At 36.8% G+C, this 57,671-nt stretch carries 44 protein-coding genes (2 of these 44 only partly in view); 29 read left to right on the forward strand and 15 right to left on the reverse strand.

Going from position 1 to position 57,671, the window contains the following annotated elements:
- The 3 genes from ACSG5Z_RS21665 to cydA form a co-directional block, all read right to left on the reverse strand.
- Positions 1–979, reverse strand: the 5' portion of a protein-coding gene (locus tag ACSG5Z_RS21665; protein WP_088064818.1) for an arsenic transporter. It extends 380 nt beyond the left edge of the window; 979 of the gene's 1,359 nt are visible here — the first part of the coding sequence; it begins with the start codon at positions 977–979; its stop codon lies beyond the left edge, outside the window.
- Between the two features lie 372 nt (positions 980–1,351).
- Positions 1,352–2,377 carry a cytochrome d ubiquinol oxidase subunit II gene (locus tag ACSG5Z_RS21670; protein WP_000544164.1) on the reverse strand — a complete coding sequence of 342 codons (1,026 nt, stop codon included), beginning with the start codon at positions 2,375–2,377 and terminating at the stop codon, positions 1,352–1,354.
- Positions 2,370–3,725 (reverse strand): cytochrome ubiquinol oxidase subunit I, encoded by a 1,356-nt coding sequence (gene cydA / locus ACSG5Z_RS21675; RefSeq protein WP_000381970.1) that lies wholly within the window; start codon positions 3,723–3,725, stop codon positions 2,370–2,372. Before cydA ends, ACSG5Z_RS21670 begins: the two co-directional genes overlap by 8 nt.
- A 254-nt stretch (positions 3,726–3,979) precedes the next feature.
- Between cydA and ACSG5Z_RS21680 the strand changes: the two genes are divergently transcribed.
- Positions 3,980–4,129: a hypothetical protein gene (locus ACSG5Z_RS21680; protein WP_000283173.1), complete on the forward strand. Its 150-nt coding sequence runs from the start codon at positions 3,980–3,982 to the stop codon at positions 4,127–4,129.
- Positions 4,130–4,220: 91 nt separating this feature from the next.
- Positions 4,221–5,306: a transcriptional regulator gene (locus tag ACSG5Z_RS21685; protein WP_137013114.1), complete on the forward strand. Its 1,086-nt coding sequence runs from the start codon at positions 4,221–4,223 to the stop codon at positions 5,304–5,306.
- A gap of 55 nt (positions 5,307–5,361) precedes the next feature.
- Here the strand turns inward: ACSG5Z_RS21685 and ACSG5Z_RS21690 are convergent, their stop codons facing one another.
- A complete protein-coding gene (locus ACSG5Z_RS21690; protein WP_435712078.1) occupies positions 5,362–6,246 on the reverse strand; it encodes a LysR family transcriptional regulator in 885 nt (294 codons plus the stop codon).
- A 135-nt stretch (positions 6,247–6,381) separates the two neighbouring features.
- Between ACSG5Z_RS21690 and ACSG5Z_RS21695 the strand changes: the two genes are divergently transcribed.
- Positions 6,382–8,382, forward strand: a complete 2,001-nt coding sequence (locus ACSG5Z_RS21695) for a YhgE/Pip family protein (protein WP_435712079.1) — start codon at positions 6,382–6,384, stop codon at positions 8,380–8,382.
- Positions 8,383–8,421: 39 nt separating this feature from the next.
- Here the strand turns inward: ACSG5Z_RS21695 and ACSG5Z_RS21700 are convergent, their stop codons facing one another.
- The 3 genes from ACSG5Z_RS21700 to ACSG5Z_RS21710 form a co-directional block, all read right to left on the reverse strand.
- A complete protein-coding gene (locus tag ACSG5Z_RS21700) occupies positions 8,422–8,802 on the reverse strand; it encodes a VOC family protein (protein ID WP_088608291.1) in 381 nt (126 codons plus the stop codon).
- A gap of 42 nt (positions 8,803–8,844) precedes the next feature.
- Positions 8,845–10,002, reverse strand: a complete 1,158-nt coding sequence (locus tag ACSG5Z_RS21705) for an acyltransferase (protein WP_087983964.1) — start codon at positions 10,000–10,002, stop codon at positions 8,845–8,847.
- A 163-nt stretch (positions 10,003–10,165) separates the two neighbouring features.
- On the reverse strand, positions 10,166–11,383 hold the full coding sequence (locus tag ACSG5Z_RS21710) for a dicarboxylate/amino acid:cation symporter (RefSeq protein WP_098146343.1): 1,218 nt from the start codon (positions 11,381–11,383) through the stop codon (positions 10,166–10,168).
- A gap of 224 nt (positions 11,384–11,607) precedes the next feature.
- Between ACSG5Z_RS21710 and ACSG5Z_RS21715 the strand changes: the two genes are divergently transcribed.
- From ACSG5Z_RS21715 to ACSG5Z_RS21725, 3 genes are read left to right on the forward strand one after another with little or no spacing between them, the layout of a single operon-like run.
- Positions 11,608–11,910: a PTS sugar transporter subunit IIB gene (locus ACSG5Z_RS21715; RefSeq protein WP_001023540.1), complete on the forward strand. Its 303-nt coding sequence runs from the start codon at positions 11,608–11,610 to the stop codon at positions 11,908–11,910.
- A 14-nt stretch (positions 11,911–11,924) separates the two neighbouring features.
- Positions 11,925–13,226 carry a PTS cellobiose transporter subunit IIC gene (celB, locus tag ACSG5Z_RS21720; RefSeq protein WP_000617771.1) on the forward strand — a complete coding sequence of 434 codons (1,302 nt, stop codon included), beginning with the start codon at positions 11,925–11,927 and terminating at the stop codon, positions 13,224–13,226.
- A 9-nt stretch (positions 13,227–13,235) separates the two neighbouring features.
- A complete protein-coding gene (locus tag ACSG5Z_RS21725; RefSeq protein WP_048542550.1) occupies positions 13,236–13,553 on the forward strand; it encodes a PTS lactose/cellobiose transporter subunit IIA in 318 nt (105 codons plus the stop codon).
- Between the two features lie 110 nt (positions 13,554–13,663).
- Here ACSG5Z_RS21725 and speD read toward each other — a convergent pair whose 3' ends face one another.
- A complete protein-coding gene (speD, locus tag ACSG5Z_RS21730) occupies positions 13,664–14,035 on the reverse strand; it encodes an adenosylmethionine decarboxylase (protein ID WP_098146340.1) in 372 nt (123 codons plus the stop codon).
- A 27-nt stretch (positions 14,036–14,062) separates the two neighbouring features.
- Positions 14,063–15,172 (reverse strand): polyamine aminopropyltransferase, encoded by a 1,110-nt coding sequence (locus ACSG5Z_RS21735; RefSeq protein WP_435712080.1) that lies wholly within the window; start codon positions 15,170–15,172, stop codon positions 14,063–14,065.
- Positions 15,173–15,572: 400 nt separating this feature from the next.
- Between ACSG5Z_RS21735 and ACSG5Z_RS21740 the strand changes: the two genes are divergently transcribed.
- The 5 genes from ACSG5Z_RS21740 to chbG all read left to right on the forward strand — a co-directional run bounded on the left by ACSG5Z_RS21740 (position 15,573) and on the right by chbG (position 19,788).
- Positions 15,573–15,875 carry a PTS sugar transporter subunit IIB gene (locus tag ACSG5Z_RS21740; RefSeq protein ID WP_001023569.1) on the forward strand — a complete coding sequence of 101 codons (303 nt, stop codon included), beginning with the start codon at positions 15,573–15,575 and terminating at the stop codon, positions 15,873–15,875.
- A gap of 16 nt (positions 15,876–15,891) precedes the next feature.
- Entirely contained in the window at positions 15,892–17,199 is a 1,308-nt protein-coding gene (gene celB, locus ACSG5Z_RS21745) for a PTS cellobiose transporter subunit IIC (RefSeq protein ID WP_048542544.1), read from the forward strand.
- 183 nt (positions 17,200–17,382) lie between these two features.
- Positions 17,383–17,706, forward strand: coding sequence for a PTS lactose/cellobiose transporter subunit IIA (locus ACSG5Z_RS21750; protein ID WP_000989050.1), 324 nt, complete (start codon positions 17,383–17,385; stop codon positions 17,704–17,706).
- Positions 17,707–17,709: 3 nt separating this feature from the next.
- Positions 17,710–19,035, forward strand: a complete 1,326-nt coding sequence (gene celF / locus ACSG5Z_RS21755; RefSeq protein WP_000145757.1) for a 6-phospho-beta-glucosidase — start codon at positions 17,710–17,712, stop codon at positions 19,033–19,035.
- A 48-nt stretch (positions 19,036–19,083) separates the two neighbouring features.
- Positions 19,084–19,788 carry a chitin disaccharide deacetylase gene (chbG, locus tag ACSG5Z_RS21760; RefSeq protein WP_087983957.1) on the forward strand — a complete coding sequence of 235 codons (705 nt, stop codon included), beginning with the start codon at positions 19,084–19,086 and terminating at the stop codon, positions 19,786–19,788.
- 39 nt (positions 19,789–19,827) lie between these two features.
- On the opposite strand, the gene ACSG5Z_RS21765 is transcribed toward chbG, so the two are convergent.
- Entirely contained in the window at positions 19,828–21,009 is a 1,182-nt protein-coding gene (locus ACSG5Z_RS21765) for a chromate transporter (protein WP_435712085.1), read from the reverse strand.
- A 189-nt stretch (positions 21,010–21,198) separates the two neighbouring features.
- On the opposite strand from ACSG5Z_RS21765, the gene exsM reads away from it, so the two are divergent.
- The gene (gene exsM / locus ACSG5Z_RS21770; protein ID WP_048542536.1) at positions 21,199–21,612 is read left to right on the forward strand and encodes an exosporium regulatory protein ExsM; all 414 of its coding nucleotides are present in this window, start codon (positions 21,199–21,201) and stop codon (positions 21,610–21,612) included.
- A 100-nt stretch (positions 21,613–21,712) separates the two neighbouring features.
- Here exsM and ACSG5Z_RS21775 read toward each other — a convergent pair whose 3' ends face one another.
- The 3 genes from ACSG5Z_RS21775 to tagO all read right to left on the reverse strand — a co-directional run bounded on the left by ACSG5Z_RS21775 (position 21,713) and on the right by tagO (position 26,504).
- Positions 21,713–24,388: a sigma-54-dependent transcriptional regulator gene (locus tag ACSG5Z_RS21775; protein ID WP_435712087.1), complete on the reverse strand. Its 2,676-nt coding sequence runs from the start codon at positions 24,386–24,388 to the stop codon at positions 21,713–21,715.
- Positions 24,389–24,492: 104 nt separating this feature from the next.
- Complete coding sequence (locus tag ACSG5Z_RS21780) at positions 24,493–25,230, reverse strand: polysaccharide deacetylase family protein (RefSeq protein WP_087983955.1); 738 nt, start codon at positions 25,228–25,230, stop codon at positions 24,493–24,495.
- 200 nt (positions 25,231–25,430) lie between these two features.
- On the reverse strand, positions 25,431–26,504 hold the full coding sequence (gene tagO / locus ACSG5Z_RS21785) for a UDP-N-acetylglucosamine--undecaprenyl-phosphate N-acetylglucosaminephosphotransferase TagO (protein WP_000378314.1): 1,074 nt from the start codon (positions 26,502–26,504) through the stop codon (positions 25,431–25,433).
- Between the two features lie 586 nt (positions 26,505–27,090).
- Here tagO and ACSG5Z_RS21790 point away from each other — a divergent pair.
- On the forward strand, positions 27,091–28,461 hold the full coding sequence (locus ACSG5Z_RS21790) for a UDP-glucose dehydrogenase family protein (RefSeq protein ID WP_098649117.1): 1,371 nt from the start codon (positions 27,091–27,093) through the stop codon (positions 28,459–28,461).
- A 74-nt stretch (positions 28,462–28,535) separates the two neighbouring features.
- Complete coding sequence (gene wecB / locus ACSG5Z_RS21795) at positions 28,536–29,651, forward strand: non-hydrolyzing UDP-N-acetylglucosamine 2-epimerase (RefSeq protein WP_000140139.1); 1,116 nt, start codon at positions 28,536–28,538, stop codon at positions 29,649–29,651.
- A gap of 40 nt (positions 29,652–29,691) precedes the next feature.
- Here the strand turns inward: wecB and ACSG5Z_RS21800 are convergent, their stop codons facing one another.
- Together ACSG5Z_RS21800 and ACSG5Z_RS21805 are read right to left on the reverse strand one after the other, a co-directional pair.
- Positions 29,692–30,825, reverse strand: coding sequence for an LCP family protein (locus ACSG5Z_RS21800; protein ID WP_087983954.1), 1,134 nt, complete (start codon positions 30,823–30,825; stop codon positions 29,692–29,694).
- A 74-nt stretch (positions 30,826–30,899) separates the two neighbouring features.
- On the reverse strand, positions 30,900–31,535 hold the full coding sequence (locus tag ACSG5Z_RS21805) for a YigZ family protein (protein ID WP_087983953.1): 636 nt from the start codon (positions 31,533–31,535) through the stop codon (positions 30,900–30,902).
- Positions 31,536–31,774: 239 nt separating this feature from the next.
- Here ACSG5Z_RS21805 and ACSG5Z_RS21810 point away from each other — a divergent pair, with 239 nt between their 5' ends.
- The 15 genes from ACSG5Z_RS21810 to ACSG5Z_RS21880 form a co-directional block, all read left to right on the forward strand.
- The gene (locus tag ACSG5Z_RS21810) at positions 31,775–32,617 is read left to right on the forward strand and encodes a DegV family protein (RefSeq protein WP_000844775.1); all 843 of its coding nucleotides are present in this window, start codon (positions 31,775–31,777) and stop codon (positions 32,615–32,617) included.
- A gap of 172 nt (positions 32,618–32,789) precedes the next feature.
- Positions 32,790–33,104 (forward strand): winged helix-turn-helix transcriptional regulator, encoded by a 315-nt coding sequence (locus tag ACSG5Z_RS21815; protein WP_000400858.1) that lies wholly within the window; start codon positions 32,790–32,792, stop codon positions 33,102–33,104.
- Positions 33,105–33,356: 252 nt separating this feature from the next.
- Positions 33,357–34,685 carry a C40 family peptidase gene (locus tag ACSG5Z_RS21820; RefSeq protein WP_087983952.1) on the forward strand — a complete coding sequence of 443 codons (1,329 nt, stop codon included), beginning with the start codon at positions 33,357–33,359 and terminating at the stop codon, positions 34,683–34,685.
- Between the two features lie 127 nt (positions 34,686–34,812).
- Positions 34,813–36,162 (forward strand): ATP-dependent helicase ComFA, encoded by a 1,350-nt coding sequence (comFA, locus tag ACSG5Z_RS21825; RefSeq protein WP_087983951.1) that lies wholly within the window; start codon positions 34,813–34,815, stop codon positions 36,160–36,162.
- Positions 36,162–36,866 carry a ComFC family protein gene (locus tag ACSG5Z_RS21830; RefSeq protein WP_081260120.1) on the forward strand — a complete coding sequence of 235 codons (705 nt, stop codon included), beginning with the start codon at positions 36,162–36,164 and terminating at the stop codon, positions 36,864–36,866. Before comFA ends, ACSG5Z_RS21830 begins: the two co-directional genes overlap by 1 nt.
- A gap of 126 nt (positions 36,867–36,992) precedes the next feature.
- Positions 36,993–37,190 carry a cold shock protein CspC gene (cspC, locus tag ACSG5Z_RS21835; protein ID WP_001990088.1) on the forward strand — a complete coding sequence of 66 codons (198 nt, stop codon included), beginning with the start codon at positions 36,993–36,995 and terminating at the stop codon, positions 37,188–37,190.
- A 321-nt stretch (positions 37,191–37,511) separates the two neighbouring features.
- Positions 37,512–38,054, forward strand: a complete 543-nt coding sequence (gene hpf / locus ACSG5Z_RS21840) for a ribosome hibernation-promoting factor, HPF/YfiA family (protein ID WP_000671189.1) — start codon at positions 37,512–37,514, stop codon at positions 38,052–38,054.
- Positions 38,055–38,328: 274 nt separating this feature from the next.
- Positions 38,329–40,836 (forward strand): preprotein translocase subunit SecA, encoded by a 2,508-nt coding sequence (gene secA, locus ACSG5Z_RS21845; RefSeq protein WP_048542521.1) that lies wholly within the window; start codon positions 38,329–38,331, stop codon positions 40,834–40,836.
- Between the two features lie 144 nt (positions 40,837–40,980).
- A protein-coding gene (prfB, locus tag ACSG5Z_RS21850; RefSeq protein WP_096001656.1) for a peptide chain release factor 2 occupies positions 40,981–42,079 on the forward strand; the annotation gives its coding sequence in 2 pieces (ribosomal slippage) (positions 40,981–41,052 and positions 41,054–42,079; 1,098 coding nt in all).
- Positions 42,080–42,517: 438 nt separating this feature from the next.
- Positions 42,518–42,841, forward strand: coding sequence for a cytochrome c551 (cccB, locus tag ACSG5Z_RS21855; protein ID WP_000727965.1), 324 nt, complete (start codon positions 42,518–42,520; stop codon positions 42,839–42,841).
- Positions 42,842–43,164: 323 nt separating this feature from the next.
- Positions 43,165–43,851: a cell division ATP-binding protein FtsE gene (gene ftsE / locus ACSG5Z_RS21860; protein ID WP_000594325.1), complete on the forward strand. Its 687-nt coding sequence runs from the start codon at positions 43,165–43,167 to the stop codon at positions 43,849–43,851.
- A complete protein-coding gene (ftsX, locus tag ACSG5Z_RS21865) occupies positions 43,841–44,734 on the forward strand; it encodes a permease-like cell division protein FtsX (RefSeq protein ID WP_087983949.1) in 894 nt (297 codons plus the stop codon). Before ftsE ends, ftsX begins: the two co-directional genes overlap by 11 nt.
- A gap of 118 nt (positions 44,735–44,852) precedes the next feature.
- Positions 44,853–46,289: a S41 family peptidase gene (locus tag ACSG5Z_RS21870; RefSeq protein WP_000830301.1), complete on the forward strand. Its 1,437-nt coding sequence runs from the start codon at positions 44,853–44,855 to the stop codon at positions 46,287–46,289.
- A 242-nt stretch (positions 46,290–46,531) separates the two neighbouring features.
- Positions 46,532–47,734 carry a PDZ domain-containing protein gene (locus ACSG5Z_RS21875; RefSeq protein ID WP_435712096.1) on the forward strand — a complete coding sequence of 401 codons (1,203 nt, stop codon included), beginning with the start codon at positions 46,532–46,534 and terminating at the stop codon, positions 47,732–47,734.
- Positions 47,735–48,189: 455 nt separating this feature from the next.
- On the forward strand, positions 48,190–57,671 hold the 5' portion of the coding sequence (locus ACSG5Z_RS21880) for a non-ribosomal peptide synthetase (protein ID WP_435712097.1). It continues 7,618 nt past the right edge of the window; only the first 9,482 of its 17,100 coding nucleotides appear in the window; the start codon lies at positions 48,190–48,192; the stop codon falls past the right edge of the window.

The raw sequence follows: 57,671 nt of genomic DNA on the forward strand, positions 1-57,671 counted from the left end.
CAAGCGCCGTTGTTAATCCTGCGTTGTGAAGCCCGTAAATAATTACATACATAGAGAAAGCGAAAATTAAAATGTGCCACGGTGTCTTTTTCAAAATATCGACTGGGTTTGTTCGTAAGTAGTACCATCTCCAGATGAGAAGAACGAGTGAACCGAGTACAGCAACAATTTCGATTGGAATCGATAAGAAGGATGCAACGAATAGAAGACAGCGCATAAGAAAGACGAAACCTAATACTTTTAACATAAATTTTGTACGTTTTTGTTTCGTATTAACAGATTTTGTTCCTTTAAGTGGATGGAAGTTTTTTGTGAAGAAAATCTCTTCAATGTCATAAGAAGAAACAGGTAATTTTTTAGGAAGCTTTTTCTTTAACACTGTATACATGAGCCATGACATAAATAATAAACCTAGTGTTGCAGGTACAAACATCATAGCAGTATGCATGTAAAGAGTCATATTAACGATATTTAATGCGATTAAGTTTACGATATTACTTACACCAATTGGTGCACTAGATGCAGTAGCGATTAAAGCACCACTTAATAAATAAGGAATTTGTTGATGTGGTTTTAATTGAAGGTTTTTTAGAAGAAGAATTAAAATTGGAGTTGTAATTAAAATACTACCGTCGTTATTAAATAAAAGAGTCATAAGAAAACATAATAATTGAATATACCAGTATAGACGGCGACCAGATCCTTTTGCTAAATTTGCAAGTTTCGCTGCGGACCAGTGGAAGAAGCCGAAGCTTTCTAATATAACCGCCATAACGATGGTCGCTAATATTGTTATAGAGGCACCGCCAATTTTACTAATAATATCTATGACGTCTGGTCTTGATACAAGTCCAGTAATCAAGATAATGCCAGCGCCAATTGCTGCCGGCCAAGCCTCATTTAAGCCACGGGGTCGCCAAAAGATAACAATCATCGTTAAGAAGAATACAATAATAGTAATCCATATTTCAATGCTCATATTTTACCTACCTTTCTACTTTTCCTTAAACCAATGTAGCTTGTCTCAAGGTTTGTATTAGTAGTATATTCAGCGAAAAATAGGAAGAACTAGACATATAATGGAATAAAGTGAATATGTGTTTTTCAAGCGAAAGGACAAGTGTCACGAATAGTGAAATAACTATTGTGAGAGGAGTCTATAAATTAGGGGGGCAGTAAGATAGTAAATGAAATTTATATGGGCGATTATGGAGATATATTGGCGCAACTTAAAATATATCAGCGATTATTGAAATATATCAGCGATTTTTAAAATATATCGACTTATCGACAAAACATGACAAAAGGAGCCCATCCAAAATGCCTTTTGGAACAGACTCCCCCGAATATATTATTTTTCCTTCAAAAAAGTTCGATCCTTCAAGAATAAATTCCAGAAGAAAATAAATCCTGGTAGTAAAATTGCGATTCCAATTGCGTATAGGATAAGCAATGCATAGAATGTTTCTGTCGTTGTAAAACTTGTAAATACAGTTACATCAGGATAAATAATATAAGGTAAATGTGCGACACCGTAAGCGTAACTTGCAAATGCATATTGAGCGACGACCGCTAAAACGGCGATGCGAGGGTATCCTAGTGTGCCGTACTTCTTGTTTGTCCACCAAAGAGAAGAGTATCCGATAACGAATAAAACGATAGAAACTGTAAACCATGGGAATTGCTTTATTAGTCCTTGCATAAGCCAGTGTGTTTCCGGATCCATTACAACGAGGGCGATAATCGCCGTAACGAGTGTTGCAGGACCAAGGATGATGGCATTTCTTCTATAAATTCTATACGAATCTTCTGAACCTTGCTCTCTCGCAAAATCAGCAAGAAAGAGAGAGGAGAGAAATAGTTCCGAAGTTAGCCCAAAGAGCATATAGCAGTAGATAACCGGGCTAGAAAGAAGTTTTCCATACAGGAGTACTTCTTTTCCTTCAGAGATTGTAATATAAGCCCCCTCTGTAACGGGTAAAACAGTAATTAATAAGGCTGGAATTAAGAGCCCAGTAATACCTGAAATCACCCGAAGGAGGAATTGATACTTTGGCAGAGAGTAAGCAAATACCATGAATGTACTGCGAATTGCAATGAGTATTAAAATTAACATAACTGGCACGAACATCACTGTCGCAAGGGTGAAAGCAGCTTTCGGAAAGAAACCGAGAAAAGCGACAACGACAAAAACGAGAAATGTATTTGTTACTTCCCAAGTTGGTGATAAGTATCGATTGGCAAGTTTGGCAGCGAGCGTTGGATGTTTTGCGTATACCATGCCCCAAAAACCTGCTCCAAAATCGATGGACCCTAATATACTGTATACGAAAATAAGAGCCCATAAGATGATGATTGCAATACTTTCCTCATGCACGAGAATCGCCTCCTTCGTGATGTAAATCATTTGTAAGCGGATGTTTCTTAAAGAATGTCCGTAGTACAAAAACTGTTAAAATGCCGAGTCCAATATATAAAATGATGAATAGAATAAATAAAGGACCGACAAAATCAGCGCGTGTAGAAGCGTCGACTGTCCGTTGCATACCATAAATGGTCCATGGTTGACGACCACTACAGCTGAAAATCCACCCGAATTCAATACCGAGCATCATAATTGGTCCACATGCTGCAGCTCCCCAAAGAAGCCACTTCGGTAATTCTGCACCTTTTTTTCGGTAAACAAAGTACCAATATAAGAGGGCGATTGCTGCAACTGCAAAAGTAAAGGCAGCGGTGCCGACCATTAAGTTGAATAGTGTATGTGTGTAAAATGGTGGCCATGTTTCTTGTGGGAATTCCTTTAGTCCTTTTACGACGGTGCTAGGGTCGAGTCCCACTAGTAGGCTAAGCATGTTCGGAATTTCTAGTGCATAGTTTAGTTCAAGTGTGTTAGGGTCTACAACTCCGCCAATTGATAATGGTGCATGTGATGTCGTTTCAAATAAAGCTTCAGCAGATGCAAGTTTTTCAGGAGAATGCTTATGTAAGGCAATCGCCGATTCGTGTCCCGAAAGCCACATCGTAGCACCTGTAATAAATGTCACGACGAGTCCTAACAGTAGTCCCTTTTTATGATAAGCAATTTCACGTTTACTTAAGTTCTTCTTTAATAATTTAAATCCAGCGATAGAGGCAATGACGGCAGCTCCAGTTGTATAGGCTGTAATCACAACGTGGAATGCGCTTGTACCAAAACTCGGATTAAAGAAAGCTTTCCATGGATCAACGTTAAAAACTGATCCATCTGGTCCCATTGAAAAGCCTGCGGGTGTATTCATCCATGTATTTGCTGATGTAATAAGCACGGCAGATGCCGTGGCACCAATCATGACGAAGAATAGCGAGATTAATCTCATGAATGGAGGTAGTTTGTCAGCTGCATATACATAAATAGACATGAACAACGCCTCTAAAAAGAAGGCGAAAATCTCAATTTGAAAGGGAACAGAAATAACCTGCCCAACAATTTTGGCAAAACCAGGCCAAAGAAGTGAGATTTGCACACCAACAATTGTTCCAGTTGGAATTGCTACACCGAGAAGGATGGCAAAAGCCTTCGTCCATCTTTTCGCCATAATGGCGTAATCGGAATCTTTCTTCCAGTGATAGAGTATTTCACTTATAAAAATCATTAATGAAAGTCCGACACCAAGTGTTGCAAAGATAATGTGGAATGCTAATGAAGAACCAAAAAATGCTCTTGCTAATGTTACCGTATCCATATGTAAACTCCTCTTCTTTTTGCCATTATTTTCTGATTGAATTGGAAGATTTATTCAGAAAAACTACCAAAAATATATATGTATTTAAAAAGTGGATATGGTAATATAATGTTTGAATATTCTAAAAAGAAAGAAGTTAATGTTTAATAATATTTTGTTTGTTTTTTAGTAAGGAATATTTTATAATCTTTTATGCGAACATAAGTTCTGTTTTTCGAGATGAAGAAGTTTATGTGAAATGGAGAGGATGTTTTATGTATCCTGAAGTCATTAAAAAGATGGCATTTTCAAAAGAGCATAGAGATTTATTATTGAAGCTGTATAATAAAGAGATTACGCGTCGTGAATATGATCGACTTGTGGCATCGCTATATAGACCTTCTAAAGAGGCTTGTGAGGGATAGAGGCAAGGGAGACAATCTAATAGATTGTCTTTTTTAATTTTACGTATGTTCTGGTAAAATTAAGGCTAGCCTTATTAGGGAGGTGAAAAGATTGCGGAAACGTTTATATATAGGGATTGGAGTTATTCTCTTAATCGCTTTAGGTGGCATTGTATTTTGGTCAGCTATACAAGGAAACCGTACAGAACATTTTATTTTAAGACATATGGTGAATGAAAATGGGACGCTTGCCACATATCGTTTAGCGGATACAAAGGCAGGTACGGGTGAAGCGAAAGGCCGTGAAGCTTTATCGGAATCAGCAGGACTATGGCTACAATATACATTGGATAAAAACGATCAAGCGTTATTCGATGAACAAGTTAAGGTTATTCAAAATAGCTTTGTACATAAGGATCATATTGTTATATGGAAAATCTCTGAAAAGGGAGAAATGCAGTCAGCTACAAATGCACTTATAGATGATCTTCGTATTATAGAACAGTTATATCGTGCTTATGAAATGTACAAGGAAGAGCGTTATAAAAACTTGGCAGATCAATTGAGTGACGCTGTAATTCGTTATAATAAGAAAGATAATTATTACGTTGATTATTATGATGCAGATGCAGGGAAACAAAATAATTTTGCAACGACATCATACTTAAATCCACACGCATTCTCGTATATGAAAAAGTACGGCAAAGTTTCTGCACAGCAATATCAGGAAGTCGTTCAATTTTTAGCGGATTATCCAAGGCATGGTTGGGCATTCCCAAAAGAGTATAAAGAAGATGGTACATTTACGTACGATAAAGAAGTAAATCTTATTGACCAATCATATGTTGCATATCATCGAAGTTTAGGTGGCCTTTCATCAGCTGCTTATTTGGAATTTATCAAGAAGAAGTTCCAGGAGGATGGAAAGCTATACGGTCGTTACAATTTAGAAACGGGAAAACAAACTGTGAATTATGAATCACCAGCCGCATACGGACTAACGATCTTGTACGTACTACAAACAGGTGATACAAAGTTTGCAAAGGAATTATATGATCATATGGCCACATTCCGAAATGACAATATATTTAGTAGATATTACGGTGGATACGTAACAGGTGAAAATAATAATACGCATATTTTTGATAACGTATTGCCGCTTTTAGCGGAAATGGAATTGGAGAAGAGTAAGAAATAGAAGGTGCTATCCTCTGAAGGTGGCACCTTTTATTTTTTACTAAGTCGATATAATTTTACGTTCTAATATTGGAGAAGTAGTCAATTACGAATCTACGGAATTGCTTAGCGGTTTTTGATAAGTAGCGTTTTTTCGACCAACTCAATCCGATAGTCCGCTCGCAATTGGGTTCAATAATACGTAACTTATTTAATGCTAAAGTAGAGTTTTTTAATAAAGTTAAACTTGGGACAAAGGCGATGCCGAGACCTTGCTTAATAAGGTCGCTAATCACGGTCGGTTCATCTACTTCAAAAGCGATATGTGGAGTGAAGCCAGCTTCTTTACAAAATTCATCCGTTAAGTGCCGAAATCCGTAACCAGTGTTCATACTAATAAATGGTTCGTCTTTTACTTCATGCAGATGGATACTTTCGCGTCCTGATAAACGATGACCTGAAGGGACAACTAAGAAAATTTCTTCTGTAATAAGTGGTTCCCACATAATTTCCTCGCCTTCAATTGGCACAGAAGAAATGCAAAAGTCAATTTCTATATTATCTAGTTGTCGCTTCATAGAAGGAGTAGATGCGAGAAATTGTTGGAATCGAACGTTAGGATGTTTTAGTAAAAAAGAACCGAGTAGTTCTGGTAATATTCTGGGAATAGAAACGGCCAGTGTAATAGAGCGTTGTTGTAATTCAGCTAAATCTTTAATTTCTCGTTCGCCTTCACTTAATTCATGAAAAATGCGCTCTACGCGTTTTAAAAATACTTTTCCAAAAGAGTTTAACGTAATCTGTCGACCTTGGCGATCAAATAGTGGGACGCCTAAGTCCTTTTCTAATCTAGCGATTGTTTTGCTAAGCGAGGGTTGTGCGATATGCAGTTCTTCAGCGGCTTTTGTCATATGTTCTAATCGTGCGACTGTCTGAAAGTATTTTAGTTGAAGAAGTTCCATTTTGACTCTCCTTTCTATAGACCAAAAGGAATGAATTGATAATTAAAGATGTATTATACAGTATGAAAATGGGCGTGTATAGTAAATCTGTTAAACCATTCTAATGGTGTTAAATTAGGAGAAGGAGTATGTTTCATGAAGGGAATTCAACTTATATTTAAAGATTGGAAAGCGATGTGGCATCATAAACATGGACGTATCGCTTTAATTTTTTTATTAATCGTTCCTTTAATTTATTCAGGATTCTTTTTAGCTGGATATTGGGATCCATACGGACGATTAGATAAATTACCTGTTGCAATTGTAAATTTAGATAAAGGTGCTGCGATGGATGAAAAAACAATTCATGCAGGAGAAGATTTTGTCAAAAATTTAAAAGAGAATAAGGAACTAGCTTTTCATTTCGTATCAGAAAAAAATGCTGATGAAGGGTTAAAAGAAGATAAGTATTATATGGTCGTTACGATTCCAGAGGATTTCTCTAAAAAGGTAAGTACACTTATGGATGAGAAACCAGAGCCAGCGCAGCTTCAGTACAAAGTAAATCCGGGTAAAAACTTTGTAGCAGCTCAAATTGGAACGACAGCTGTTGAAAATATGAAAACAAAAATTTCAAATAGTATTACGAAGTCTTATACAGAAGGTGTCTTTTCAAAGTTTCAAGATTTGGCACAAGGATTGAGTGATGCAAGTAATGGTGCTGAGAAGCTGCATGAAGGAACGACAGATGCAAAAAATGGGGCGAATCAGCTTGCAGATGGTATTCATCGTTTAAGTGACGGGGTATCAAAAGTGAAAGAGGGAAGTGAAAAGCTTGCTTCTAGCCAATCTGCCTTAAGTGGCAGCGCAAATGAGCTGAGTCAAGGGGCAACCTCACTTCATAGTGGTATGGAGTTATTAGCTCAAGGTGAAAAAACTTTACAATCAGGGGTTAGTGAATTAAGTGCTGGTACAAATGAATGGGTGAACGGAAGTGAGAAACTTGCTGAAGGGCAAGTGAAAGCGGACAATGCAGCAAATAGTGTAAAACAACAATTAGAAGAGTACGTGAAAAGTCATCCAGAAGTGCAGCAAGATCCTGCTTTTCGAAAGATCATTGCTACTTCTAACGAATTAGCTAAAGCAGTAAACACTTTAAATAATAGCCAACAACAATTGACACAAGGTGCGAAGAAGCTTGCTGACGGTCAGAATAAGATTGAAGAAGGTATGAATACATTCGGAGTTAAGTTAAGCGAAGCTACTGCTGGAACGAAAAAGATAGCAGATGGTGCTGCGAATGTAGCTAATGGATTTACGAAGTGGGGAAATGGATTTACAACATTACAAGAAGGTGTAAATCACCTTGCGATTGGCGGAACAGAGCTGAATCATGGTGCTAATAAGTTAGAGGACGGACTTGTTAAACTTGACGATGGTGCGAAGGAACTTTCTACGAAATTAGGAGAGGGCGCAGAGAAGATAGCGGATGTTCGCAATGATGATGCCCGTAATACGATGTTCTCAGAGCCGGTTCAGTTAGTGAAGTCAACAGTTTCTGATGTGCCTAACTACGGTTCAGGCATTGCACCATACTTTTTATCACTGGCATTTTATGTTGGCGGAATTATGGCATCGAATATTTTACCTCTTGGCCGTAGACAAAATATGAAGGTAAGCGGAACAGTACATTTTATTAATAAACTAGGATTGGTATATTTAATTGGACTTATTCAAGCATTACTTGTGGACGTGGCTGTGCTAGGAGTTATGAAATTAGAAGTTGCAAGTGTGCCACTCTTTGTTTTATCAAGTATCGTTATTTCCTTTACGTTCATGACGTTTATTCTTATGTTAGTAACGGTATTTGGTCTTGTTGGAAAGTTCTTAGCGGTAACGCTTCTAGTCTTGCAATTAGCGACGAGCGGGGGGACTTTCCCAGGAGAATTAAATATAGCTGTTCTTAGCAAAATTGGACAGTTTCTCCCAATGTCCCATTCTCTTAGAGGATTACAAGATGTTATCTCTTTAGGAGATTGGTCACAATTACAAATGCAAATTTTAATATTGTTATGCTATCTCGTTGTTGCTGGCGGAATTGCTTGGATTACGAGTCATATACAACATAGGGAAACGAATGCAGAACAAGTTTCTTAAAATGAAAGAAGCTATCCGTTTTTTAGGATAGCTTCTTTTTTATTTACGCTCCATTACCGCAAAGTAATTGTTTTCATTATCAGCAAAGTTGAATGCTCTACCTGTAGGTAAATCTACAACTTGTCCAACTGTAACGTTTTTCTCAGAAAGATCTTTATACAGTTGATCTAAGTTACTAGAGAAGAACATAAGTGAAGGTGTATTTAAGTTTAATTCAGGTTGCATCTTCGCAATTAACGCTTTATCGTGAAGGACGATGCTTGTGCCTCCTTCTTTCGTTGGTGCAATTTCAATCCAGCGAAAGCCTTGTCCGTTATTTTCTTCCGCAATAATTTGGAATCCTACTGTCTCAGTCCAAAATTGTACTGCTTCATCTTGATTATTTACATATAACATAATTTGTCCAATTTGATTAATCATAGGTGTGTCCTACTTTCTTTTCTTGTATGGAATTCTATTATATCAAAGATATGGTTTGAATACTTTTTCGTGATTTTTCCGAAGTACAATCTTAGCCCATTTCATATTTGTCGTAGGGGAAGGCCCTGTAATCCATGTATGAAATGGTAGTGTACTGCAAATGACCATTGCTGAAATCGAGATTGTGGCCGTTATTGTAAATAATAATAAGCTATATAATATTGTGTTTTCTTGCAGTGTGAATAAAGAAAGAAATTTTGTACATAGTTGCAAGAAGAAAAAATGAGCTAAATAAGCACCATACGTGTAACTCCCAATAAATCGTAAAGCTTTATATAAGAAACCTCGTCGTTGTACGATTGTAATAGACAGCACGTAAAGTATAATAATTTCGCATACGATATATAAAAACATAGACGGTTTTAAATAAGTCGAAACGGTTAAATGAATAGAGTTTGCTCCGTAAAAACTAAATAACTCATAATTGATGAATAGAAATAAGACGAAAAATAACATTGTTATAAGAGGGATATGTTTCATGACAAATGTACGCCACGCTTTTAGTGCGACAGCAGCGATTCCTCCCATGACGAAATAGAATGAGTAGAAGAAGAAGGAACGATCTGTATAATGTAAAATGGTTGAGCTAGTCAATTTCTCTCCATTAAAAATGTAGTGGGAAGAATACCACATTAAGAGGAAATATAGACAAGCAAAGATGGTCATATATTTATATATGTCTTTTTTATTTTCTGTTCGTTTTTGAAACCAATAAAATAGTGTGCATAGCAAAGGGAACAATAAGTGAATTTGGAACATCATAATAACGTACCAAAGATGGGGCGCGGCTGTTCCGAGTAATAAACTTTTGATTCCGCTTTGTAGTGTAATCATATCGTTTGTTGTTAATAAGTAAAGAATAGACCAGAAGAAATAAGGAATGAGTAAATGTGCGGCTTTTTCATAAATATATTCTGTGTAGGCCAGTTGCTTCGTATATTGCCGAATTAAGTGAAAGCCGACGATAAATATGAATGCAGGTGCTGAGAATTTTGCAAGGTTAAATAGCATGCCCATAATGAGGGATTGCTCAAGTAAAACATTTCCTTGATTCATTGTATATAATAAGGAACTTTGCAAAACGACAGCAAGGAATGCAATGCTTTGCAAAACTTTAAATTCTGGTGCGCTTTGAGTCATTAGATCCATCTCCTTTTCCATACATGATTATAGTACGGAGAATGGATAATGAGTGTGGAATATTTGTGAAGATTATAACAAATTTGTGGCGGAATGGATTATTCCGATATATCTATTAAAATAAAAAAGAGGATGCTCGTTTGGAGCATCCTCTTTCTATTTATTAAGCAAATTTATTTTTGATCCAGTTCTTACCTTCTACAAGGCGAGCTGTCATTACGGCACAAGCGTTATCTCCTGTTACGTTTAACACTGTTGCAGGAGGGTCAATGATTGTACTAATTGCTGCGATAATTGGCAATGCTTCTGGCGGGAAGCCGTATAGAGAAACGATTAACATTTCACCAATCATACCGCCGCCTGGAATAGCGCCCATTACTGTTCCTACTAATAGAGAAACAACAAGTGCGATTGCTAATGTTTTCGGTCCTTCGAATTCCATGTTGAAAATACCGAATAAGAAAGCAATTTTTAATACGCCACCTAAAACAGATCCGTCTTTATGAAGTGTCGATCCAAGAAGGACAACTGTTTCACGAACGTCAGAAGAGATACCCATTTTCTTCGTTGCTTCCAAGTTCGCTGGAATACTAGCAGCACTACTACAAGTTGCTAGTGATGTAACTGTAGGAGAGACCATGTTCTTCCAAAATGTTTGTACACCTTGTTTGCGACCCGCAAGGTATGCATAGAACGTGAAGAATACAAAGAAGTAAATTAGAGACGCTGGATAGTATACCATTGCTGCTCGGAAGTAAGTTCCAAGAAGTTGTGGTCCGAATTCACCAACTAATGCCGCGAAGTAAGCAGCAAGTCCGATTGGAGCGTAGTACATAATGAAAGATACAACTTTCATTGAAATTTCTGCACCAGCTTGTAAGAATGTAGCGAATGGCTTTCCTTTTTCACCAACTGCTGAAGTTGCAACCCCCATTAAAATAGAGAAGAAAATAAGAGCTAACATATTTTCACGAGATAGTAACTTCGAGAAATCAGATACTGTTATAATACCAACAATTTGATCCGCAACACTAACAGCTTTTTCAGCTTTATCGGGCTGCGTTAGTTCTAATACAACACCTTGTGCTGGCGGGAATACTTTCACGACAATAATCATAAAAATAGCAGCTAAAATACTTGTAAATAAGAAAGTTCCAGCCATACTAGACATAATTTTACCGAAACGTTTTAATCCATCCATATTAGCAATAGATGACGCGATGCTAAAGAACACTAAAGGTACAACAATCGTAAACATTAAGTTTAAGAAAATGTCACCAAGCGGCTTTAGAGCAACTGCATCGGCACCCATGAAATAACCAATGAAACCACCAATTAGGATAGAAGATAATAAAATAAGCGGAAAGCGATATGCCTTCATAAATATATCCTCCTATCAATTAAAAAAATCATACTGAATTATTATAGCGAGTTAGAGCCCTCTTTGCTAGGAAAATACCGATAGATGGAATAGCGTGAAAACCGAGAAATTTTTGTTTTTAAGCTCGGCATACAGCAGGAAATCTAGACATATATATTTGTAACCTAGTGGTGGCAAAGGATGCACCTTAACTTAGGTTTGGAAAAAGGGGGAGGGGAAAAGGGATGAATATTTTACTTTGCTGTGCAGCGGGAATGTCTTCCAGTTTAATTGTTACGAAAATGGAGAAAGCAGCAGAGGCAAGAGGGATAGAGGTAAAGATTTGGGCAGTATCAGGTTCTGAAGTAAATAGTCACATAGATGAAGCTGATGTACTTTTACTTGGACCACAAGTACGTTATTTATTACCGAAAATGAAAGAGTTATGTAAAGGGAAAGGGATACCTGTTGATGTCATTCAGTCCGTCCATTACGGGCTTTGTAATGGGGAAGCAATCCTGCAAGCAGCTTTGTTAATGAAACCATGAGGAGAGTGGGATAGATGATACGGTTTTTAGAGAAATATGTAATGCCAGTAGCAGGGAAGGTTGCAGAACAGAGGCACTTGCTAGCGATTCGTGATGGACTTGTATTGACGATGCCTTTCTTAATTATAGGATCATTTTTCCTCATCATTAGTGCTTTACCAATACCAGGCTATAATGATTTTATGGCAGGTTTGTTTGGGGAGAATTGGCAGAGGGCTTTAGGGTATCCAGTTAGTGCAACTTTTAATATAATGGCTTTAATAGCTGTTTTTGGAATCGCTTACAGACTTGGAGAATATTATAAAGTGGACGCTTTAGCATCCGGGGCATTGTCGCTTGTGACATTTTTACTTGCGACGCCATTTCAAGTTGCATATATTATACCAAGTACAAAAGAGAGTGTACTTGTAGAAGGTGCTATCCCAGCTGCATTAATGGGAAGCCAAGGGTTATTTGTAGCAATGATTATTGCACTTATATCTACTGAACTTTATCGGTTTATTGTACAAAAAAAGATAATTATAAAGATGCCAGAGACAGTTCCGCCAGCTGTGACACGTTCATTTGCCGCGCTTGTTCCAGGATTTATTGTTGTAACGGTTATTTGGATTTTACGCTTAATTATAGAAAATACTTCTTTTGGCAGTATCCATAATATTGTGGGGCAAATTTTACAGGAACCACTTAGTGTACTTGGTGCTAGTCTTTGGGGCGCAATAATAGCTGTTATTCTCGTTCATGTTCTTTGGTCATGTGGAATTCATGGAGCTACTATTGTTGGTGGTGTAATGAGTCCGGTTTGGTTGTCGTTAATGGATCAAAACCGAGTTGCTTACCAAGCAGGGCAAGATATACCAAATACGATTACTGCCCAGTTTTTTGATTTATGGATTTATATGGGCGGATCTGGTGCGACACTTGCTTTAGTTATTGGAATGTTATTGTTTGCACGAAGTCAGCAATTAAAAAGTTTAGGTAGATTGTCAATTGCACCTGGTATATTTAATATTAATGAGATGGTAACTTTTGGTATGCCGATTGTCATGAACCCAATTTTATTAATTCCATTTATATTAGTTCCGGTTGTGTTAACGATTGTTTCTTACTTTGCGATGGAATGGGGGTTAGTTGCCCGTCCGAGCGGAGCTGCTGTACCTTGGACGACACCTATTCTTTTTAGTGGATATTTAGGATCAGGCGGGAAAATTTCAGGTGTTGTGTTACAACTTGTTAATTTTGCGCTTGCATTCTTCATTTATTTACCGTTCTTAAAAATATGGGATAAACAAAAGTTGGCGGAAGAAAAGGGGGAGTAAAGAACTAAAATGGATACGATAGAAACGAAGGCTTTTCATTTAATTTTGCATGGGGGAAATGCGAGAAGTTGTTCAATGGAAGCAATTGATTGCGCAAAGCGTGGAGAATTTATAGAAGCAGAAGCTAAATTACAAGAAGCGTTAGAGGAATTGAAAGAGGCGCACCGTGTACAAACGGAGCTCATACAGAAAGAAGCTGGTGGTGAAAAGACTGAAGTTACCCTTCTGATGGTGCACGCGCAAGATCATTTAATGAATGCAATAACGGTGAAGGAATTAGCGAGTGAATTTGTAGAATTATATAGGAAGATGTCGATGTCTGAATGAACCTTGCGTATGCAAGGTTTTTTTATGTATGTTTCTGTACCATCAGTGGAATGTTCGATCCACTGATGGTATTTACAATCCTCCTTTTTACAAATGAGTAAGGTTGATATTTAATCGGTAGTCACAATCTCCCCTATACCACGAATTAGTTTTTTTATATTCATCTCATTTGGTTTTAATATACTCACGATATAATCGATCGCTATTTGCGGTTCAACGGTCGTACCGCACGTGTAACAGTCAATGGCTGCAAAGTTTTTTTCTGGATAAGTGTGAATAGAAAGGTGGCTTTCAGATAGTAAAACTAAAACAGTAACGCCATGCGGATCGAATTCTTTGGCACTTACGTTTAAAACATGGGCACCAGAGCGATTAGCAGCGGTAACTAAATGATATTCTAAAAAGTGAACATCATCTAATAGAGAAAAGTCCACTCCCCATAAATCTACTATTATATGCTTACCGAAAGTAGAGTATTCCATAAGGTAGCACTCCTCACTATAATATCGTTAAAATTCCATTTCCTTTTTGTAACATTGATGTAGGATAAGGTTCGATTCTGAATTTAAAAGAGCGAGATTACGTTGTTCTAAATGTTCTTCTTTAAATTGAAATAAAGGAGAAAGAAGAGAAGGTAATGTTCGAGGAGTTGGCACAACATATAATTGCTCAATTTGATCGAGTACATAGGCAGAGTTAGCAGCAATATGAAATCCCCAGTCAGTTCCGAAAGAAGGAACGATTGTATGATAACTTTTCACAGTTAATCCAGCGTGTTCAATTGTGTTACCGATGCTCCAATATACAAGTGGTGCATCAGCAGGTGAATTAGATTGGCAGACGAACGCGCCATCTTCTGTTAAAAATGTAGCTATCCGAGCAAAAAGTTCGCTTGTATATAAAGTACTTAACAACTCTGTTGCTGGGTCTGGAAAATCAATGATGATTACATCGTATAAAGAGGAAGGGGAATTCAGAAATTCTTTTGCATCACATACGTGTGTGTTCACACGATTATCAAAAAATGCGCTTTTGTTTAAAGAAACTAATTCAGGAACGTTACGAGCCATATCAATCATCGATCCATCTAAATCAACAAGGTCTACATGTAGCACAGTTTCATATTTCAAAACTTCTCGTAAAGCAAGACCATCGCCACCACCTAATATAAGAACACGTTTTGGATCAGTTACTTTTGACATAATTGGATGAACAAGTGCTTCATGATAAATTTGCTCATCGACGGAACTAAATTGTAGTTGCTTGTCCAAATATAAACGAACATCGCTTACTTGTAACAAATTAATATTTTGGTAATTACTTTGTTCTGTAAATAAACTTGTATGTTCACCAGCTTGTATTTCTTTGAGAGAAATTTCATCCCATATATCTAAGCTGTGTGAATTTGTGGGTACTATGATTACATTTTCCGATTGTTCTTGTTTGTCCTGTTTATCCTGTTTATCTTGCTTGTCCTGTTTATCCTGCTTGTCTTGTTTATTTTCCATTCCCTGTTGTTCTAGTTCAAATTTATCAGAGTCTAATTCAGAGCGCTTGTCTTTTTTATAGCTTGTTATTCTATAAATCTTTATTTTGTTCTGTTTTCTATGTTTTGGCATAGGAATCCCCTTTCGAATTGTGTTATTTTATTCTATTCTATGTAATTTAGTAGAGTTGGCTTGGACAATAGATAGAAGAGTGTATTGAAGAGAGGTTTATTTTTACTAGATTTTCACGCGCAAAAAATTTTTTTAGTGTATTTTTTGTTTTAAATACAACTAGACAACTAAACACTAATCTATTTTCATACAGTTATGTGTTAAAAGCGTGTTGTTTTATAACACACTGTGTGTTTTTTAGGTGACACACTAATTGAAAGCGTTAACACACAAAGAAAACAGTCGAAAAAGTGCTGATTTTAGTGGTTTTAAAAAGTTGGCACGCTAATTGCATTAATAAATAGCGTAAAGAAAAATAAATAAACATAAATTTTTTATACTACACAAGGGGGATTTTCAAATGAATATTTTATTATGTTGCTCAGCAGGGATGTCTACAAGTTTACTAGTTACAAAAATGGAAGCGGCTGCAAAAGCTCGCGGTCTAGAAGGAAAGATTTGGGCTGTATCTGGGGATGCAGTAAAAACAAATATCGATCAAGCAGATGTATTATTACTAGGACCACAAGTTCGTTACATGCTTTCTTCAATGAAAACGCTTGCTGATGAGAGAAACGTTGGAATCGACGTTATCAATCCAATGCACTACGGCATGATGAATGGAGAAGCAGTTTTAGATCACGCGTTAACACTTAAAAAATAATTAGGGGGGAAGCGAAATGCAAAAGTTTATTGCATTCATGGAGAAATATATTGTTCCTGTCGCTGGTAAAATCGGATCGCAACGTCACTTAGCTGCGATCCGTGACGGATTTATTGCAGTTATGCCACTTATCTTAGTTGGTGCATTGGCATCACTAATTAATGGTTTTCCGTCTGAAGCTTTCCAAGAGTTCATGAAAGGTTTGTTTGGTGAAACGTGGAAACAAGTTGGCGGTGGAATGTGGACTGGTTCTTTCGCAATTCTAGCACTAATCATAGCATTTACAACAAGTTATAACTTAGCAAAATCTTACGGCGTTGATGGTTTGTCAGCAGGTATTATTTCATTTGGTGCGTTAATTATTCTTACGCCAACAACACCGAAAGAAGGCGGATTGAACTTAGCTTGGACAGGTGCACAAGGGTTATTCGTAGCAATTATCGTGGCACTCCTTGTTACTGAAGTATTCCGTTTCTTTGTACAAAGAAACATTACTTTAAAAATGCCTGATGGAGTACCACCAGCAGTTTTAAGATCTTTCGCAGCTATAGTTCCAGCATTTGTTATCTTAACAGTAGTTGCAGGTATTCAATTAGCGGTGAAATTAGCTGGTACAAGTGTTCATGAATTTATCTTTAATACGATTCAATCACCACTGCAGAGTTTAGCAGGGACATTACCAAGTGCAATTGTCATTGTACTCCTTGTTCATCTTCTTTGGTTCTTCGGTTTACATGGGCCAAATATCGTTGGTGGTATTATTGAGCCATTATACTTACCGGCATTAGAGAAAAATATGAAGTTATTCCAAGGTGGTACATCTGCATTTGATGTTCCAAACATTGTTACAAAACCATTCTTTGATACTTTTGTATATCTTGGTGGTTCTGGTGCAACATTAGCGTTCTTAGTGGTCGTATTACTTGTAGCAAAAAGTGCACAATTACGCGGTGTCTCTCGCTTATCAATTGGACCAGGTGCATTCAATATTAACGAACCAGTAATCTTTGGTACACCAATTATTTTAAATCCAATTTTATTCTTACCGTTTATCATAACACCAATTGTATTAGTAATTACTTCTTATACAGCTATATCTATTGGTTGGGTACCAAAAACAGTTGTGATGATTCCATGGGCAACACCACCAATTATTAGTGGTTATCTTGTAACAGGTGGACATCTTTCAGGTGCACTTCTACAGTTATTCAACTTTGTAATTGCGATGGCAATCTACTATCCATTCGTAGTATTATGCGACCGTTCTGTTGTTCGTACTGAAAAAGCAGCAGCACAAGGAAATAACAACTCTGTACCTATGTAACATAGTAATTGTTCTCACAGATAACATTATCTGTGAGAACAATTACCTTTATATCATGTTCAGAAAGATGAGACCCATCTACAAGAACACCAAACTATCATTAATAAAATAATAATTTAATAGAAATGTTCAAACTGAAGGGGTATTCAAATCGGTTGAACCAAAATAGAGAGGGCGGTAATTATGATGACTACAGCAGAACAAATTCCATTCCAATTAATTTTAAATAGTGGTAATGCACGAAGCTTTGCGATGGAGGCACTTCAATTTGCCAAACAGGGGAAAATGGCAGAGGCTGATGAAGCGATGGTAAAGGCGAAAGAAGCGATTAATGAAGCGCATCATTTCCAAACAGAGCTCATACAATCAGAAGCAAGAGGAGAAAAAACAGAGATTAGTGTTCTTTTAATTCATGCACAGGATCATTTAATGAATGCGATTACAGTAAAAGAATTAGCAGCAGAATTTATTGATCTTTATAAAAAGTTAGAAGCGAAAGGGGAATAAAGCATGACTGGAATTAAAATTGCTACAATCGGCGGTGGATCTAGTTATACACCAGAATTAATTGAAGGATTTATTAAACGTTATGATGAGCTTCCTGTTCGTGAAATTTGGTTAGTAGATATTGAGGCAGGAAAAGAAAAATTAGAAATCGTTGGTAACTTAGCGAAGCGTATGGTGAAAAAATCTGGTTTACCAATCGAGGTACATTTAACACTTGATCGCCGTGAAGCATTAAAAGATGCTGACTTCGTAACAACGCAGCTTCGCGTAGGTTTATTAGAAGCTCGTGCAAAAGATGAAGCAATCCCGTTAAAATATGATGTAATCGGTCAGGAAACGAATGGTCCTGGTGGTTTATTCAAAGCACTGAGAACGATTCCTGTTATTTTAGATATTTGTAAGGATATGGAGGAGCTTTGTCCGAATGCATGGTTAATTAACTTCGCGAACCCAGCAGGTATGGTAACAGAAGCTGTGCTTCGTTATACAAATATTCAAAGAGTGGTCGGTCTATGTAACGTTCCAATCGGAATCCGTATGGGTCTTGCAAGATTACTTGAAGTAGATGCAAGTCGTGTCCACGTTGATTTCGCAGGTTTAAATCATATGGTATACGGACTAGACGTATATTTAGATGGTGTAAGTGTAATGGATCGTGTGTTAGAGCTTGTAACAGATCCAGAAAAGCAAATTACGATGGAAAATATTGCAGCACTTAACTGGGAGCCAGACTTTATTCGCGGTCTTCGTGCAATTCCATGTCCATACCATCGTTATTACTACAAAACACGTGAAATGTTAGAAGAAGAGAAAGAAGCTTCGGTTGAAAAAGGTACACGTGCAGAAGTAGTAAAACAATTAGAAGATGATTTATTCGAGTTATATAAAGACCCGAACTTAGATATTAAACCACCACAATTAGAAAAACGTGGCGGCGCTTATTATAGTGACGCAGCATGTAGCTTAATTACGTCTATTTACAATAATAAAGGTGATATCCAGCCTGTTAATACACGAAACAACGGAACAATTGCAAGCTTACCGCATGATTCTGCTGTTGAAGTGAACTGTATTATTACGAAAGAAGGTCCAAAACCAATTGCGGTCGGAGATCTTCCCGTACCAGTTCGCGGTTTAGTACAACAAATTAAATCATTTGAGCGCACAACAATTGAAGCTGCTGTTACAGGAGATTATCATAAAGCGCTGCTTGCTATGACAATTAATCCACTTGTACCATCAGATAAAGTTGCAAAACAAATTTTAGATGAAATGTTGGAAGCACATAAAGAATATCTTCCACAGTTCTTCAAAAAGGTAGAGAAATAAAGCGGCGCTATTTAGCCCGCTTTTTTTATTCTATTAGGAGGTATTACGATGATTAAGTTAATTGTAAACGCAGATGATTTTGGTCTTACAGAAGGTACAAATTACGGCATTATTGATGGACATATAAATGGACTTGTAAATTCAACGACGATGATGATGAATATGCCAGGAACAGAGCATGCGGTACGCTTAGCAAAAGAATATAACCTACTCGGAGTAGGCGTACATCTCGTATTAACGGCAGGGGAACCTCTTCTTGGAGACGTACCATCACTTGTAAATAGCGATGGATTGTTTCATAAACAAAGCGTCGTATGGGAAGGGAAGCTAAATGCAGAAGAAGTTGAGAGAGAATGGACTGCTCAAATTGAGAAATTTCTATCTTACGGATTAAAACCAACTCATTTAGATAGTCATCATCACGTGCATGGATTACCGATCTTGCACGATGTTCTTGAGAGATTAGCGGCTACATATAATGTTCCAATTCGTCGTTGTGAGGAAGAGCGAGCAGTACGCCCGTTTTCTGACGTGTTTTACAGTGACTTTTACGCGGATGGTGTGACGGAAGATTACTTTGTGAAGTTAAAAGAAAGAGTACAAGGTGAACAAACGGTAGAAATTATGGTTCATCCAGCGTATATTGATCCAGAGCTTGTGAAGCGTTCTTCTTACGTAATGGATCGTGTGAAAGAATTGCGTATTTTAACAGAGAGCGAGTTGCCTGAAGGAATAGAACTTGTGAAGTTTTAATAGAAAAACGACGGCTACATAATGCCGTCGTTTTTTTATTTACAAAATCGATAGGATATATCCGCCAAAGGCTCCGAGTATAACGATAACCCAAGGTGGTGTTTTCCAAAAATCGAGCAAGCAAAATAGAAGAGATGCAAAAACAAAATCTACAGCGTTCATAATTGTGCTCGTCCAAATAGGATCATAAAAAGCTGCTAATAAAATACCGACAACAGCTGCATTGATTCCAAGTAGTGCGCCTTGTATGTAAGATATTTTTCTCACACTGTCCCAAAATGGTAAAACACCAATAACGAGCAAGAAAGCAGGAAGAAAGATTGCAATTGTTGCGAGTATTGCCCCAAGCGTCCCGTTTAACACAGCTCCTATATAAGAAGCGAATGTAAATAGTGGACCTGGTACGGCTTGTGTTAATCCGTATCCAGCTAGGAACTGTTCTTTCGTCATCATTCCGTTTTGTACGAACTCACCTTCAAGAAGGGGTAGCACGACGTGTCCGCCTCCAAATACAAGTGCGCCAGAGCGATAGAAACTATCAAATAAAGCGATGTAATATGAGAACGGTCTTAATATTGGTAGCAACAGTAATAGTCCGAAGAATAAGATGAGACAAGAAACTGCTATCGTTTTTGAAATAGGTACTTTTATATTTTGAGATTGACTAATTGGTTGGTTGCGATATAAAAACCAGCCGATAAAGCCAGATACTATAATGAGAATGACTTGTGTCCAGCTACTTGGCCATAATAAGGCGATTGCGGCAGTTACAATAGCAATCGTCGCACGATTTCGGTCTGGCGTTAATTTTTGCGCCATTCCCCATATGGCATGAGCAACAATTGCGACTGCTACAAGTTTTAGTCCATGAATCCAGCCAGCACTTCCAAGGTCGAATTGATTAAGGAATGAGGCGAAGAAAACTAAAACAAGCACAGATGGTAAAGTGAATCCAATCCATGAAATAATAGCTCCTAATAATCCACCTCTTAATAATCCAACCCCCATACCGACTTGACTGCTAGCAGGACCAGGAAGGAATTGGCATAGTGCTACTAAATCTCCATAGCTTCGTTCATCCATCCATTTTCTTTTTTGTATGTATTCGTGGTGGAAATAGCCAAGATGGGCGACAGGACCACCAAATGAAGTAAGTCCTAATTTAAATGAGACGAGAAAAATCTCTAATAATGTGTGAAAAGTATATTTGTTATTTTTCAAAACTACCTCCTATAATGCTTTCCTACGTGCATTATACAAGAGATAGTAAAGAAAAAGGAACGATTCTAATGTAAAGATTATGTGAATCTTTTCTTCGTAATTAAAACTTGAAAAAGTCATAAATGATTATGTATAAACCATAAAGTAGTAGAAGTAGTGCTGGGAAATTTATATAAGGAGAATGCCTGTATGACAACACATTTCTTTGCGAGGTTAACAGGGAAGAGGGAACTACCTCCTGTAAATACAGAAGCTTATGGTGTAACAGAGTTTATATTTAGTGATGATTTAAAGAAATTACAATATCGGATCATATTGAAAAACATCGAAAAAGTTACATCATGCCAAATTCATTTAGGAAAAGCGGATCAAATAGGTCCAGTGGTTTTAAATTTGTTTGGTCCAATAAAGCAAGGTATTAGTGTAAATGAAGGAGTCGTGACCGGTGTAGTCAATGTGGAGGATTTTGAAGGCCCTTTACAGGGGAGAGCGTTTGATAGCTTACTTCAAGAAATCATTCAGGCGAATGTATATGTAAATGTTTATACGAAGTCTAATAAGAAGGGCGAAATCAGGGGGAGAATCAGAAAAGTAAAGAAGTAGAAAAAAGGCTGTCCATATTTTGGAACAGCCTTTTTTCCTATAAGGTACAAATTTTAGTGGTTATTGTTGGTAAATCGATATATTTAAAAAACTGCTTCGATTAATTTTTTACAGGCTGATTTTTAATGAAGAAGTCCATGATATAAAACACTTCATCATCAGGTATTTGTATTTCAAATGTATTTTCAATTGGTTGTAATGCTTTTTTCACTTTCATATACATCCAGTACTCATCTTGTCTTCGTTTCTCTTTATCTGGATGAGGGAGGAGGCTTTCTCCTTTTTGAAGACGGTCTACCATACAGCTCATATGCAGAATCACACCCATTAAGCTGTCAGGAGTTAGCTGTAAGGAAATTAATTCTTGAATTGTATTTAATGCGTAACGAATTGTTTTAATAAGTAATGCTCCGTCGTTCCGCTGCATTTGTTGTTCCAGAATATCAGCCATTTTTGCATATGTTTCTTCATACGTAATTAATTCTTGAATTGGCTGAATCGCTGTGTAGTTTACAATGTCTTGGAAATGGTATGTTAAGCATGGCACCTGCACATCGAAATTTGTGACGATACAAATGATATTCCGCTCTTTTTTTATGTTCTCAATCATTTTCGTTAAATCTTTTTCATGGACGATACTAATCGGAATAATTTCAATTAAGTCTTTGTCAAATCGCAAATAGTTCTCTAACATTTTTTGAATAGCTAAAGCACTGCCTTCCCCAGTTAAACAAGCTGTTAAAATAACAGATTTCATTGGTGATAGTGGCTTTTTCTTTTCTTCTTGTACGTTTAAGTAAAACGGTGTTAAGTTCTTCACTGTCTCATACAATGCATCTAACGAGTAGCCAAGTTGAGCTTTTCGAGCTGCTTCTAGTGCATGTGGAGTGCTTGTCATGGAAAGAACACGTACCGGAATTTTGAACTCAGTTTCTAATATATCACCAATATAAGCGAGTGAGCCCATATCGACGAGTAAGAGAAGTCCATTTACATTTTGGAGTGTTTTCATATACACTTTCACACGCTCTAAGAAATCTTTCGGCGATTCATGTAACGGCATATCGATACCGGTTACTTCCTCAATGCCGAGCAGTTCGTTTGCGACGTTTGCCATTTCTGTTGCGATGCCGTTGCCGTGCGCTAATATTAATACTTTTACTTCTGTTTGTGGGGCAGGAATTGGATCAACAACGAAGAACATTGTTAAAAAGCCTGCTTCATCAATAGGCATTGTTATTTGTAATTCGTCCTCCAGTAGTTGAATGCATTGCATAGCTACGGAAAAAGCGTCTTTATATTTCGTACGAATTTGATTTAATTGTGGGTGATGAATTTGTTTCCCAGCTTGCAAACGTTGTAGAGTTGTCTGTACATGTAAGCTTAAAGCGAGAAATACTTTTTCATCAAACGTCTTAGATAAATGCTTTTCAGCAAGTTCCGCAATTCTTTCACATACGGAAACGATATTACGATCCACAATTTTAAAAACATTTTCATGACTTGTTTTTTTAGAAATTTGGTTAAAATATTGTACGAAAAAGCTTTGAATATCATTTTCTATTAGTAATTCTAATTCGTCTTCTTCAATACCGCGAGCTTGAAGTTCTTCGTATTTATAATCAATATAATCGTAAATAGAAGAACGTTTTTCATTCTCTATTTTATGATTACTCCAACCTTCATCACCTGTAAATATAAATGTTTCATTTGGTATTTGGTATAGATGACGGCTCTTTCTTTCAATGAATAGCCCTTCTTTCATATACCAAGGTAAATCTGTACTTGAAACATAGACAGAATCACGTTTCTTTGTCACAAGGTCAGAATAGGCTTTCGCACAGGCAATTTGTACATCCGTTTTTAATTGCCCGATGTTATTGGGGCAATTGTAAAAGACGAAAGCGCGCATTGCATTCGGACTAACGTGAATTTCTTTTCGCAGACGGATTGCTTCATTTGTGAAAAATAGTTGCAGTAAAGCAAATCGTTCTTTATGTGTACGCTCACGAAGTGGTGGCAGCGTAACAGTCATTGGTATACGTCTTGTAAATGTTTTTAATAAAAATGAATTTGGTTCTTCTGTTGTTGCAGTAATGATTAATACTTGTGCTTTACGCTCGTTTTCTGTTTCTCCAAGGCGGCGGTATACCCCGCGGTCAATAAAGGTGAAAAGCATTTCTTGTCCCTCTGGAGGAAGGCGATGTACTTCATCTAAGAAAAGGATCCCTTCATGTGCTTTTTCAATTAACCCTTTTTGATCACTTGCCCCTGTATAAGCTCCTTTTTTAATCCCAAATAACTGCCCCAGTAGTAGCTGTGGATTATTTGCGTAATCGGCACAGTTAAAGACGATAAATGGTGCATTTTTAGGAAGCTGTTCAACTTCAATTGCATATTCGTGCATTAAAGAAGCGAACATAGATTTTCCGACCCCTGTTTCTCCTAGCAGTAAAGTATGCATACCGTTTGGAGGATAGAGAATAGAAGCTTTCGCTTTTTCGATTGCGATTTTAAGGCTTGTATTTTCAATCGCAAATGTATCTAATGAAGTCATTTCCTTTGAATGCGTTTCCAACGAAGCGTTCGTTTCTATATAAAAACGAACAGGACGCGTATTTGTTTTTAATAAACGTTTATCTTTTACAAGTTTGTTTAAGTCGCTACTTACATTGGCACGATCTAGTTGCAACAGGGTAGCTAGTTCTGATGCGGTTACACCTTCTATATAATTGCCTTCTTGTATTGCGTTAAAAATGAGATCTATTCGTTTCATTTCTATTCACCTCGAAACTTCATCACTATTTAAAATTTTACACAAAAATGGGAAGGGTGGGAAGAGAAAAATAAAACAGCTTTAGCAAATAGGCACTAAAGCTGTTACAATCTTGTGTCTTTCCAAAAGTTCACTTCGAGGTGAGAAGATGGATTATAGGGAAGAAGTTTGTATCCTTGTGACTGTAAGTAATCAATTACTTTAGGCAGTATTTGTACGGTCACACTTGAATCATGCATTAAAATCACTTCGACTTGTTCGTCGCTCTGATTACGTACTCTTTCTAGTATAGCAGAAGGATTGTCATAGCTTTTCCAGTCATATGTATCGATTGTCCAATCCCACATTTTATACTGGGCGGATACAAGTGCATCACGGTAATTCTTTTTTAAGTAAGGCATGCTACCATACGGGACACGAACGAGATGTGAATTTAATTTTGTAACTTGCTGAACAATATTTTGTGTTTGTTCCATTTCTGTAATTAAAGCGGATGGATCACCAGTGTAAAGGCGTTTTACATCGTGTGACATACTGTGAAGTCCGATATAATGCCCCTCTTGAATTAATCGTTGCATTGTTTTTTTATAATGTGGTACTTTTCCACCAATAACAAAGAAAGTTGCTTTTCCGTTCTTTTCCTTTAAGATGTTTAAAATTTGCGTAGTATATTTGTTTGGTCCGTCATCAAATGTTAAGTACGCGATTTTTTTTGTAGGAGAGGTAGTTTCAGTATTTGGATGATGTTCAGCAGGGGGCATTGTAGTTGCTCCTGCATGAGATGACGCGTACATAGTAATTGTTAAAAATAAAATAACGTATTGAAATACTCGCTTGATCATAACATTCACCCTCAGTTTGACAATCAAGATGTAAAAAAGAAAATATAATCCTTTTCTTATTATGTATATCTTTCTCCAATAGTGGAGCTCTCAAACAATCTATATTTTGGAAATATAAAATGATGAATAAAAAATAGCATCCTCTTATAAGAAAGAGGATGCTATTTGAATATTTCATAATTGTAAAGGCTATACTACAATTAGTCTTCGCGTTTTTTCACTTTTTTATAAAAGGAAATAAGTGGTTTGTAACGTTCATGTACAAGCCCAATTACTTCAGCAATGATTTCTGTAAAGAAGATTAAAACGAAAAGAAGAATAATGGATAACCATAATGTCGCACTAGAGAAAATGATTGCATTTACACTAAAGAAAATACCGAATGCGTATATAATTAGTACCGTTTTACGATGAGAGAAGCCCATTGCAAGTAAACGGTGATGTAAATGCGATTTATCTGGTGCTGAAATAGGTTTTTTATTTACGATACGACGGATAATTGCAAATGTCGTATCAAATACAGGTACGCCTAAAATGATAACTGGAACGATAAAGCTGAATAACGTTACACTTTTGTATAATCCAAGTAACGATATAACAGAAATACAGTATCCTAAAAATAGTGCGCCTGTATCTCCCATGAAAATTTTTGCTGGATGGAAGTTGTAGAATAAAAATCCAATTGTACTTGCTAATGTAATTAATGCTAGTGGTAAGATAATAGCGGCTCCAGTGCCCCATGGGCTAGTGAAGGCCATATATGCTAGCGTTGCAAGTACGATAGATGAAATACCAGCAGATAACCCATCTAAGCCATCAATTAAGTTGATTGCATTTGTAATACCTACAATCCAAAATACTGTAATTGGATAAGCAAGCCATCCAAGTTCAGTATCCCCGAGGATTGGGATATATAATACTTGCACTAATAATCCACTTTTTACAATCATCATGGCAACTAGTAGTTGTCCACCGAATTTTACCTTCGCAGATAACTCGTACATATCATCTAAAATACCGATGATTACAATGATAATCGCACCTAGCGTTATCGATAACATTCTTTGTTCGTATAAGCCGCCGACAACAAATCCTACAGCTACACCAATAAATATCGCTAACCCGCCAAGACGAGGCATAATCTTTTGATGCACTTTACGAGCGTTTGGCTTATCTGTTGCTCCTATTTTAAAAGCTAACTTAATAACTAAAGGAGTAACGACGAGTACAGTGATGAAAGATGCCAAGATGGCATAAATCACTTGTGAGTCCATTAATACCCCACCCTTTTATAGTCTAACGTAATTTTTTTAATATATTTATCTGAAAATTATGATGTTTATTTACAGGCTCATAACATATGGTATCACAAAAAGATTAGAATTCAATCTTTTTTTCTTTGTGTGGTAAATGGAAGCGGATAGAATATATGACAATTGTATACAGAATGTTGAATCGTTTGAGAAGGTTAATTGTATTGGACTTTAGAATATGACATTTTCTCTTTTTTCGATAATGAATATTTTTATTTCAGTATTATAAGTGTTACACCTAGAAATGAGTAAGTTCCGTGTTAAAATGTGGGAATTTATCCGCATGAACGGGCAGTAAGGTTCGCACCTCAAAATTCAGTTGGAGAAAAGAAGTTAGGTGGGGATCTTAATTCCTGTAAAAGCCTGATTGGTTTAACTAATAATTAGCCGGGGATGGATGACCCTTACTGAGTAAAGTTTCATTTTATATTCTTACATGTAATTTTACAAAAACTTAAAAAAGAATGGAAAAAGTAATTCATATAATAAAGAAGTAAAAGAGTTTTCTCATTTTTAATGTGAGAGGGGGAAGCACAGGGAGAATTCTATGTATTCGTATATTTTCTATTGTATATTCCTGTGCGAAAAGGAAATGAAAATTACGATAATAGGTACCGGATACGTTGGATTAATTACAGGAGTAGGATTGGCAATGTTAGGCCATTCAGTCACATGTTTTGATATAAATGATGAGAAAATTGAACGGATAAAGCAAGGAGATCTGCCTATTTATGAAGCGGGTTTATATGAATTAATAAATGATGCATGTGAGAATGATTGTTTAACTTTTACAACAAGTAGAGTAAAAGCATTTTACGATGCAGAATTTATATTTATTGCAGTTGGAACGCCATCTTTATTAGATGGGACAGCGGATTTAACATATATTCGAAGTGCTTGTGACGATATTGGAACATATGCGACGAATGACATTATTGTCGTTACGAAAAGTACGGTTCCTGTAGGTACAAATGATGTTATGAGGGGATGGATTGAGGAGAAATTACAAAATAGATATGAATTACATATCGTATCGAATCCGGAATTTTTACGGGAAGGTTCAGGGATTTACGATTTTTTTCAGGGAGATCGTATTGTAATTGGAGCAGATAATGAGGAAGCGGCACGAAAAGTGGAGAATTTGTATAGTGAATTACGCTTAAAAACGTATGTTACAAATATAAAAAGTGCAGAGATGATTAAATATGCATCGAATGCTTTTTTAGCGACAAAAATTAGTTTTATCAATGAAATTTCAAATATATGTGAGAAGGTAGGAGCCAATGTATTAGACGTTGCAAAAGGGATGGGAATGGATAAGAGAATTGGAGCGTCTTTTTTAAATGCGGGCATTGGTTATGGGGGTTCGTGTTTTCCGAAAGATACGAAAGCCCTTGTGCAAATTGCAGGGAATGTGGCGCATGATTTTCGCTTGTTAAAAGCAGTCATTGAAGTGAATAATAAACAACAGTTGTTATTGATTGAGAAAGCGAAGAAAGTATTAAATATGAGCAAGAAGCGGATTGCGGTACTGGGAGCGGCATTTAAACCGAATACTGATGATATAAGAGACGCACCGTCCCTTATTATGATACAAGAATTAATTCATATAGGTGCGGATGTAGTTCTATATGACCCAAAAGCGATTCCAAATATGAAAAATATCTTTGGAGAGACTATACAATATAGCGAATGTATAGATGAATCGATTAGAGGAGCGAGTGCGGCTTTTATCATGACAGAATGGGAGGCTATCCGAGCTTATCCGTTAGAAAAGTACGCACAACTTATGAGAGAACCTATTTTATTAGATGGAAGAAATTGTTATACTATTGAGGATGTCAAGAAGCAAGAGATAGATTATTATTCGGTTGGAAGAGAAAGTATTTGTAAGAGGGAATTTTCCGTTATTCGTTAAAAAGGCATGTATTCATGTATATTCTTATATGTCATAATAGAAGTTGTAACTAGTGAAAGAAAAGAGGCAATGAAATGACTGAACGTTTAAAAGTAATGACAATTTTCGGGACACGTCCAGAAGCAATTAAAATGGCACCTCTTGTGTTAGAGTTGCAAAAACATCCAGAAAAAATTGAGTCGATTGTGACTGTAACAGCGCAACATCGTCAAATGTTAGACCAAGTATTAAGTATCTTTGGAATTACGCCAGATTTCGATTTGAATATTATGAAAGACCGCCAAACTTTAATTGATATTACAACGCGTGGTTTAGAAGGTTTGGATAAAGTAATGAAAGAAGCAAAGCCGGATATTGTACTTGTACATGGTGATACAACGACAACATTTATTGCGAGTTTAGCTGCTTTCTACAATCAAATTCCAGTAGGGCATGTTGAAGCAGGACTTCGTACATGGGATAAATATTCTCCATACCCAGAAGAGATGAATCGCCAATTAACAGGCGTCATGGCAGATCTTCATTTCTCACCTACAACAAAATCAGCAACGAACTTACAGAAAGAAAATAAAGATGAGTCACGCATTTTCATAACAGGGAATACAGCGATTGACGCACTAAAAACGACTGTAAAAGAAACATATAGTCATCCTGTACTAGAGAAACTTGGAAACGATCGTCTTGTACTTATGACAGCTCACCGCCGTGAAAACTTAGGAGAGCCAATGCGTAATATGTTCCGTGCAATTAAACGTCTTGTTGATAAGCATGAAGACGTACAAGTTGTGTATCCGGTTCATATGAACCCAGTTGTTCGTGAGACAGCGAATGATATTTTAGGCGATCATAGCCGAATTCATTTAATTGAGCCGCTAGATGTAATTGATTTCCACAATGTTGCAGCTCGTTCATACTTAATGTTAACTGATTCTGGTGGTGTACAAGAGGAAGCGCCGTCACTTGGTGTACCGGTTCTTGTTCTTCGTGATACAACAGAGCGCCCAGAAGGTATTGAAGCAGGTACATTGAAATTAGCAGGAACAGACGAAGAGACAATCTTTGGTCTTGCTGATGAGTTGTTATCAGATAAAGAAGCTCATGATAAGATGTCAAAAGCATCTAATCCTTACGGTGATGGCCGTGCATCAGAGCGCATTGTAGAAGCAATTTTACAACACTTTAATAAGTAAATAAAAAAGAGCCAAATCATATGCGATTTGGCTCTTTTTGTTATTGCTGATTTCTCATAATCCACTCTGCATGAGCATTCGTAGAAGGAGGTGGTTCAGTTGGTGTTTTGTTCTGATTCTGATTCGTTTCTTTCTTTGCCTTTTCGTCAGAGTTAGAATTTGAAGAATGGTTTGATTCAGTTTTTGTAGTTGGATTTTCTTGAGTGTTTGCTGTTTCTCCTAATTCTTTTTTAATTTCGTTACGTACTGTCTCTACACCGATTGGATCTGGAAGGAAGTAATAAATACCACCTATTTTTTTGTCTTCTCCTTCAAGTTTGAACGTTTGCATTGTAGAAGGATCAAATCCAGATAGTTTATTGTAAAGAGCCAGTCCGTCTGAAATAGGAATGTCAGTTTTTATATATTTTCCAACGACTGCTGTTAAATCTTTAATTTTAAATACGGTAGAGGCTGAATTTAGTTTTTGAGCAACAGCGGCTAGTAATTGTCTTTGTCTAGCGGCCCGACCATAATCGCCGTTTGGATCCTGCTTTCGCATACGTACGTATGCGAGTGCTTCTTCCCCATTTAAGTCTTGTTGTCCTTGCTTAAATTCGATTTTTTTGTAGTAATCCACGTCTGAACGCTCCCAAAAATCGAAGGGGACATCAACAGTAACACCGCCAACAGCATCAACAATTCCTTTAAAGCCTTGGAAATCAATTTTAAGATAATGGTCTACAGGAACTTTTAGAAAACCTTCGACAGTTTTGATTGCCATTTCTTCTCCGCCGTAAGCGTGCGCAGCGTTAATTTTGTCTTCTTTGTTCTTACCAACAATTGGAACGCGACTATCACGAGGGATACTCATAAGCGAAATCTTCTTCGTTTTCGGATTGACGGTCGCAAACATTAATGAATCTGTACGACCGTTTTGACCGTCCGTTGCATAATCTTCTATACCCATAATGAGGAGTGTAAAAGGCTCCTTTGTAATTTCTACATCTTCGGTTCTCAAGTCCGATTTTTGACGAGTAAAACCACTATACATCCCCATGAGAGAAGAGTAGGAATTTAATATATAAAGTCCTACACCACCAAATAAAAATACGAAAATAAGGAAGTAGAAAAACTTTCTTCTTCGTTTCTTTTTTATTCTGCTATTTTGGAGATGATAATAACGTTCTTCCATATATAATCTCCTTAGTTCATTTGTAGGAAAGTAATTCACTACATTAATCTTTAAAGGTGAGGATGTAGTTATTCTTAGATAACATCTTGTTCTAAGTACAACATATCTCCTTCTGTAATTGTACATTTCCCATTTGTTAACTCAATCATCCAATCTGTGAATGCTTGTTTTCCGTCTTCTTCTACATACGTATCAAATGTGACATTTTCGAGATAATGTATATCTTTAATGGCATATTTCGAATTACGTAATTCATTTTCAATTTTGCCAAGTAATGTGTAATCAATTTCGGTCTGCATAACACGCATTAGTTTTCGCTGAACAATACCGACATGATTAATGCCTTCGCTTGTACATTTTCCATATGCGCGAATTAATCCACCTGCGCCAAGTTTGATGCCACCAAAATAGCGTGTAACGACAACGACGGTATCTTTTAAACCGCGTTTTTTTAGTACCTCTAACATAGGTACGCCAGCTGTACCGCTAGGTTCTCCATCATCATTTGCTTTTTGGATTTGATCTTGTTCGCCAATCAAATACGCAGAACAATTATGTGTGGCATTCCAATTTTGTTTTTTTATTTTTTGTATAAATTCTTGAGCTTCTGCTTCGGTTGTAGCTCTGCTAACATAACAAATAAATCTTGATTTTTGAATGACAATTTCGTGCTCACCGTAGTCTTTGATTGTTAAATATTGTAATAACACTCGTATACGCCCCTATCTACCAAAATGACTAGTACTTTACATTTTAAAAGCGAGCGTTTTTATATTCAAACATTTTTTATAAATAAGTTGAAATTTTTGGTGAGTATTTCAACTTTTTGTTGTAATTTGTCGAGATGGTAAGTATTATTTCAAATCGGCATTTTTATGTATGGATGCACCATTTTTAGTTTTCGTGTAAACTTAGGGAATAAAAACTTTTTTATAAGGCAGGTACGCAAATGAAAACAGCTATTGTTACTGATAGTACAGCATATATACCGAAGCATATTCGTGATGAACTCAATATATATATGATTCCATTAAACGTTGTGTTTGGAACGGAATCTTATCAAGAAGAAGCTGAAATTTCAGTAGATGATTTCTATGTAAAAGTACGTGAGCAAGAAGAACTTCCGAAAACTTCTCAGCCAGCAATCGGAAAGTTTGTTGAGTTATTTGAAGAACTATCTAAGGATTATGATGCGGTTATTAGCATTCATCTTTCAAGTGGGATTAGTGGTACATATCAAACGGCAACGACAGCCGGGCAAATGGTAGAGGGTATTGATGTATATACGTACGACTCTGAAATTAGTTGTGAAGTACAAGGATTCTATGTACGTGAAGGTGCAAAGCTAGCAAGCGAAGGAAAAGATCCGAAAGAGATCGTTGCCCGTTTTGATGAAATGAAGAAAACGATGGACGCTTATTTTGTAGTGGATGATTTACATCATTTACAACGTGGAGGACGATTAAATAGTGCACAAGCTTTCATTGGTAGTTTGTTACAAGTGAAGCCAGTTTTATATTTTAGAGATAAAATCATTATTCCATTTGAAAAGATTCGTACACGTAAAAAAGCGTTAAAACGAATTGTTGAAATTTTTGATGAGCAAGCAAGTCAAGGTGTACCTATGGAAGCAGTTATCATTCATGCACAACGTGAAGAGGAAGCGAATGAATGGAAGGCAGAATTAGAAGCAAAATATCCCCATGTTACAATCCGCACAGGTTATTTCGGTGCTGTAATTGGTACGCATTTAGGTGAAGGTGCACTAGGTCTTGGATGGTATACGAAGTAATAAGATATAAAAAGCTCTCTTTTTGAAGAGGGTTTTTTTACGGATATTTTACGTGTAGTTGACAAGTTAATATTTGGAAATGGTAAAATGTACGTAAAATAAAATAATGAGGAAAGTTTTATAACTTACTTTTTACAAGAAACTATATTATAATAGAAGAGAGGTGAAACATATGGAGCATAATTCTTGTTTATGTCCAAAGTTTGAGTCAGCTTTTACTTTGCTTAGTAAAAAATGGACTGGCTTAATTATTAAATCTTTGCTTGAAGAGTCAAAACGTTTTAGAGAAATCGCAGATATTATACCGAATATGAGCGATCGTATGTTATCAGAGCGTTTAAAGGAATTGGAAAGTGAAGGCATTGTAGTTCGTAATGTTTATCCGGAAGTACCAGTTCGAATCGAGTACGGCTTAACTGAAAAAGGGAAAGCATTAGAAAGTGTTATGGATGAAGTCCAAAATTGGGCTGAGAAATGGATGAAATAACGTTTTGATTTCATTCGTATTAGTGTATCTAACAAAACGTAAGGGAAACCTTGCGTTTTTTCTTTGCTTATAAAAAGCTTTTAAAATTCTACACGTATATACAAAAATATGCATATTTTGCGATAGAGTTACATATAATATTACATTTGTTTTACAATAGCGTAACATTAGCAAAAAAAATCCCGAATTATGGTATAAATTTTATAGGTTATATACGGAAAAAAGACAAAAGAAAGCGGTGTAAAAAATAAAATGAAAAAGCTAAAAATGGCATCTTGCGCATTAGTTGCAGGGTTAATGTTTTCAGGACTAACACCAAATGTATTTGCAGAAGATAAAATTTCTGACGTGAAATCACAAATTAATACACAAAATGACACTTTACATAAACAACAACAAGAACGTGATGTATTACAAAAACAAATGAATGACTTAAACAAAACAATTCAAGGTTTGGATAAATCTGTTCAAGAGAATGCTTCAAAACTTGATGAAACAACGAAAAAAGTTGCGGATACTGAGCAATTAATCGAAAATAAAAATAAAGATATTGCAGAACTACAAACGAAAATTGCAAAACGTGAAGAGTTATTAAGAAAACGTTTAGTTGCACTTCAAGAACAACCAAATACGAACGTTGTAACAGAAGTTCTTGTAAACTCTAAAAACGTTGCAGATTTAGTTGATCGTTTAACTTCTGTTTCTAAAATTCTTGAGTCTGACGAAGATATCATGAAAACACAACAAGAAGATCAAGCGAACGTGAAAAAAGATGTTGAAACGGTAAAAACAAAGCAAAAAGAATTAAAAGAAGCACAAGCTCAAATTGAAACTGCTAAGAAAGAACTTGACGCTGAAAAAGCGAAAAAAGCAACTGCAGTAAATGATTTAAGCGGTAAAATGGATACAGTTGTAACTTCAATGACAAGTACGGAGAGTCAATTGAAAGATCTTGAAAAACAAGCACTGCAATTACAACGTATTGCTGAACAAGAAGCACAAGAAAAAGCTGCACAAGAAGCTGCTGCTCAAAAACAAGCAGAACAAGCTGCTAAAGATGCGCAAGCGCCTACAGCACAAGCACCTGCAGCACAAACTGAACCAGCAAACAATGGTGGACAAGCTCAAAAAGAGGAACCTAAAAAAGAGGAACCTAAAAAAGAAGAGCCTAAAAAAGAAGAACCTAAGCAAGAAACGAAAAAACCAGAGCAAAACCCAGCTCCAGCTCCAACTCCGGATACTGGTGTAATTGCTAAAGCACGAAACTACTTAGGCTTACCATATGTTTGGGGAAGTGCATCTCCATCAAACGGTGGTTTTGACTGTAGTGGATTCATTTCTTACATCTATGGTGTAGGACGTCAAGACGTTGCAGGTTACTGGAACTCAGTTTCTAAAGTAAGTAGCCCACAACCTGGAGATTTAGTATTCTTCCAAGGTACTTATAAACCAGGTCCATCTCACATCGGTATTTACGTTGGGAATGGCCAAATGATTCATGCTGGTGATAAAGGGATTGCTTACGCTAGCTTAAGCAGTAGCTACAACCAAAAACATTTCTTAGGATACGGTAGATTCTAGGATTTATAAACGAATAAAACATGTGTATAAAGTCGATAGCTTACTATTTTATAAGTAGGTTATCGGCTTTTTTGAGTTTTTACGAGATTATGAGAAAGTTTTATAGTAGTGCTGGAGGTGGTTGCTGATGTTAGCAGGGAAACAGTTACTATTAGAGGAACTCTCTTCAGATTTACGGGATACATTACATGATTTGAAAAAGAAGCGGAAGGTCGTATGTGTACAAGGTGTAATAAAGAAGGCTTCTAAATATATGTGTCAGCGCTGCGGAAATATAGAGCAGCGGCTATTTGCATCATTTTTATGTAAAAGGTGCAGTAAAGTATGTACGTATTGCCGAAAGTGTATAACGATGGGGAGAGTTAGTGAATGTGCTGTACTTGTTCGTGGGATCGCTGAAAGAAAAGGAGAAAAAGGTTTAAATTCTTTACAGTGGAACGGGACCTTGTCTACTGGTCAGGATTTGGCAGCGCAAGGTGTTATAGAAGCTATTAAGAAGAAAGACTCTTTTTTTATTTGGGCTGTGTGCGGGGCTGGAAAAACTGAAATGCTATTTTACGGTATGGAAGAGGCATTGCGAAAAGGAGAAAGGGTTTGTATCGCAACGCCAAGAACAGACGTTGTACTAGAATTAGCGCCGAGATTACAAAAAGTGTTTCCAAATGTAAATGTAGCGTCCTTATACGGAGGAAGTGAAGATAGGGACAAAGATGCAGCGTTAGTCGTTGCAACGACTCATCAATTGTTACGTTACTATAGAGCGTTTCATGTCATGATTGTAGATGAGATCGATGCCTTCCCGTATCATGCGGATCAAATGTTGCAGTATGCAGTGCAACAAGCGATGAAAGAGAAAGCAGCGCGTATTTATTTAACTGCAACTCCAGATGAAAAGTGGAAGCGTAATTTCAGAAGCGGGAAACAAAAAGGTATCATTGTCTCTGGACGATACCATCGTCATCCGTTACCAGTTCCTCTATTTTGCTGGTGCGGAAATTGGAAGAAAAGCCTCCATCAGAAAAAAATCCCTCGATTTTTACTACAATGGTTAGAAATGTACGTAAGTAAAAAGTATCCCATTTTTTTATTTGTTCCTCATGTGCGATATATAGAAGAATTGAGCCTGATATTGAAAACGTTGGATCCTAGAATCGATGGTGTACATGCAGAAGATCCGATGAGAAAAGAAAAAGTAGCAGCTTTCAGAAAGGGAGAAATTCCGTTATTAGTTACAACGACAATTTTAGAGAGAGGGGTAACTGTGAAGAATTTACAAGTTGCGGTGTTAGGGGCGGAAGAAGAAATCTTTTCAGAAAGTGCGCTTGTACAAATTGCAGGCCGAGCAGGTCGTAGTTTTGAAGAACCTTATGGCGAGGTCGTTTATTTTCATTGCGGTAAGACAGAGGCGATGGTACGCGCGAAAAGGCATATTCAAAGTATGAACAAAAAGGCAAAAGAACAAGGATTAATCGATTAATGCATTGTCTACTTTGCGATGAGTATATGTTGGAAACAGTTAGTTGGTACACCTTCTTTGTAAAGTCTCACAAAAAATATATATGTGATAGGTGTGAGCGGAAACTTTCCTATATTATAGGAGAGATTTGCATGGAGTGTGGGCGACCTTTAGAGGACTTGACTTCCGAATATAAAGAAAATGATATTTGTGTGGATTGCATAAGGTGGATAAAAGAGGAGAAGTATCGTCCTTTTAAAAATCGTTCTTTGCACGTGTACGATGATGAGATGAAAGAAATATTAGCACAGTTTAAGTTTCGGGGAGATGCGGAGTTAGTTCATATTTTTTATCGATCCTTTCGGGAGCTGTTTCAAAAGCATTTTACGAGTGTTTCAAGTGTTATTGCTGTTCCGCTTAGTAGGGAACGGGAATATGAACGTGGTTTTAATCAGGCAGAGTTATTAGCAGCATGTTTACCTGTCAAAATTTCTTATCCCTCATTAAGAAGAAGGGAAACAGAAAAGCAAAGTAAGAAGACACGTAAAGAAAGGCTTTCGGGAAGTAATCCTTTTTATTTTCAGGGAGAAGATATGTTTCATGATCAACATATCTTACTCGTTGATGATGTATATACGACAGGAATTACAGTTAGACAAATTGGAAGTCTTTTATACGATAGAGGAGCAAGGGAAGTTTCTAGTTTGACGCTTTGTAGAAGTTGATCTGTAACTGTCGAAAGGGATAATAAAAAGACGATAAGTCTTCTTTGACTTCGTAAGTTGTCATTCGTTATAGTCAAAGTATGGGGCGAATGCCCTGATTTTTAGAGTGAAGGGAATGGAATGAACATGCAAGGAAGAGTGAAATGGTTCAATGCAGAAAAGGGATTTGGGTTTATTGAGCGTGAAGATGGTGATGATGTGTTTGTTCATTTTTCTGCTATTCAACAAGATGGATATAAGTCATTAGAAGAAGGGCAACAAGTTGAGTTTGACATTGTAGATGGAGCACGTGGACCACAAGCAGCTAATGTTGTAAAACTGTAGGAATATTGTTTTTTGGAAGAGAGAGCTGCGTTTGTGGCAACGTTATATATATGGTAGAACCTCTTGTTTTTTTGCAAGAGGTTTTTGTTATGAATCAAGTTGTCAAAAAGTTGTTTCTTTTCTGTAACGAATTGTCCACAGTTATATTCGTTATTCACGATGTTAATAGGATAAAATAAAGATAGAAACGATGCATCTTTTCATTTCAACAAAAAACGATAAAAAAATCGCAATTCCACTAATTTTTTTAAAAAAGTTAGAAGGAGTTTTTAAGCCAATGTCGAAATTATAGTACATAGGCTTGAAAGGAGGAATTCATCTATGAAATTCAACATTCGTGGTGAAAATATTGAAGTAACTCCAGCATTAAAGGAATATGTAGAGAAAAAACTAAGTAAGTTAGAGCGTTATTTTGATACATTCCCAGAGATTAAAGTTAATTTAAAAGTATACTCTGACAAGCAACGTGTCGAGGTAACAATTCCATTTACTGATTTATTACTTCGTGCAGAAGAAACTAATAGCGATATGTACGCTGCTATCGATTTAGTAGTTGATAAACTTGAGCGACAAATTCGTAAACATAAAACAAAGGTAAATCGTAAGTTACGTGAGAAAGGTTCTATGAAAACGAACTTTATCCTTCCAGAAGCAGTAGCTGTTCTGGATGCGGTAGAAGAGGATGAATTAGAACTTGTACGTACAAAACGATTTGATTTAAAACCGATGGACGTTGAAGAAGCGATCCTACAAATGGATATGCTAGGACATAATTTCTTCGTCTTCACAAATGCTGATACAAATGAAACTAATGTTGTATACGGCCGTAAAGATGGGAAATATGGTTTAATCGAAACTAAATAATAATTCAAAAGCGCAGCCGAAATGGCTGCGCTTTTTTTGCTGAAAATAGATTTTTTTTAAAAGTTTTCTTAATTTAGAACGAGACATTCGGCCGATTGTTGTCATAGTTATAAGACAAGTGTTACAATTATCATTAGGTATATACATTTTAGTTTTTTTAATTAGGAGAAAAATTGGCATAACATACATTTGATTTTTATAACGACTGATTGTAATAGAAAAAGAAAAAACAATCGGAAGTTTTATTTTAATAAAAAAGAGGAGCGTATTTCCTATGATCGGTATTTTAAAAAAGGTATTTGATGTAAATCAACGCCAAATTAAACGTATGCAGAAGACAGTTGAGCAAATTGATGCATTAGAATCATCTATTAAGCCACTAACAGATGAACAATTAAAAGGAAAGACGCTTGAATTTAAAGAACGTCTAACAAAAGGTGAGACAGTAGATGATCTACTTCCTGAAGCTTTTGCAGTTGTTCGCGAAGCTGCGACTCGTGTTCTTGGAATGCGTCCGTATGGCGTGCAGTTAATGGGTGGTATTGCCTTACATGAAGGGAATATCTCTGAGATGAAAACGGGTGAAGGTAAAACATTAACATCTACATTACCTGTATATTTAAATGCTTTAACAGGAAAAGGTGTTCACGTTGTTACAGTCAATGAATACTTAGCACAACGTGATGCGAGCGAAATGGGACAACTTCATGAGTTCCTAGGCTTAACAGTAGGAATTAACTTAAACAGCATGTCACGCGAAGAGAAACAAGAGGCTTATGCTGCTGATATTACGTATAGCACAAATAATGAGCTTGGATTCGATTACTTACGTGACAACATGGTTTTATATAGAGAACAGTGCGTTCAGCGTCCACTTCATTTTGCTATTATCGATGAAGTCGATTCTATTTTAGTCGATGAAGCACGTACGCCGCTTATTATTTCGGGACAAGCTCAAAAATCAACAGAGCTATACATGTTTGCAAATGCATTCGTTCGTACATTAGAAAATGAAAAAGAGTATTCATTTGATGTGAAAACGAAAAATGTAATGTTAACTGAAGATGGTATTACGAAAGCAGAGAAAGCTTTCCATATTGAAAACTTATTCGATTTAAAACATGTCGCACTTCTTCACCATATTAATCAGGCGCTTCGTGCACACGTTGTTATGCATCTTGATACAGATTATGTTGTACAAGAAGGCGAAATCGTAATTGTAGACCAATTCACTGGTCGTCTTATGAAAGGTCGTCGTTATAGCGAAGGTTTGCACCAAGCTATTGAAGCAAAAGAAGGCGTAGAAATTCAAAATGAAAGTATGACACTCGCAACAATTACGTTCCAGAACTATTTCCGTATGTATGAAAAGTTATCAGGTATGACTGGTACAGCGAAAACGGAAGAAGAAGAATTCCGTAGTATTTACAATATGAATGTTATCGTAATTCCAACGAATAAAGATATTATTCGTGATGACCGTGCTGATTTAATCTTCAAATCAATGGAAGGCAAATTCAATGCAGTTGTTGAGGATATTGTAAATCGTCATAAACAAGGGCAACCTATTCTTGTCGGTACAGTTGCAATTGAAACGTCAGAGCTTATTTCAAAAATGTTAACACGTAAAGGTGTACGCCATAACATTTTAAACGCGAAAAACCATGCGCGTGAAGCAGATATCATTGCAGAAGCTGGTATGAAAGGTGCTGTAACGATTGCGACGAATATGGCTGGTCGTGGTACGGATATTAAGCTTGGAGACGATATTAAAAACGTTGGTCTAGCAGTTATCGGTACAGAGCGTCACGAAAGCCGTCGTATTGATAATCAGTTACGTGGTCGTGCTGGTCGTCAAGGGGACCCTGGTGTAACGCAGTTCTACTTGTCTATGGAAGATGAACTAATGCGCCGATTCGGTTCTGACAATATGAAAGCGATGATGGATCGTCTTGGTATGGATGATTCACAGCCGATTGAAAGTAAAATGGTTTCTCGTGCGGTAGAATCTGCACAAAAACGTGTAGAAGGAAATAACTATGATGCACGTAAGCAGTTACTGCAGTACGATGATGTACTTCGTCAGCAACGTGAAGTTATTTACAAACAGCGTCAAGAAGTAATGGATTCTGAGAATTTACGCAGTATTATTGAAGGTATGATGAAATCTACAGTAGAACGTGCTGTCGCGCTTCATACACAAGAGGAAATTGAAGAAGATTGGAACATTAAAGGTCTTGTTGACTACTTAAATGCCAACCTTCTGCAAGAAGGCGATATAAAAGAAGAAGAGTTACGTCGTCTTGCTCCAGAGGAAATGAGCGAGCCAATTATCGCGAAATTAATAGAGCGTTACAACGACAAAGAAAAGCTTCTGCCGGAAGAGCAAATGCGTGAGTTCGAAAAAGTTGTTGTATTCCGTGTAGTAGATACGAAATGGACAGAGCATATTGATGCGATGGATCACCTTCGTGAAGGTATTCATTTACGTGCTTACGGTCAAATTGATCCACTTCGTGAGTATCAAATGGAAGGATTCGCAATGTTCGAGTCAATGATTGCTTCTATTGAAGAGGAAATTTCTCGTTACATTATGAAAGCTGAAATTGAACAAAACTTAGAGCGTCAAGAAGTTGTTCAAGGTGAAGCTGTTCATCCATCTAGCGATGGCGAAGAAGCGAAGAAAAAACCAGTTGTAAAAGGTGACCAAGTAGGCCGCAACGATTTATGTAAATGTGGTAGCGGTAAAAAATATAAAAACTGCTGTGGTATCGGGAAGTAATACAGGGCGGTAGCCCAGATTGCTTTGCAAAATTTTACATCAAAAATGTATAATTAAGAAAGTTTAAACTCTCTCCGTCATAAGTGGAGAGAGTTTCCCTTGTTCTCATAAGAAAGTAACAGCAATTACATAGAGGTGAAGGAAATGGAATTAGTAGAGATTAGACAAGAATTAGAGAAAATGGCTAAGAGATTAGCGGCTTTTAGGGGGTCTCTTTGACCTTCCTACTAAGGAGAAACAAATTGCAGAGTTAGAAGAGACAATGATGGGTGCAGGATTTTGGGATGACCAACAAGGCGCACAAGCTGTAATTAACGAAGCTAATGCACTGAAAGAGATGGTTGGAAAGTTCCGTCAGTTAGATGAGACATTTGAAAATTTAGAAATCACGCATGAGCTTTTAAAAGAAGAGTATGATGAAGATTTACATGAGGAGCTTGAATCAGAAGTGAAAGGCTTAATTCAAGAAATGAATGAGTATGAGCTTCAGCTACTACTAAGCGATCCTTATGATAAAAATAACGCTATTTTAGAATTACACCCAGGTGCTGGTGGAACAGAGTCACAAGACTGGGGTTCTATGTTATTACGTATGTACACACGTTGGGCTGAAAAACGTGGGTTTAAAGTAGAAACGGTTGACTACTTACCAGGTGATGAAGCTGGTATTAAGAGTGTTACTTTATTAATTAAAGGTCATAACGCTTACGGTTATTTAAAGGCAGAGAAAGGTGTACATCGTCTTGTACGTATTTCGCCATTCGATTCTTCAGGCCGTCGTCATACATCGTTCGTATCTTGTGAAGTCGTACCTGAGTTCAATGATGAAGTTGAAATCGAAATACGTTCAGAAGACTTAAAAGTTGATACGTACCGTGCAAGTGGTGCAGGTGGACAGCATATTAATACGACAGACTCAGCAGTTCGTATTACACATACACCAACAAACACAGTTGTAACATGTCAGTCAGAGCGTTCACAAATTAAAAACCGTGAGCACGCGATGAAAATGTTAAAAGCGAAATTATACCAAAAGAAATTAGAAGAGCAACAAGCGGAGTTAGATGAAATTCGCGGTGAACAAAAAGAAATCGGATGGGGTAGCCAAATTCGTTCTTACGTATTCCACCCGTATTCTCTTGTGAAAGACCACCGTACAAATACAGAGGTTGGTAACGTACAAGCAGTTATGGATGGAGAAATTGATCCATTTATTGATGCTTACTTACGTTCTCGCATCTAATAAGCGAAAAAAAGCCAACAAAGTTGTCGGCGTATGCTGAGGATAATCGAGGATATAAAGAATTTGATTTTATTTCTATAGATGAAGTAAAGAGGAAGAGAAGTTGGAAACGACAACTTCTCTTTTTGATGAGATTATATGTAGCATACAATGTTGTATATTGTATTGTAAAAAGTAGAGAATAGTAAAACAGAGCGGCAATAGAGTAAGACTTGAACAGAACTTTTCTGATTTTCTGTTCAACAAGAATTCTTTATAGAAGTTTTTAAGTTGTTCACAGAATTGAAACAACTTATGAAAGCTTTATATTATCAGGGTTTTTACTGTATTTTTGAAAAATATGAAATATACCTTAGTTTTTCTATATAAAGATAATGCTTATAATGAAAATGAGTGTGTTAGGAATGAAAAGAATATCAACAATGGGGAGCGATAGAAGTGAAAAAGAAATTGTTGGCTATTGCGTTAGGAACATCAGTCGTTTTTGCTTTAGGAGCATGTGGAAATAAAGAAGAGAGTAAGCCTTCGAAACAATCTGCAAGCACAGATAGCGCAGAGCAAATTTACCAAAAAAGTTGTATAGGCTGTCACGCGAAAGATTTATCGGGAGCAACTGGACCGGATTTACGAAAAGTGGGACAGAAATATGATGCAGCAGAGATTGAAAAGATTATTGAAAAAGGTCGCGGTTCCATGTCACCAGGAATTATTCAAGGTGAGGATGCGAAAAAAGTAGCTGAGTGGTTAGCTGAACATAAATAAAAAGGGTGAACTGAACGGGTTGGTTATATAATCTTATCCCAAAATGATTTTGGGTAAGAACTATGACGACTCGTTTCCTTTTTTTTTTTTTTGTGTAACATAACTGTAACAAAAATGTATCCGAACTGGAAACCGTTTGATGTTACAATGAGGTTTGTAGAATTTTGCTGAAATATATTACATAGAGTAGCGCTGCTAATAAAAAGCATGAATGGAAGCTACCTTCAACAAGAGTGGTTAAGCGAGAATAAAAGGTTATCTTTTATTTTCAGATGTACAGAAAAGTATTTCGAAAAAAATCATTAAGTATTGGGTGATAAATAATGATAAAAATGACGAATGTTTATAAGGAGTACCCGAATGGTATGAAAGCCATTGCTGGTCTCACAGTTAACATTAAACAAGGTGAGTTTGTATACGTAGTTGGACCGAGTGGAGCCGGGAAATCTACATTTATTAAAATGATGTATCGTGAAGAGAAGCCATCTACAGGATCAATTAATGTAAATGGACTTGTTATTGAAACATTAGCAGAAAGAGATGTTCCATATTTCCGTCGTCAATTAGGCGTCATTTTCCAAGATTTTAAATTACTACCTAAGTTAACGGTATATGAGAATGTTGCGTTTGCTTTAGAAGTAATTGAAGAAGAAAAAGAAGCCATTCGTGAACGTGTAACAGAAGTTTTAGGTCTTGTAGGTCTTGAGGATCGTGCAGACGCACTACCAAGTGAACTTTCGGGCGGAGAGCAGCAACGTGTTGCGATTGCGAGAGCAATTGTTAATAGACCAAAGGTTGTAATTGCCGATGAGCCAACAGGTAACTTAGATATTGAAACAGCTCTTGATATTATGAAGATTTTTACGCGTATTAACGAGCGTGGTACAACGATTGTTATGGCGACACATAACTCAGATATCGTAAATACAATTCGTCATCGTGTAATCGCGATTGAAGGCGGAAAAATTGTTCGAGATGAGATTGAGGGAGGATACGGATATGAAGGCTAAGACCCTTAGTCGACATTTGCGAGAAGGTGTAAAGAATCTATCACGTAACGGATGGATGACATTTGCTTCTGTTAGTGCAGTAACAGTTACATTATTACTTGTAGGTGTCTTTTTAACAGCGATAATGAATATGAACCATTTTGCGACGAAAGTAGAGCAAGATGTAGAAATTCGTGTACACATTGATCCAGCAGCAAAAGAAGCTGATCAAAAGAAATTAGAAGATGATATGAGTAAGATTGCAAAAGTAGAATCTATTAAATATTCTTCTAAAGAAGAAGAGCTAAAACGCTTAATTAAAAGCTTAGGTGATAGCGGAAAAACGTTTGAGTTATTTGAACAAGATAACCCACTTAAAAACGTATTCATTGTAAAAGCAAAAGAACCAACAGATACAGCGACAATCGCGAAAAAGATTGAGAAAATGCAGTTTGTAAGTAATGTTCAATACGGTAAAGGTCAAGTTGAAAAATTATTTGATACTGTAAAAACAGGACGTAATATCGGGATTGCGTTAATTGCAGGTCTTTTATTCACAGCGATGTTCTTAATCTCTAATACAATTAAAATTACAATTTATGCTCGTAGTACAGAAATCGAAATTATGAAACTGGTAGGTGCAACAAACTGGTTTATTCGTTGGCCGTTCTTATTAGAGGGATTATTCCTAGGAGTATTAGGATCAATTATTCCAATTGGCTTAATTCTAGCTACGTATAATTCACTACAAAGTGTGTTTAACGAAAAACTTGGCGGAACAATTTTCGAACTTCTACCATACAGTCCTTTCGTATTCCAATTAGCTGGTTTACTAGTGTTAATCGGGGCTTTAATCGGTATGTGGGGAAGTGTAATGTCAATTCGTCGCTTCTTAAAAGTATAAAAAGTTGCAAACATAATTCGTACAAGCTTATCATATAGTAGAAATAGGTAAAGGCATCACACACTGTGTGATGCCTTTTGCTACACCACCTGTGTGTTTTGGAAAGGGGAATTCCGCATTGAAACGTAGAGTTGCAATTATTGGAATGGTTGTTGCATTTTTAATTGGTGCTGGCGGAATGTTTGCAGGTATGTCTTTATTTGGGGTTAACCCAGCAGAAGTAACGCAAACAATTTCGAGTGGAAACGCTAGCACCTCACAAGGGAATTTGGCAAAAATTAATGAGGCGTATGCACTAATTGATTCACGTTATGTGGAAGACGTGAAGGATGACAAGTTAGTCGAAGGTGCAATACAAGGCATGTTGTCTACGCTGAAGGACCCTTATTCCACGTATATGGATAAAGAAACGGCTAAACAGTTTAGTGAATCACTTGATCCTGAGCTAGAGGGGATCGGGGCTGAGGTGAACAAAACGGACGGTAAGCTTATTATCGTATCTCCAATTAAAGGCTCACCGGCAGAAAAGATTGGAATTAAACCGAATGACCAAATTTTATCTGTAGATGGAAATAGTGTGAAAGATTTATCACGTGAAGAAGCAGTATTAAAGATTCGTGGTAAAAAAGGAACGACTGTCGCGATTGAAATTAAGCGTGCAGGAGTAGCTGATCCGATTGTATTTAAAATTAAGCGTGAAAAAATTCCAATCTTCACGGTGTTTAGTTCTGTGAAACAAGAGAGCGGAAAAGATATCGGTTATATGCAAATCACTTCTTTTGCTGAAAATACAGCGAAAGAATTTAAGGATCAGTTAAAAGAGTTAGAGAAGAAAAACATAAAAGGCTTAGTTATTGACGTGCGTGGTAATCCTGGTGGCTACTTAAATAGTGTAGAAGAGATACTAGGGGAAATTATGACGGATAAAAAGCCGATGCTACAAGTAGAGCAACGAAATGGTGAGAAAAAGAAATTCTCTACGGAACTGAAAGAGAAAAAGCCATATCCAATTTCAGTATTAATTGATAACGGAAGTGCTTCTGCTTCAGAGATTTTAGCGGGTGCGCTAAAAGAGGGAGAAGGATACGATTTAATTGGTGAAAAAACGTTTGGTAAAGGTACTGTTCAGCAAGCCGTTCCATTTAAAGATGGCAGCAACATTAAATTAACGATGTTTAAATGGTTAACACCGGATGGAAACTGGATTCATAAAAAAGGAATCGCGCCAACAGTAGAAGTGAAGCAACCAGATTATTATCATGCGACACCAATTCAAATTGAAAAGACACTTTCATACAATTCAAATGATGTGCAAGTAAAACACGCGCAAGAAATGCTTAAGAGTTTAGGGTATGTACCAGGGCGTGAAGATGGATACTTTAGTAAAGAGACAGAATCAGCGCTGAAAGCATTCCAAAATGCGAATGAGATGGAAGCGACGGGACAGCTTGATAAAAAGACAGCTGAGGCGATTCAAACTAAAATTATTGAAAAAATCCGTTCTGGAGAAAATGATCTACAATTACAGTCCGCATTAAAATTAATAGTGAAATAAAGTGAAACTTTAATCAGTGGGGGGTTTCTTCATCCCCACTAATTATTAGTTGAACCAATCGGACTTTAATGGGCAGTGGATCCCCCACCTAAATTCTTTGCTTGCGCTGAATTTTGAGGTGGGGGTCTTACTGCCCATTAAAGCGGGATAAAAAGAAATACAGGCAGTTTGCTGCCTGTATTTTTTTGTGTTAAACAAACGTTTGTCCAGTTATGATAATATAAAAAGAAAGAATGATATAAATGGTGGTGAATGAGTTCGTGGAGGCATGGATTTTTGAAATAATGCGGGCAGTTGGACGTTTTTTCTTACACCCTGCTGTCTATGTATTTTTAATAAGTAGTATCTTCGTTGGATACTTACGTATGTTACGAGAACGAAAGGATTTTTCCTTTAAAGTTTATGATATTTGGTTTGAACTGCGAACATCTCTATTTGCGGGAGTTGGATACGGATTAATCGTATCTATTCTTACAATTGGACTTGGCCTTGTCGTTTCCAAAGCGAGCTTATGGGTCATCTTACTTTGGACGTTATTATTTGGATTAACTGCTATGTATCGATATTTATCAGCAGCTTATACATTTAGTATCGCAATTGTATGCGTTCTAGTATCTGCTAAGCTACCAGTTTCCTTCTTACAGCTTGGAGAAGGGGAAGAGAGTACGATTGTATCTCTTGCTATTTTACTAGGTGTCATGCTCGTTGTAGAGGGCTTGTTGATTTCTAAAAATGCAGTAGGATATTCTACGCCGAAGATTAGGAAGGGTAAGCGTGGGCTAAAGATTGGTTTACACGAATCAAAGCGTTTATGGATCGTTCCTATTTTTATTCTTGTACCGGGTGATGCGATAACACAGTTTATTTCATGGTGGCCTGTCGTTTCAATAGGTTCAAATACATATTCTCTATTCCTCGTTCCATTTTTAATTGGATTTATGAGAAAGATTAAAAGTTATGAGCCGACGGAAGCTTTATTATTTACAGGAAGACGTGTTTATGGATTAGCAGGACTTGTGCTCGTTTTAGGAATCGCAAGTTACTGGTGGCACGTACTTGCAATTATCGCGATGGGAGTCGCAATGCTTGGGCGTTTCACAATCTCGATGCAAGAGAAAATTGCCGATGAAACAAGACCAGCATATTTTGCTGCACGCAATGATGGGCTCGTTGTACTAGATACAATTCCAAATACAATTGGAGCAGAGCTGAAATTACTGCCTGGAGAAATTATTACGAAAGTAAATGGAGTTATTCCAAAAAGCGCTGAGGAATTTTATGATGCGCTTCAAACGAAGACGACAGGAGCATTTTGTAAATTAGAAGTATTAGATACAAATGGTGAGCTTCGTCTTGCACAAACTGCATTATATGCTGGTGGGCATCACGAATTAGGTGTTGTGTTTGTTCAGCAGGAGCATGAGTGGGATTCGGAAGCGATGTAATAGATGTGATTTTTCATAATTATTCGGAATAGTTTCAAGAACTCCTAAACTAGATTTCAAAATCAGCTAGAAAGTAAAACAGCTAAGAAAATTATATTTTCTTAGCTGTTTTATTTTGAAATAATAAAAAAATAAAGGACATAACTTTTTCCTCAAAAAATCGTGTCTTGACAACGGGGGCATTATTGAGTGTTTTTTTTAGTGATTCTGATTATTACTATCCAACCCGAAGGCTAAGGGCGGTGGGTTTAAACCACGCCCTTTGAGCTGGAAAAATTTTAAAAATTTTGTTGATATAATCCTTAAATAGAATATAATAGAATTATAGAAACCAATATACATAAATAATTCTCAACATAAATTTTAATATTAAAGAGGCAAGATCAAGACGTTGCATCAATTGTAACAAAGATAATATCGCAGCATAAAAACAATAACTTTTTAAGGAGTGCAATATGAAACCTTATACAAAATCAGTATTAGAGGATGGAGTTAATATAACACTAGATCAATTACTTGGAATTTATGCTAACGAGAAATCAAGGGGAGTTTACTTTACTCAATCCGATGGCTCTGAATTGTTTGAGTCTTATGAAAGTCTTTATTTTAATGCCAAATCCATCTTAGGGGCACTACAAAAGCAGGGATTTCAGAAGGGCTCTTATATTATCTTTCAGACAAACAATAATTTATTCTTTATAAGGTTGTTTTGGGGTTGTATTTTAGGAGGCATGATCCCCGTTCCTCTGTCTGTACCGCTAATTGCATCGCCTGACACTGAAGCTTTCAAGAAGTTAGTGAAAGTAAGTGAGCAGTTGTCGAATGCGTGGATAATTACTGATGAAAGAAATTTAAATACGTTTAGAGAAAGTTATGAAGCCAATAATTTGAAATACTTAGAGTATGAAACCTTAGCATGTAATATGGAAGAGGGGCAATGCGTTACAGTAGATTGTCAGGACTTAGCGTATATACAATATTCGTCTGGCAGCACAGGTAACCCTAAAGGAGTAAAATTAACACATGAAAATCTAGTTTATAATTTGGCACAGATAGTAGATCGTTTGAAACTAGACACAAATGATGTCATGGCTAGTTGGTTACCATTGACACATGATATGGGCTTGATCGGTTATCATTTAACTCCGATATTTGCGGGTATATCTCATTCCCTTCTAAATTCGCGTACATTTTTAAAGAAATCTTGGCTATATCTTCAAAAATGTGCGCAATTAAAAGCAACGGTGCTTGTAAGTCCGAATTTTGGATTAGACTGGATGATAAAGACTGTAAAGGATTCACATTTAGAAAATATTGATTTATCTAGTGTGCGAAACATAATGTGTGGTGCAGAACCAATATCAATGGATACCATTAGACGATTTTATGAAAAATTCTCGTCTTCTGGCTTGCGTGAAAATACGATCCATCAAGTCTATGGTATGGCAGAAGCTAGTCTGGCTGTTACTATTCCTGAAGAAGGACATAATAGAAGTGTATGTATTAACCGTCATAAAGCTCGTATTGGTCAAGAAGTGGAGTATATAGAAACGAAGGAGCCAAATGCAGCAGAGTTTGCCATAGTAGGAGAACCATTATATGAATTAGAAATATTGATTGTAGATGATGAAGACCACATCTTAGGGGAAAATTACATAGGCAATATAGTGATCAAGGGGAAAAATGTATTTGAGGGATATATGAATCATGATAGTTCCCCTTTTAATGAACAGGGCTTCTTCTGTACAGGAGATTTAGGACTTTTACGCAATGGAGAACTCATTGTAATGGGCAGAAAGAAGGATATTCTGTTTGTAAATGGTCAGAATTATTATGCTAGCGATATAGAAAATATGTTAACATTGGCGATCCCAGAGTTGTCTCAAGTCGTTGTGTGTGGTGTTCGCAATCCGTCATCGATCAGGGATGAAATTATAGTATTTGTACATAATCGAAAAGATGCCAAGGCATTTTTGCCACTTGCCCATCAAGTGCAGGATATGGTATTAGAACGGGTTGGAATAGCTGCAGATTATGTAATTCCAATAAAAACGATACCGAAAACAACAAGTGGAAAGGTGCAACGTTTTCTTTTAATAGAGCGATTTGAGAATCATGAGTTTGATGAAGTTATCGCAATAGCTCCATATTCTTATCAGAGTATCAAGGAATCTGCAAAGAAGTCAGCATGGAACAAAACGGAGATTGAAAATCAAATCGTTGAAATTGCAAAAGAAGTATTCTCTATCCCTTCTTTGAAAGTAGACGATACGATTTCTCGGATGGGAGTTAGTTCGTTAACGTTGATTCGTTTCCAGGATGAAATAAATCAACGATTTCAAGTCGAAATCCCTATTGTAAGCCTTTTCAAAATGTCTACCCTGGAACAAATAATTAAGATGGTTGAGGAACAACTAAAGGCAGAGGATGTCAATGCATCCGAATTAACAGGGAATAAAGACATGTGGTATGAGCCGTTCCAGGTAACAGAAATACAAGGAGCCTATTTAGTTGGAAGACAAAATATTATGGAAATGGGTAATGTCTCCACACATGCCTATTATGAGTTTGAAACAGAATTAGATATTAAACGCTTAAACGATGCATTGAATCATGTTTTAGAGCGTCAGCTTATGCTGCGTACTATTTTTGATGATACAGGAATGCAAAAAGTTCGGCGTTCTAATTCTTCTTATGAGATTTGTATTGAAGATTTACAAGACTTGTCTTTAGAGGATCAACAAAAACGTATATTGGAAAAAAGAAATAGCAGGTCACATTTTGTTTTCCAACAAGATCATTGGCCATTATTTGAGTTGACTGCATTTATTCTTGGTGAGAAGAAAAATTATCTCTTCCTGGATATTGACTTATTAATTGCTGATGGAGGCAGTTTATTAATTTTAATACAAGAGATAATGGATTATTATGAGAAACCGAATATGGAGATTAAACCTTTAACATTCCAATTCTCAGATTATGTAAGGGCATTGGAGAGCTTTCGTGAATCTTCCGCCTATCAAAAAGCTCAAGACTATTGGCAAGCCAAAATAGAGGATTTTCCCTATGCACCTCAGCTACCATTAGTTTGTGAGCCAGAATTCATAGAGAAACCAATATTTCATAGAATGGAGAAAAGTCTGACAACTGATCAATGGAATATTGTGAAGGGCCTGGCAACTCAGTACGGTGTAACACCATCTGTATTCTTATGTACAATTTATGCGGAAGTTTTGTGCAAATGGAGCAATCAATCCAGAATGGCACTTAATTTAACATTATTTAATCGACAGTCCTTTCATCCAGACGTAATGAAGTTGATTGGAGATTTTACATCAGTTTTATTGTTAGATATTGATTTATCTGTTCATCGTGCTTTTTGGGAGAAAGCATCTATGGTTCAAGATATATTATTTGAAGCAGTAGACCATCGTTTTTATAGTGGTGTTGATGTTATACGAAATATTGCAAGTAAGAGAGAAATGACTAGTAAAGCGATTATGCCAATTGTATTTACTAGTATGTTATTCGATAAATCGGAATTTGCAGATACGTTGACGAAATTAGGGAAAATTAAATACGGAATAAGCCAGACCCCTCAAGTATTTTTAGATTTCCAAGTCACGGAAAGAGACGGACAATTAATTATGACTTGGGATTATGCAAAAGATTTGTTTGATGAAGACATGATCAGTGCCATGTTTGAAACGTATCAACTTCGATTGCAGCAAGTTATAGACAATAAACTTTCATCTATGCCGCTGCCTGTAACACAGTATCAACTACTGCTTGATTACAATCGTACACAAGGAGATTATGAAGGGGATTTACTGCAAAGATTAATAGACCAGCAATGCCAGAAGACTCCCGATGCTATTGCAGTCAAATTAGGACAGGATACATTGACCTATGGCGAGTTGGCGAGAAAATCCAATCAGGTCGCTCGTTATTTAGCAGAACAAAACTATGCGCTCAATTCTTATATTGGAGTTTGGGCAGAGAGACGAATTGAGACCATTGTAAATATGGTAGCTATTTTAAAAGCCGGCCATGCTTATATTCCTGTTAATCCGGAACATCCTGAGGAAAGAATAAAATATATCGTGGAACATAGTGATATCAAGCTCATGATTCATCCGGATTTATATGAAACAGAGAACCTTTCCACCTATAACGATGGCGCCTTAGAACTGTTAGAAGGCTGCCAGCAGGATAGAGCCTATGCTATCTATACGTCAGGAAGCACTGGACATCCTAAGGGTGTTGTGATCACCCATGAAGCAGTAGTGAATACATTATTAGATATTAATGAGAAATTCCAAGTAAATAGCGAAGATAAAATCATTGCCCTATCATCGATGAGCTTTGATTTATCCGTCTATGATATTTTTGGAGCACTCATTAGCGGAGCTCAGTTAGTATTAATTCCAGATCTTTTAGATATGGCCAGTATTCATCAGATCATGATCGAAGAAGAAATCACGATATGGAATTCGGTTCCGGCAATTATGGATATGTATCTAGAAAGCACAAAGCAAGACACGGTGCATAGCACTTCAGCAGAGCGCTTACGTATGGTGATGCTAAGTGGAGACTGGATTTCTCTTGGTTTGCCAGCGAAAATCAAAACAAGAATGCCAAAAGCACAAGTCATCGGGTTGGGTGGAGCAACGGAAGGCTCTATATGGTCCATATATTTCCCAATCACAGAAGTGAAGCCAGAGTGGAAAAGTATCCCTTACGGCTATCCGCTGAAAAATCAACAAATTTACGTACTGGATGAATGTGGGGAAGAATGCCCAGTAGGCGTACCAGGAGAACTGCATATTGGTGGAAAAGGAGTCGCCGTAGGTTATCTCAATGAAGAAGAGAAGACGAAGGCCGCCTTTATCAACCATAGATTAGGTTATCTGTACAAAACAGGTGATTATGGTGTCATGCGTCCGGAAGGATATGTAGACTTCCTGGGAAGAAAAGATAGTCAAGTTAAGATACGTGGACATCGTGTCGAACTAGGAGAAATAGAACACTGTATCAATCATTTGCCACATATTCACCAGTCCGTCGTCGCTGATTACAGTGATTCACATGGAGAGAAGCAATTGTGTGGGTATATTGTTGCAGATGAGACCGTAGAATTGGCAGAAATAACAAGAGAGTTTGCCAAACATCTGCCTGATTATATGATCCCGGCACAATTCATACAGGTAGATGAGATTCCACTATCTGCAAATGGTAAAGTAGATCGTAAATTATTGCCGAACCCGGAACAGTTTATTGAAGAAACTAAGATGATAAGGGGTTATGAGGCACCAAAGACCCAGACGGAAAAATTGGTAGTAGAGGCATTTGAACATGTACTTGGTATGGAAAGAGTAAGTGTAAATGACAATTTCTTTGATTTGGGTGGAGATTCGATTAAGGCTATCCATATTCTAAACAAGATAAGAGAAGCTGGATACGATAGCTCCATGCGAAATCTTTTGATGGAGAGAACACCAAAGCTAATAGCCATGAATTTATCCACAAAAAAAGAAATTATGCCTGCGGAGCAAGGAGAAATAACTGGTGAAATTTCACTGACACCAATTCAAAACTACTTCTTCGCACAAAATATGATAGATCCTGGACATTTTAATGTATGCCAAGTGTTTAAGGTTCGTGAAAAACTAAATGATCTGGCACTACAAAAAGCTTTATCTGCGTTAGTGCAGCATCATGATATGTTGAGAGCTACGTACAAAGATAAGAAACAGGTTATAGGGAAAGTAGAAGATAAGAAATGGTACGGCTTTACAAAAATAGCATGTGAATCTGAAGAGATTCAGGAAAAAATTAAGACAACGAAAGTAAAGATGGATTTGGCGGAAGGACCATTATTGCAGGCTGTTTTATTTAGTACGCCGGAGCAAGATTATATGATGTTGCTAGCTCATCATATGATAATGGATGTGATTTCCTGGCGGATTTTAACTGAGGATTTGGAGAAGGGCTACTCTCAAGCTTTGAATCAAAAAGAGATAACATTACCAGCTAAAACCGTTTCCTTTAAAGTATGGAGCGAAGGATTAGCTTATTACAGCCAGAGTGAAAAGTTAAAGAGAAGGTTAGCTTACTGGTCAGAAATAGAAAATAAATTGGTTGATGGTAAGTTAAAAGAAGATGGAATTGATGATAAATTCGAACCAAAGACAGCCGTGGCATGTCTTAATGCCGCTATCACAGAAAAGTTATTAAAAGAAAGTGCACATGCTTATAATACAGAGATTAATGACTTGCTTGTAGCAGCACTAGGACGTGCGGTAAACAAAGTAACAGGTCAGAGAACGCTTGCTATACAGATGGAAGGACATGGTCGTGAAGAAACAGTAGGCTCTTTTGATTTAGGTAGGACAATAGGATGGTTCACTAGTATATATCCCGTAGTTTTAGATGAGTTAGGCACTAATATTGCACAGGATATTCGAAATACGAAAGAGACACTACGACGCGTACCAGGACATGGAATTGATTATGGCATCATAAAGAATGCAGCCATGGGTAATCCAGAAGAAATGGATGTAGAAGTGGCACCAGATATATCATTTAATTATCTTGGAGAACTAGGAACAAAGAAAGAATCTGGCGATCTATATTTCGAGTTTTCACAATTAGGTTATGGACAGGATACGAATCCTCGTAATCAATTTGGACCATCCATTAACGTCATAGGTCATGTGCAAAAAGGTAGTTTATCTATGACAGTAACCTGCAACAGCAGTCGTTATTTGGCTGAGAGAATTGAGCAAATAGGAAAAGCATATGAAGAAGAACTGATAGCAGTCGCAGAACATTGCTCCCACGCACAGAAGAGTGAGTCAACGGCAAGTGATTTTGGTGAGAGCGTATGGAAAGATAGCGAATTTTGTTATGTACAGGAAGCTGTCGAAATCCGCGGCCAGGAAATTCAACGCATCTATCCATTGGCTCCTGTGCAAGAGGGAATGCTCTATGAGAAGCTTATGGATGAATCATCTACAAAATATGTTGTTCAGCAGACGTTGCGATTGGCAGATGTAGATGTAGAGAAGATGCACAAAGCTTTTAAGTATTTAGCAACACAGCATGATATTTTACGTACAAAAATCTGTTATCGGGGAGTAAGTGTACCAAGACAAGTTGTATTGAAAGAAAGAATGCCGGAATTTAATTATATGGAAGTAGATAATGAATCGGATTATCTTGATTTAAAGGAACAAGATGTAAAACGAGGATTTGATTTAGAAGAAGATACACTACTTCGTATGAATCTGATAAAAATAAACAACAGTGGTTATCGGTTGATCATGACAAACCATCATATTATTTTAGATGGTTGGTGTTTGCCAATTTTGCGTAAAGAATTATTTAGTGCGTATATGGCAACAGATGAAGAACAATTAAAAACACCTAATCAGGCTGCTTCTAATAAAATGGGTAGCTATGAAAAGTTTGTCCATTATATAAATGAAAAAGATAAAGAGACGAGCCTTAAATATTGGGAAGACCTTCTTCAAGGATATGAGACAAGGGCTGATATTCTACCTTTAGGTCGTCCAGATGAAACAGAAGAAGAGAGTCAGAGCCAAGAGTTTAAGTTAAGCATAGAGGTAACTGAACAAGCAGAAGCGATATGTGCCCAATATGATGTAACATTGAACACGCTAGTAGAAGCTTGTTGGGGCGTTTTATTGGAAAAATACAACTCAACAAATGATGTTGTATTTGGAAAAGTTGTATCTGGTAGAAATGCAGAGATTGAAGGTATTGAAGAAATCGTTGGTTTATTTATCAATACAATACCCGTACGTATATCGACAACAAACGAAGACACCTTTGCCGATTTGTTGAAATCATTACAGAGCCAGGCAATTATTGCAAATGAACACGATTTTCTTCCCTTAGCAGAAATACAGAATCATACTTTATTAGGAAGAGATCTAATTGGAACATTATTCTTCTTTGAAGGCTATCAAGGAACAAGTATAAATATTGATGGCAAATTAAATGTGGAATCCGAATATTACCGCGAACAAATTGGGTATGACTTGGGAATGACGGCATTTAAGAGTGATCGTATCCATTTTAGAATTCTTTTCAGTACAAAGCTATATAACAAGGAACAAATAAACATTATTGGTTCCCATCTGCAAAGGCTTATGGAACAAGCAATTGCAGCACCACAGACGAAATTAATCGAATTAGGCATGACCAGTGAAGCAGAAGAAATGAAAGAATTAGTACAGTTTAACGCAACGGACAGCGACTATCCAAGAGACAAGACAATTGTACAATTATTTGAAGAACAAGTAGCAAGAACCCCCCATAATACAGCAGTTGTATGCGGGAATGAGCAATTGAGTTACGCTGAATTAAATGCTCGTGCCAATCAGCTTGCATTAAAGTTACGACGGGAATACCATGTCCAGCCTGATGATTTTGTTGCGATTATAGCAGAAAGAAGTTTGGAGATGGTGATCGGGTTATATGCCATCCTAAAGTCGGGTGCAGCATATGTACCCATTGACCCATTGTATCCAGAAGAACGTATCGAGTATATATTGGAAGATAGCCAGCCTAAAGCGGTTTTAATTGGTCATGGAAAGTATAATATTTCTCCTGAAAAGGTTGTTAACTTATATAGTGAAAGCAATTATGGAGAAGGTGCAGGGAATCTAGAACATGTAAATACTCCTCGTGATCTTATTTATCTGGTTTATACATCGGGTACAACAGGAAAACCAAAAGGGGTTATGGTAGAGCATCAGAATATAGTCAATCAGCAGATGTGGACACAAAGAGAATACCCATTACACGAGGGAGAATCTCTTTTAATGAAGACCACTTGTGCATTTGATGTTTTTGCCTGGGAAGTATTTTGGTGGATGTTAGCGGGTGGTAAACTTGTTATTTTGCAACAAGGAGAAGAAAGTCAAAGTGATAAGATCATCAAGGTAATTCAGGATTATAAAGTCAATGCAATCCAGTTCGTTCCTTCCATGTTCAATATGTTTCTAGAAGAATTAGATATGAGCAAAGAAAAAATAAATACTCTGCGTTATATCATTAATATTGGTGAGAAACTGAATGCGGAAAGTGTGAGACATTATAATCAATTAAGGGAAAAAGGACAAGTAAGAGCAGAACTACTGAATCTCTATGGTCCAGCAGAAACTACAGTTAATTCCAGTGGATATCATTGTCCAACATGCTTAGATGTAGATAAAATATTAATTGGTAAGCCTATTAGTAATACACAAATTTATATATTATCAAATGAAAAAATAGCCGGAATAGGTGTACCAGGGGAATTATGTATTGCAGGAGAAAGTGTGTCGCGTGGATACTTAAATCGTGAAGAATTAACAGCTCAGAAATTTATTAAAAATCCTTTTGGTTCAGGAATGATGTATAAAACAGGTGATCTGGCACGGTGGATACCGGATGGAAATATCGAGTACCTTGGCCGTATAGATGATCAAGTTAAGATAAGAGGTTTCAGAATCGAACCAGGAGAAATTGAAAGTACTTTGATGGAGCTCGAAGGAGTTAGTGGAGCAGCCGTTGTAGTACGACAAGACAAGCAAGGAGAAAAATATCTGTGTGCTTATGTAGTCGTTCATACAGAAATAGAAGAATTAGACGAAGATACAATCAAGAGTGAATTACGCAAGAAGTTACCAGACTATATGGTTCCTGTGTATATTATTCGAATTGACCAAATTCCATTAAGTCATAATGGAAAGCTGGACAAAGCGGCACTACCAGAACCAGAATACAAGCCTAAGGAATATGTAGCACCAATAAATAGAGAAGAGAAGTTAATAGTTGAAGCATTTGAGAAAGTCCTTGGAATAACAGGAATTAGTGTCAATGATAGCTTTTTTGACTTGGGTGGTCATTCACTGAAAGTTACATT

The sequence above is a fragment of the Bacillus pretiosus genome (assembly GCF_051294775.1).
In the GTDB taxonomy this organism is placed as follows: Bacteria; Bacillota; Bacilli; order Bacillales; family Bacillaceae_G; genus Bacillus_A; species Bacillus_A wiedmannii.

Excerpts from the sequence above, each read along its gene's own strand:
- cydA (WP_000381970.1), bottom strand. The coding sequence starts at position 3,725 with ATGGATACGGTAACATTAGCAAGAGCATTTTTTGGTTCTTCATTAGCA.
- ACSG5Z_RS21680 (WP_000283173.1), top strand. The coding sequence starts at position 3,980 with ATGTATCCTGAAGTCATTAAAAAGATGGCATTTTCAAAAGAGCATAGA.
- ACSG5Z_RS21690 (WP_435712078.1), bottom strand. The coding sequence starts at position 6,246 with ATGGAACTTCTTCAACTAAAATACTTTCAGACAGTCGCACGATTAGAA.
- ACSG5Z_RS21695 (WP_435712079.1), top strand. The coding sequence starts at position 6,382 with ATGAAGGGAATTCAACTTATATTTAAAGATTGGAAAGCGATGTGGCAT.
- ACSG5Z_RS21700 (WP_088608291.1), bottom strand. The coding sequence starts at position 8,802 with ATGATTAATCAAATTGGACAAATTATGTTATATGTAAATAATCAAGAT.
- ACSG5Z_RS21705 (WP_087983964.1), bottom strand. The coding sequence starts at position 10,002 with ATGACTCAAAGCGCACCAGAATTTAAAGTTTTGCAAAGCATTGCATTC.
- ACSG5Z_RS21710 (WP_098146343.1), bottom strand. The coding sequence starts at position 11,383 with ATGAAGGCATATCGCTTTCCGCTTATTTTATTATCTTCTATCCTAATT.
- ACSG5Z_RS21715 (WP_001023540.1), top strand. The coding sequence starts at position 11,608 with ATGAATATTTTACTTTGCTGTGCAGCGGGAATGTCTTCCAGTTTAATT.
- celB (WP_000617771.1), top strand. The coding sequence starts at position 11,925 with ATGATACGGTTTTTAGAGAAATATGTAATGCCAGTAGCAGGGAAGGTT.
- ACSG5Z_RS21725 (WP_048542550.1), top strand. The coding sequence starts at position 13,236 with ATGGATACGATAGAAACGAAGGCTTTTCATTTAATTTTGCATGGGGGA.
- speD (WP_098146340.1), bottom strand. The coding sequence starts at position 14,035 with ATGGAATACTCTACTTTCGGTAAGCATATAATAGTAGATTTATGGGGA.
- ACSG5Z_RS21735 (WP_435712080.1), bottom strand. The coding sequence starts at position 15,172 with ATGCCAAAACATAGAAAACAGAACAAAATAAAGATTTATAGAATAACA.
- ACSG5Z_RS21740 (WP_001023569.1), top strand. The coding sequence starts at position 15,573 with ATGAATATTTTATTATGTTGCTCAGCAGGGATGTCTACAAGTTTACTA.
- celB (WP_048542544.1), top strand. The coding sequence starts at position 15,892 with ATGCAAAAGTTTATTGCATTCATGGAGAAATATATTGTTCCTGTCGCT.
- ACSG5Z_RS21750 (WP_000989050.1), top strand. The coding sequence starts at position 17,383 with ATGATGACTACAGCAGAACAAATTCCATTCCAATTAATTTTAAATAGT.
- celF (WP_000145757.1), top strand. The coding sequence starts at position 17,710 with ATGACTGGAATTAAAATTGCTACAATCGGCGGTGGATCTAGTTATACA.
- chbG (WP_087983957.1), top strand. The coding sequence starts at position 19,084 with ATGATTAAGTTAATTGTAAACGCAGATGATTTTGGTCTTACAGAAGGT.
- exsM (WP_048542536.1), top strand. The coding sequence starts at position 21,199 with ATGACAACACATTTCTTTGCGAGGTTAACAGGGAAGAGGGAACTACCT.
- ACSG5Z_RS21775 (WP_435712087.1), bottom strand. The coding sequence starts at position 24,388 with ATGAAACGAATAGATCTCATTTTTAACGCAATACAAGAAGGCAATTAT.
- ACSG5Z_RS21780 (WP_087983955.1), bottom strand. The coding sequence starts at position 25,230 with ATGATCAAGCGAGTATTTCAATACGTTATTTTATTTTTAACAATTACT.
- tagO (WP_000378314.1), bottom strand. The coding sequence starts at position 26,504 with ATGGACTCACAAGTGATTTATGCCATCTTGGCATCTTTCATCACTGTA.
- ACSG5Z_RS21790 (WP_098649117.1), top strand. The coding sequence starts at position 27,091 with ATGTATTCGTATATTTTCTATTGTATATTCCTGTGCGAAAAGGAAATG.
- wecB (WP_000140139.1), top strand. The coding sequence starts at position 28,536 with ATGACTGAACGTTTAAAAGTAATGACAATTTTCGGGACACGTCCAGAA.
- ACSG5Z_RS21800 (WP_087983954.1), bottom strand. The coding sequence starts at position 30,825 with ATGGAAGAACGTTATTATCATCTCCAAAATAGCAGAATAAAAAAGAAA.
- ACSG5Z_RS21810 (WP_000844775.1), top strand. The coding sequence starts at position 31,775 with ATGAAAACAGCTATTGTTACTGATAGTACAGCATATATACCGAAGCAT.
- ACSG5Z_RS21815 (WP_000400858.1), top strand. The coding sequence starts at position 32,790 with ATGGAGCATAATTCTTGTTTATGTCCAAAGTTTGAGTCAGCTTTTACT.
- ACSG5Z_RS21820 (WP_087983952.1), top strand. The coding sequence starts at position 33,357 with ATGAAAAAGCTAAAAATGGCATCTTGCGCATTAGTTGCAGGGTTAATG.
- comFA (WP_087983951.1), top strand. The coding sequence starts at position 34,813 with ATGTTAGCAGGGAAACAGTTACTATTAGAGGAACTCTCTTCAGATTTA.
- ACSG5Z_RS21830 (WP_081260120.1), top strand. The coding sequence starts at position 36,162 with ATGCATTGTCTACTTTGCGATGAGTATATGTTGGAAACAGTTAGTTGG.
- cspC (WP_001990088.1), top strand. The coding sequence starts at position 36,993 with ATGCAAGGAAGAGTGAAATGGTTCAATGCAGAAAAGGGATTTGGGTTT.
- hpf (WP_000671189.1), top strand. The coding sequence starts at position 37,512 with ATGAAATTCAACATTCGTGGTGAAAATATTGAAGTAACTCCAGCATTA.
- secA (WP_048542521.1), top strand. The coding sequence starts at position 38,329 with ATGATCGGTATTTTAAAAAAGGTATTTGATGTAAATCAACGCCAAATT.
- ftsE (WP_000594325.1), top strand. The coding sequence starts at position 43,165 with ATGATAAAAATGACGAATGTTTATAAGGAGTACCCGAATGGTATGAAA.
- ftsX (WP_087983949.1), top strand. The coding sequence starts at position 43,841 with ATGAAGGCTAAGACCCTTAGTCGACATTTGCGAGAAGGTGTAAAGAAT.
- ACSG5Z_RS21875 (WP_435712096.1), top strand. The coding sequence starts at position 46,532 with ATGGTGGTGAATGAGTTCGTGGAGGCATGGATTTTTGAAATAATGCGG.